The organism is uncultured Roseobacter sp. (assembly GCF_947496515.1).
Taxonomy (GTDB): Bacteria; Pseudomonadota; Alphaproteobacteria; order Rhodobacterales; family Rhodobacteraceae; genus Roseobacter.
Genome location: NZ_CANMDB010000004.1, coordinates 1 through 56,919, shown reverse-complemented (window position 1 = coordinate 56,919; position 56,919 = coordinate 1). Strand labels below are relative to the sequence as shown.

Below are 56,919 nucleotides of genomic sequence, written 5' to 3'. Positions count from 1 at the left end.
CGACCCGATGGCCGCGCCCCGACGGCTCGGCCCGTCGGATGTGGCGCTGCTGGCGGCCATGAATATCGCCGCGGTCCCTGTCTTCCGCCAACCTGTCGTCGCGATCCTGGCCACGGGCGACGAGTTGGTCATGCCCGGCGAGACCCCCGGCCCCGACCAGATCATCGCCTCCAACAGCTTTGGCCTTGCCGCCCAGCTGGAGGCTGCAGGTGCACGGACCCGGCTCTTGCCCATCGCCCGCGATACCTCCGCCTCGCTCACGACGGCCTTTGGCCTCGCGGCCAGCGCGGATCTGATCGTGACCATCGGCGGCGCCTCGGTTGGCGATCACGATCTGGTGGCCCCGGTGGCGGCGCAGCTGGGGATGGCGCAGTCCTTTTACAAGGTGGCGATGCGGCCCGGCAAACCGCTCATGGCCGGGCGGTTGGGCGATGTGCCGATGATCGGCCTGCCGGGCAATCCCGTCTCCGCCATGGTCTGCGGCACCATCTTTGTGCTGCCCATGATCCGCGCAATGCTGGGGCTGGACGCCGCACCCGCCCCGCGCCGGGAAGCACCGCTTGCCGCCGGTATCGCCGCCAACGGACCGCGCGAGCACTACATGCGCGCGCATCTGGGCGAGGCGGGGCTCACGGTCTTTGACCGGCAGGACAGCTCGCTCCTCAGCGTGTTGGCGCAGGCCAATGCGCTGGTGGTACGCCCGCCCCTCGACCCCGCGCGGGCGGCAGGCGCGCTGGTGTCCTACCTGCCGCTCTGAGTGTTATGAAACCGTTGACACAAAAGGGGAACATCCCTAGAACAAAGGGCAATCGAGCGCAAAACAATTCCCTCGGAGGACGAACATGCTCACTAAGAAGCAGTTGGATCTACTCGAATTCATTCACAAACGGTTACAGCGGGATGGGGTGCCCCCCAGTTTCGACGAGATGAAAGAGGCGCTCGACCTGCGGTCAAAATCTGGCATCCACCGGCTGATCACGGCGCTGGAGGAACGGGGGTTCATTCGCAGGCTGGCACACCGTGCCCGCGCGATCGAGATCGTGAAATTGCCCGAAAGCCTGGGCGGCCAGCCTGGCGGAGGCTTCTCGCCCACGGTGATCGACGGCGACAAACCCGATCAGCCGATGCCCGGTGGCGCGCAGTCGGTCAGCAGCGCCTTTGCAACGGAGGTCCCGCTGGTCGGGCGGATCGCCGCCGGTGTGCCCATCGAGGCGATTAACCATGCGGCCAACAGCGTCGCGGTACCGGGGCAGATGCTGTCCGGCTCCGGCGAGCACTATGCGCTGGAGGTCCGGGGCGATTCAATGATCGACGCAGGCATCAACGATGGTGATGTCGTGGTGATCCGCGAGACCAGTGCGGCGGACAATGGCGATATCGTAGTCGCTCTGGTCGAGGATCACGAAGCGACGCTGAAACGCTACATCCGCAAGGGCTCGGCCATCGCGCTGGAGGCAGCAAACCCCGCCTACGAGACCCGTATCTTCAACGAGGATCAGGTCAAGGTTCAGGGCAAGCTGGTCGGACTGATCCGCACCTACTGAACCCTCTGATCCCCGCGCCCGCGCGCTTTTCGAAAAGCGCGTGAACCTGTCGGCTATCGCTCGAATCCAGACATGAACTTCTGAAGCACCGCCCAGGTGCGGGGCGGAACGCTTTTCGAAAAGCGTTCCAGCGCCTAGCGGCTGCGCGAGAGCAAGACGTAGATCTTCGACACAAGCGGATCAGTCACGCCTTTTCGGGCGGTACCAGGGCGTCCACAGCCTGTCACCGGTAAGGTCCCTTGTGGAAATCAGCGCCACCTCTCCGCCTCGATCAACCAGCGATATCGCACCGGTATCGCGCAACCGGTTCGGGTCAAAGAGCAGACAGCCGGACGCGCCTTTTGGCAAAGGCTGGTTGGCCACCACGATCTGACCCGCGTCACATCCCTGAAACCCGGTCACAGCCTTTTTCCCCGCCAGATGGGTAAGTTCCACCCCACCGGGCAAGACCGCCTGACGGCTCTCTGGCCAGCGGTCGGCAGCGGTGGGCTGGTCGCTCGCATCGCCATCGTTCTCCAGCCAGTTGCGGGCAACGAAACCGGCGCCTTTCGGCTTGCTGAGCGCGCGGCCCTCGGGCGTCATGACACCCACCAGCGCACCATTCTCCGCGATCAGGCCAACGGGCCGGTCGCCCGTCGCCCAAAGCCAGAAGGCCACGATCACCGGCAGCACACCCAGACTGCGGCTGCGCCCTTGCCACAGGCACAGCCACAGAAACCCGAGTGCGATCAGCGGCAGCACCGCGACCCCTGGCCCCGGCACGAAGGACCGTGCGCCATCCAGCCCGGCCACAAAGCTGCCCACGGCGAGGATCCACTTCAGGCCCGCGCCCATGATCCACAGGCCCAGCCAGTCCAGCCCAAAGGGCGCCAGCACCAGCGCCAACACCGCCGCCGGGATCACCACCGTGCCCATCATCGGCACCGAGGTCAGGTTTGCGATCAGCCCATAATGCGAGATCGCGTTGAAATGCGCAGCCCCGATGGGCGCCGTTGCCAGCCCTGCCACGCCCGAAGAAATCAGGACGGCAACCACCGGCTTGGCCCATTTCGGTCCCATCGACAGGCGGCGGTCCCGCATGTAGCCGAAGACGGCAACCAGCGCAGTCGTGGCGGCAAAGGACATCTGAAACCCGGGGCCTAGCAGTGCCTCGGGCCGCAGCAGCAGCACGATGGTTGCCGCAATGGCCACCGCCCGCAGCGAGATCGCGCGGCGGTCGAGCATTACGGCGCCCAGGGCGACGGCGACCATGATGAACGCCCGCTCCGTCGCGACATTGCCACCCGAGAGCGCCAGATACCCCGCCGCCACGACCAGCGCGCCACCGGCGGCCAGCTTGCGCCCCGGCGCACGGAGCGCGAGAGGCGGAATGAGCGCGATCACGATCCGCAGGAGCGCAAAGACAAACCCCGTGAGCAGCCCCATGTGCAGCCCCGAAATCGCCAGTAAATGCGCAAGATTGCTGGCCCGCAGGTCCTCCAGCGCCTCCTGGCTGATCGAACTGCGCGCACCCGTGGTCACCGCCACCGCAAAGCCGCCTGTATCGCCCGGCAGCACCTCCATCATCCGCGCGGCCACCGCCATACGGACGCGAAAGACGGCCAGTTCGATCCGGTCGTCGGCGGGGCGCGCGATGGCCAGCAGCGGCACCCGGCTGTAGCCCACGCCGCCCAGCTGGCCGAACCAGGCGTGCCGCTGGAAATCAAAGCCACCGGGCTCCACCGGACCGCCCGGCGGCGACAGATGCGCCGTGGTCATGACCCGCAAGCCCGGCTCTGGGGCCACGCTGAGGCTCTGATCCCCGTGCATCGAGATCCGCACCCGTTCCGGCGTGCGCGCAGGAGACGTGCGCTCCAGCACCACCTGATCCAATGTCAGCCGCAGCGCGTCGGAACTGCTGCGATCCAGATGCACGATGCGCCCCTCGACGGGGCCGTAGTAGCGCCAGCTCATCACCGGGCTCGCCACATCATGAGCCCGATGCGCGGCCAGCAAAAACCCACAGGCCACCAGCACGAGACCCATCGCCAGCGGTGCTACGGCCTCTCCCAACCAGCGCGCGACGATCAGCAGCACCAAGGCCGCCGCGCCGACACTCAGCAGAAAAGGACCGGCAGGCTCGAACCGCAACAGGAAATAGCACCCGATGCCGATGGCCAGGCACACTGGCACCCATTCGAAAAACGCGCCGCGCTGGTGCAACAGAACGGCCCCGATCCGTGTCACGCGTCCCCTCCTTGCCCCTGCCCCCGGCACTGGGTAGACAGACAGCCTAGAGTTATGCCGCTCATGGTTACGGAAAGGTAAATTCCCTCAAATGTCCGCGCCCATTGTGACCCGTTTCGCCCCCTCGCCCACCGGATTTCTGCATATCGGCGGCGCGCGCACGGCGCTGTTCAATTGGCTCTACGCGCGCGGACGCGGCGGGAAGTTTCTCTTGCGCATCGAGGACACAGACCGCTCGCGTTCGACGCCGGAGGCAACGCAGGCGATCCTGCAAGGCATGGCGTGGCTGGGCCTCGACCACGATGGCGAGATCATCAGCCAGTTCGAAAACGCCGCCCGCCATGCCGAGGTGGCGCAGGATCTGCTGGCCCGGAAGAAGGCCTACAAATGTTTTGCCACACCCGAAGAGATCACCGAATTTCGTGAGGCGGCAGGGGCGGCAGGCACCAGTACACTTTACCGCTCCCCCTGGCGCGACGCGGATCCGGTAACCCACCCGAATGCGCCTTTCGTGATCCGGATCAAGGCGCCGCAATCGGGCGAGACGGTGATCCGAGACACGGTGCAGGGCGACGTCACGATCAACAATGCGCAGCTTGACGATATGGTGCTGCTGCGGTCGGACGGCACGCCCGTCTATATGCTCGCCGTGGTGGTGGACGATCACGACATGGGCGTGACCCATGTGATCCGCGGGGACGATCACCTCAACAATGCGGCACGGCAGATGATGATCTACGAGGCCATGGGCTGGGACGTGCCCGTCTGGGCGCATATTCCGCTCATTCACGGGCCCGATGGCAAGAAGCTCAGCAAGCGGCACGGGGCGCTCGGCGCACAGGAATACCAGGCGATGGGCTACCCGGCCGCGGGCATGCGGAATTATCTGGCCCGGCTGGGATGGAGCCACGGCGATAACGAATTCTTCACAGATGAGCAGGCACAAGAGTGGTTCGATCTGGGCGGCATCGGCAAGAGCCCCGCGCGCTTTGATCTCAAAAAGCTGGAAAACCTGTCAGGCCAGCATATCGCTATCATGAAGGATGCCGCATTGCAGAAAGAAATCGCGGAATACCGCGCAGCCGCGGGTCAGCCGCCCTTGACGCCAAAGCAGGAAGCTCGGCTGCTGCTGGCCATGTACAGCGTCAAGGAACGGGCGAAGACATTCCCGGAACTCCTTGAAAAAGCGCAGTTTGCGCTCGCGTCGCGCCCGGTGATTGCGGATGAGAAGGCCGCCAAGGCACTCGATACGGACGCCCGCGAGATGTTGAAGGAATTGACGCCGCAGCTGCAAACTGATAGCTGGACCAGAGAAAGTCTGGAGGCGATCCTGAACGCTTTTGCCGACAGCAAAGGGACGAAATTCGGGAAACTCGCCGGGCCTTTGCGTGCAGCGCTCGCAGGGCGGGCCGTCACGCCCTCGGTTTTCGACATGATGCTGGTTCTGGGGCGTGACGAGACGCAAGCCCGACTGACGGATGCAGCGCAACAAGCGGGGTAAACCTGCGATGAAATGGCCGGTCCGGGGGCATCAGACCTTCGTGCCGCGCGCCTATGGCGGGCCTGCCCGCGCGACAGACAGGAAGGACCTCCCATGACCGAAAGCACCAAATCAGCCACGCTGAGCATCGACGGCCAGAGCTATGATCTGCCGATCTTTTCGCCGACAGCCGGGCCCGATGTGGTCGATATCCGCAAGCTCTATGCGCAGGCGGGCGTCTTTACCTATGATCCGGGCTTTACCTCCACCGCCAGCTGCGACAGCACCATCACCTTTATCGATGGCGACAAGGGCGAGCTCTTGCACCGGGGCTATCCCATCGACCAGCTGGCGGGTAACTCGCATTATCTGGAAGTGTGCTATCTGCTGCTCTACGGGGAACTGCCGTCGGCAGCACAGCTGGAAGAGTTCGAGCTGAACATCACCCATCACACCATGCTGCATGAGCAGATGGTGAATTTCTTCCGCGGATTCCGGCGCGACGCGCACCCGATGGCGATCATGGTGGGCGTTGTGGGCGCGATGTCGGCCTTCTATCACGACAGCACCGACATCTCCGACGAGCGCCAGCGCGAGATCGCCAGCCACCGGCTGATCGCCAAGATGCCGACGATCGCCGCCTGGGCCTACAAGTATTCCATCGGTCAGCCCTTCGTCTATCCGCGCAACGATCTGGACTATGCGTCCAATTTCCTGCGCATGTGCTTTTCCGTCCCGGCGGAGGACTACGAGGTCAACCCGATCCTCAGCCGCGCCATGGACCGGATCTTTACCCTGCACGCGGATCACGAGCAGAACGCCTCCACCTCCACGGTACGGCTCGCGTCGTCGTCAGGGGCGAACCCCTTTGCCTGCATCGCGGCCGGTATCGCCTGCCTCTGGGGTCCGGCCCACGGTGGGGCAAACCAGGCCTGTCTGGAGATGCTCAACGAGATTGGCACGCCTGATCGCATCCCGGAGTTTATCGCGCGCGCCAAGGACAAAGAGGATCCGTTCCGCCTGATGGGCTTTGGCCACCGGGTCTACAAGAACTTCGATCCCCGCGCCAAGGTGATGAAGCAATCCGCCGATGAGGTGCTGGATCTGCTCGGGGTCGAGGATAAACCCATCCTGCAGGTTGCCAAGGAGCTTGAGGCAGCCGCACTTGCGGATCCCTATTTTGCGGACAAGAAGCTCTTCCCGAATGTGGATTTCTACTCCGGCATCATTCTGGAGGCGATGGGTTTCCCGACGTCGATGTTCACGCCGATCTTTGCGCTGAGCCGGACGGTGGGCTGGATCTCCCAGTGGAAAGAGATGATCGCAGATCCGCAGAACAAGATCGGCCGTCCGCGGCAGCTCTACCTCGGTGAGACAGAGCGGAACTACAGCGATATCGAAACACGCTGACCCGGATGCGTCCGCGCAATCAAGCCGCCCCGGCTGAGAAAGCGGGGCGGCTTTTTTCGTGCCGGATCGGTGTCTTGGCGATGCGCGCCGGATCTGCGCCACAGGGCGCCCGGCCCCGGCTTTGCGCCATCGGCGCGGCGCGCGTCCGCTGCCATAAGACGCTCAGGGCAAACGGGGGAAGCCCCCTCCCCTCCATCGAGGAGGGTCGGTGGCTGCCCGGCCTTGGGGCCGGGGGTGACCTCTCGAATGTTGGAACCTGACTGTACACCGGCATCGACAGGTCACAAAAAAGCCGCCCACGTCAGTGACGCGCGCGGCTCTTTTTTCGTTTGTACCGAGACTAGTCGATCATCGGCAGCAGCTTGTCCAGAGACGCTTTGGCGTCACCGTAGAACATCCGCGTATTCTCCTTGAAGAACAGCGGGTTCTCGATGCCCGAATAGCCGGTGCCCTGCCCGCGCTTGGAGACGAACACCTGCTTGGCCTTCCAGCATTCCAGCACCGGCATGCCCGCGATGGGGCTGTTGGGATCATCCTGTGCCGCGGGGTTCACGATATCATTGGAGCCGATCACGATGGCCACATCCGTGTCCGGGAAATCCTCGTTGATCTCGTCCATCTCCAGCACGATGTCATAGGGCACCTTGGCTTCCGCCAGCAGCACGTTCATGTGCCCCGGCAAGCGCCCGGCCACCGGGTGGATGGCAAAACGCACGGTCTTGCCCGCCGCCCGCAGCTTCTTTACAAGCTCGCTGACAGCCGTTTGCGCCTGCGCCACCGCCATGCCGTAGCCTGGAATGATGATCACGCTGTCAGCCTCGTTCAGCGCGCTGGCCACACCATCGGCCTCGATGGCGATCTGTTCGCCCTCGACCGCCTGCTGCTCGCCCGCCGGGCCGCCGAAGCCACCCAGGATCACCGACACGAACGACCGATTCATCGCCTTGCACATGATGTAGCTGAGGATCGCCCCCGAAGAGCCCACCAGCGCGCCAACCACGATCAGCAGATCGTTGCCAAGCGAGAAGCCGATGGCCGCCGCCGCCCAGCCGGAATAGCTGTTGAGCATGGAGACGACCACGGGCATATCGGCGCCGCCGATGCCCATGATCAGGTGATAGCCGATAAAGAGCGCCAGCAACGTCAGCAGCACCAACGTCCAGCTGCCTGATCCACCCAGATACATGATGGCAAAGATCAGCGACAGCGCCGCTGCGCCCGCGTTCAGCAGATGCCCACCCGGCAGCTTCTTGGCGGAGGTGTCCACCTTGCCCGCCAGCTTGCCGTAGGCGATGACCGACCCGGTAAAGGTCACGGCCCCGATCCAGATGCCCAGCACCAGTTCGACCCGCAGGATACCGATCTCGACGCCCGTTTTCTTGGCGATGAGCTGACCAAAGGAGGACAGCTCGTCGTAGACCGCTGCGGGCAGGCCGATGGCAGTGTAGCCGCCAGGGCCCACGGCCCCCAGCACGCCGCCGTTCTCGGCGTAAAGCGCACTGATGGCGTTGATCATAATGTCGGCATTGAAACCGACAAAGACCGCGGCCAAGCCCACCAGGCTGTGCATGATCGCCACCAACTCTGGCATCTGGGTCATCTGCACCTTGGTGGCCAGCTGGTAGCCTACCGCTGCACCCAGAGCGAGCAGGATGATCGAGACCACCCCCAGCCCTTGACCGGGGCCGATCAGCGTCGCCAGCACCGCAATCGCCATGCCGGCGATCCCGTACCATACCGCGCGTTTCGCGCTTTCCTGATTGGACAGCCCGCCAAGGCTCAGGATGAAGAGAACCGCCGCGACCGCATAGGCCGCAATCGTAAATCCGAATTCCATGATCCCCTACCCCTTACGATTTCTGGAACATGGCGAGCATGCGCCGGGTGACGAGGAAGCCACCGAAGATGTTGATGGCCGCCATGAAGACCGACAGCGCCGCCAGCGCCGTGATCAAGAGCGAGCTTGACCCGATCTGAATGAGCGCGCCCAGAATGATGATCGAGGAGATCGCATTCGTGACAGCCATGAGAGGTGTGTGCAGGCTGTGCGCCACGCCCCAGATCACCTGGAAGCCGATAAAGACCGACAGCACAAAGACGATGAAATGCTGCATGAAGCTCGCCGGGGCGATCAGGCCCACGGCCAGGACCAGCGCCCCGCCGACAGCCAGCAGACCCACTTGAGTCTGGGTCTGCTTCTTGAAGGCCGCGACCTCGTTGGCGCGCTTTTCCTCCGCCGTCAGCTCCTTGGCTTTTTCCTTCTTCGGGGCCGCCGCGATGGCCGCCACCTTGGGCGGGGGCGGCGGATAGGTGACCTCCTTGTCGTGGGCGATGGTCGCCCCGCGGATCACGTCATCCTCCATGTTGTGCACGATCTCACCATCCTTTTCGGGCGTCAGATCGGTCATCAGGTGCCGGATGTTGGTGGCATAAAGGCTGGAGGCCTGGGTGCCCATGCGGCTTGGGAAATCTGTGTAGCCGACAATCGTCACCCCGTTCTCCGTCACGATCTTCTCGTCCTTGACCGTCAGCTTGCAGTTACCGCCCTTTTCCGCGGCCAGATCGACGATCACCGATCCGGGCTTCATCGCCTTGACCATATCCTCGGTCCAAAGCTCCGGCGCCTCGCGGTTGGGGATCAGCGCGGTGGTGATCACGATGTCCACCTCCGGCGCCAGCTCGCGGAACTTGGCCAGCTGTGCTTCGCGGAATTCGGGTGAGGAAACAGAGGCATAGCCCCCCGAGCTTGAGCCGTCCTGCTGCTCTTCCTCGAAATCCAGATAGACGAATTCCGCCCCCATGCTCTCCACCTGCTCGGCCACCTCGGGCCGCACGTCAAAGGCGTAGGTGATCGCGCCCAGCGAGGTCGACGTCCCGATGGCGGCGAGCCCGGCCACACCGGCACCGACCACCAGGACCTTGGCGGGTGGCACCTTGCCTGCGGCGGTAATCTGTCCGGTAAAGAAGCGACCGAAATTATTGCCCGCCTCGATCACGGCCCGGTAGCCCGCAATATTGGCCATGGAGCTCAGCGCATCCATCTTCTGCGCGCGGCTGATCCGCGGGATCATCTCCATCGCGATGACGGTCGCGCCTTTTTTGGCCGCAGCCTGCATCTTGGCCTCGTCCGCGACAGGGCTGAAGAAGGAAATCAGCGTCTGACCCGCACGCAGGCGTTTCATCTCCGCCTCGTCGGGCACCCGCACCTTGGCTACCACATCCGCCGCTTTCCAGAGCGCAGCGGGGGTCTTGGCGATCTCGACGCCCGCGGCCTCATAGTCCGCGTCGGTAAAGCCCGCGCGCAAGCCCGCGCCCGCCTCGATCATGCAGCTGTGGCCCAGTTTCTGAAGCTGCCCTGCACTGTCGGGGGTCATCGCGACCCGCGCCTCACCCTCAAAACTCTCTTTTGGTGTTCCGATCTTCAATTGAAGCTCCCCCGTTCGATGCTTTTTTGCCCAAAATGGTGCTGAGACCCACGAAGTCCACTACCGTGCAGAATGCGCAGGCACAAGCACCGGGGTCGGGACACCGCGCAATAAATGAAAAGAAATCAAAGCCACCGGCGCACTTTTTGCTCATATCGCGCAAAATCTGCCCGGAAGGTGCGACGCATCCGTTTCTCTTCGGGCAGGATAAAGCGCCGCTCCAGCACCCAGACGAACACCGGCACCAAGGCCAGCGCCGGCACCGCATCCCACCACAGGCACAGCCCGGTCAGCAGCAAGACATCCGCCAGGTAGATCGGATTGCGCGAGCGTGCAAAGATGCCCGACTGGATCAGCACGGCCGGTGTCTCATGCGGGACGATCGTCGTCTTGTGCTTGCGAAACTCCAATGCGGCCAGAACCGTCAGCACCACACCGCCACCAACGAGCACCCCCGCCAGCAACAATGTCACCGGATGCCGGAGGCTCAGCCCAAGTGGCAGAAACTGCGCCTGCGCCCAGGCGAGTGCGGCAAAGACCACCAGCCACAGCGGCGGCATATCTAACCACTTCATTGCCCTGCCCTTTCCGATCGTCGCTTGCATGGTGCGCACCGCTGCGCCACCCTGCCGAAAACCAAGGGAGGACGCAATGTCACTCACAGGCAGACACGCGCTGGTTACCGGCGGCGGCAGCGGCATTGGCCTGGCCATTGCGCGCATGCTGGCGGAGGACGGCGCCCAGGTCACGATCACCGGGCGGCGCGGCGATGTTCTGGCCGAGGCGGCGACCGAAGGTCTGCACCCTCTGGTCATGGATGTGCGCAACGAGGCCGCCGTGGACGCGGGCGTGGCAGAAGCCACAGCCGCCCGCGGACCGATCACCATCTGCGTGCCCAATGCCGGGATCGCCGAGGGCCGCGCGCTCCACAAGACCGACATGGCGTTCTGGCGCAATATGATGGCCACGAACCTCGACGGTGCCTTTGCCACGATCCGCGCGTGCCTGCCGGGCATGCGGGACGCGGGCTGGGGCCGGGTGATCGCAGTGGCCTCCATCGCCGGTGTGCGCGGGCTGCAGGGGGCCGCCTGCTATACCGCCTCCAAACACGGGATGATCGGGCTCATCCGCGCGCTGTCGGAGGATTACGCAGGCCGCGACATCACCTTCAACGCACTCTGCCCCGCCTATGTGGACACGGACATCGTGACCCGGAACACCGTCTCGATCTCGGAACGCGCGGGCATCAGCGAGGACAAGGCGCGAGCGATGATGATCTCCGCCAACCGCCACAACCGGCTCATCGCGCCCGAGGAAGTCGCCGCTGCCGCCCGCTGGCTGGTGCAACCCGGTGCGGAAAGCGTCAACGGCCAGGCCATCGAAATCGCGGGCGGCCAGATCTGACCGCAGGCCGGGGTGACACCACCCGGTGACGCCTTGAGAGCGCCAGGACGCCCGAGATGATGCACACCAGACCCCAAAAGCGTCGCACCGATGATTGGCACCAGGTCGAGAGCAGGTTCACGACGCGCCTGGCACCAGACCTCCCCACCGCAGGGTCAGACGGCCCCCGCTTTGAAAACGGCGTCTCAACCCGTCCCTCTGCCCAGCGGAAAAGGCTCTCACGGGCCAGCCAACCAAGCGCGCCGCACCCTCGCGCTTGACGCGAGGGTCTCCGATCTCCCACACTCCTGACCCGCCCACCGCATCTGGCTGGCCCCGCGGGAAGCCGAAGCGTAACCCGAAATCGACACACCCAACGCGCCAACAGAAAACCAAGCCCTCCACAACACCGCGAGACAAATACGTCACTTCAAACGTCAATCCTCGGCGCAGTCCGGGCGACCAGCGCCGCGCCGTGCCGGACTGGTACAACCAGATCTGTCGAAAAACGCGCCCGAAGGCGCTGACCGCGCTAAGCGACCTCGGCCGGACGCGGGCGCTGACCCTCGGACCACGCGCGCGTCGCCTCACCGAAGGCGGCAAAAAGCGGCCGCGACACCGGATCCTCCGCGGCGCGGTACTCCGGGTGCCACTGCACCGACAGGCAAAACCCCGGCGCATCCCGTACAAAGATCGCCTCGGGCGTGCCGTCGGGCGCGGTGCCATCCACCACGATGCGCGCCCCGGGCTCCTTGATCCCCTGACCGTGCAGCGTGTTGGTCATCACCTCGCGCGCGCCCATCAACCGGTGGAAAATCCCGCCCTCCGTAAAGGTCACGGGATGACGCAGCTCAAACTTTTCCTCCAGCGTGCCGTCGGGCGGCATCCGGTGGTTCATACGGCCCGGCAGATCGCGGATTTCCGGATAGAGCGAGCCGCCCATCGCCACGTTCACCTCCTGAAAGCCCCGGCAGATCCCGAAAAACGGCTGGCCACGCTCCACACAGGCGCGGATCAGCGGCAGGGCCAGTGCATCGCGGTCCCGGTCAAAGGCACCATGCGCCTCCGTCTCCGCCTCGCCGTATTCCTCCGGGTGCACATTGGGCCGCCCGCCGGTAAAGAGAAACCCGTCGCAATGCGCCAGCAATTCAGGCACCGAGACAAACCGCGGATCGGTGGGGATCATGAAGGGCACGCAGCCTGACACCTCCGCAATCGCCTCGGAATTCATCGTCCCACCTGCGTGAACGGGATATTCATCGTTCAGCAGATAGTGATTGCAAAAAATCCCGACGACCGGCCGCGTCATGAAAAATCCCTCTGTCGCTGTTTGACCCTCTATACCCTTGCACAGAAGGGGTGAACAGTTCGTCACCGCGCAACGCCCTGTGCGCGCCTGCAGAAAAGGCGATTATGCCTCCGCAGTAAGCCCCGCTGCCTCAATCCCCGCCACCGCGGCAAGCACATCGTTGTCAGAGGTATCGCCCGTGACACCCACGGCGCCGATCACAGCCCCCTTGCGGTCGCGCAGCAACACACCGCCCGGCACCGGGATCACCTTGCCGTCGTAGGCTCCGTTGACCGCCGCCATGAAATAGGCCTGGCTTTCGGCACGCGCCATCTGGGCAGAGCCGGGTATCCCCAGCATCACCGACCCAAAGGCCTTGCCAAAGGCGATGTTGAACCGGCCCGGCGACGCACCATCCTCGCGCTCGAATGCCTGCACATGGCCGCCCGCGTCCAGCACCACGACCGACAGGGGTTTCAGGTCCAGCTCCCGCCCCTTTTCCTGGGCCTTGCGGATAATCGTGCGCGCTTTTCTCAATGAGATTGTCATGTCTGTTCCTTTTTTCCTTTTTCCAAAGACCCGGGCAAAGCCCTGTCAGCGCTCAGGCCTGTGCCTTCAACTCAAGACGCCGCGCGTGCAACACAGGTTCCGTGTAGCCAGACGGCTGTTCGCGCCCCTTGAACACCAGATCGCAGGCCGCCTGAAACGCGATCCCGTCAAATCCCGGCGCCATGGGCCGGTAGGACGGATCGTCCGCATTCTGCTCATCCACGACCGCCGCCATCTTGCGCAGCGCGGCCATCACCTGCTGGCCGTCGACCACCCCGTGATGCAGCCAGTTGGCGATGTGCTGGGCGGAAATCCGGCAGGTGGCACGGTCTTCCATCAACCCGACGCCTTTCATATCCGGCACTTTGGAGCAGCCAACCCCCTGATCGATCCAGCGCACCACGTAGCCCAGGATGCCCTGCGCGTTGTTCTCCACTTCGCGCAGCTTCTGATCCTCCGTCCATTTCTGGTAGGTGGCCAGCGGAATGCTCAGCACCGAATCCACATAGGCCCGGCGCCCGCCCGCGCGCAGCCGCTCCTGCACGGCAAAGACATCCACCTTGTGGTAATGCAGCGCGTGCAGCGTGGCCGCCGTGGGGCTGGGCACCCAAGCGCAGTTGGCACCCGCCTTCGGGTGCTCGATCTTCTGCTCGATCATCGCCGCCATCAGATCAGGCATCGCCCACATCCCCTTGCCGATCTGCGCGCGTCCGCTCAGCCCACATTCCAGGCCGATGTCCACGTTCTGATCCTCGTAAGCACCGATCCAGGCCTTGCGCTTGATGAAGTCCTTGCGGCTAAAGGGCCCGGCCTCCATCGAGGTATGGATCTCGTCACCCGTCCGGTCCAGAAATCCGGTATTGATAAAGGCGACCCGGGACTTCGCGGCCCGGATACACTCCTTGAGGTTGACGGAGGTGCGCCGCTCCTCGTCCATGATGCCCAGCTTGACAGTATTCTGCGGCAGCCCCAGCATCGCCTCGACCCGCGTAAACAGCCGGTCGGTAAAGGCCACCTCCTCGGGTCCGTGCATCTTGGGTTTGACCACATAGACGGAGCCGGTTAACGAATTGCCGCCCTCCCGCTGCAGATCATGCATGGCGATCAGCGTGGTCACCACCGCGTCCATCACACCCTCGAAGATCTCGTGGCCCTCGGCATCACGGATCGCCGGATTTGTCATCAGATGACCGACATTCCGCACCAGCATGAGCGCCCGGCCCTTCAGCGTCACCTCGCCTCCGTCCGGCGCGGTCAACATCCGGTCGGGGTTCAGCGCCCGCGTCACCGTCTTGCCACCCTTCTCAAAACTTTCGCGCAAGTCGCCCTTCATCAGCCCAAGCCAGTTGGCATAGGCCGTGACCTTGTCCTCGGCATCCACACAGGCAACGGAATCCTCGCAATCCATGATCGCCGAGACAGCGCTTTCCAGAATGACATCCGCCAGCCCCGCCTGATCGCGGCTGCCGATGGGATGCGCCCGGTCAAACCGCAGGATGACGTGCAACCCGTTGTTGCGCAGCACGATGCTCTCGGGTGCCTTGGGGTTGCCGGTGTAGCCCACGAATTGCTCGGGCCGCATCAGGAACTGATCATCCACCAGCAGCGCGCCCTTGTGCACGTAGTACCGTCTGGCGTCCGCATGGCTCGTGCGGGTGACCGGAAAGGCCTCATCGAGGAAAACGCGTGCGCGGGCCACGACCCGCGCACCTCGGCCCTGATCGTAGCCGCCCGGCGCCGGCGCGCTGCCCATGGCGTCGGTGCCGTAGAACCCATCGTACAAGCTGCCCCAGCGCGCGTTGGCCGCATTCAGCGCATAGCGGGCATTGGTGATCGGCACTACCAGCTGCGGCCCGGGTACGCGCGCGATCTCGTCATCCACATTCGCCGTGTCGATCTCGAAATCGTCGCCATCCTCGACCAGATACCCGATCTCACGCAGAAAATCGCAATAGGCCTCGTGATCGTGCGGTGTGTCACGCTGTTGCAGGTGCCAGATGTCGATCTGATCCTGCAACCGGGCGCGTGTGTCCAGCAAGGCCCTGTTCTCCACCGTCATGTCGCCGACCAGATCCGCAAAACCCTGCCAGAAGCCCGACACGTCAACACCCGTACCCGGCAGCGCCTGTTCCTCCAGAAAGGAGACGAGCGGTTCCGCAATCTGCAACCCGTTCTTGTCCTGATACCCCGTCATCCGCGCCATTCCTCACATCTTCCTTCGCATTTTTCGAAGATGTACGGGGAAACGAGGCCAGAGACAACAAAGGCCGCTGACCTCAGTCAGCGACCGTTTTTCGGGCCCTGCGACACCGCTCAGAACAATAGCGCACCTCGTCCCAGACCTTTTCCCACTTCTTGCGCCACGTGAAAGGCCGGCCGCAGACCGGACAGGTCTTTTCCGGCAAGTCTCCCTTGCGACGCATTGGGCAATCCCCGCCTTACTCGGTCGCCGCCGGGGTCGCGCCTGTCGATGCCTCCGTCATTTGCGGTCCGTTTAAATCAAGCACAGAAGCGACGCTCAGGCCCAATGCAACGCCGACGCAAAGTGCCACGCAGATGCCGATGATGGATGGCCAATGCCGCGTCGCTTGCCGTTCGATATTCGTGTCAGGGGCAGACATATTTTCTCCTCAAAGCCATACGCGGTCATCGCTTGCCGCGCTTCATTCATGAGACTAACGTCGGGCCTGCTCGGTTCGTTCCCTTTTCTCTCAGCAACAGGTGCCCCATGCGCGATGCCGCCCCCCAGACGATCTACCTCAAAGACTACACGCCCTTCGGGTTTGAGGTCACCTCCGTCGCGCTGGAATTTGATCTGAACCCCACGGCGACCCGCGTCAAAAGCCGCATCGCCTTTGTGCCCAAACCGGGAGCACCGGAGCAGATGTTCCTGCACGGCGAGAACCTGACCCTGAAGGCCGCCCGCATCGATGGCACCGCGGTTCACCCTGACATCACGCCCGAGGGGCTGACCTGCCCGGTGCCCGCCGCGCCCTTTGTCTGGGAGGCCGAGGTGGAAATCGACCCCCAGGGCAACACCGCCCTCGAAGGGCTCTACATGTCCAACGGCATGTATTGCACCCAATGCGAGGCCGAAGGGTTCCGCAAGATCACCTACTACCCTGACCGCCCCGATGTGATGAGCGTCTTTACCGTCACCATCAACGGTCCGCACCCGGTGCTTTTGTCCAATGGCAACCCGCGGGCGCAGTCCGAGGGCCGGGCGGAGTGGCAGGACCCCTGGCCCAAACCCGCCTATCTCTTCGCACTGGTGGCGGGCGATCTGGTGGCCCACTTGGACAGCTTTACCACCCGGTCCGGCGCGGATGTCGAGCTCAACCTGTACGTGCGGCCCGGTGACGAAGGCAAATGCGCCTTTGGCATGCAGGCGCTCAAGGACAGCATGAAATGGGACGAAGACGTCTACGGCCGGGAATACGACTTGGAGATTTTCAACATCGTGGCCGTCGATGACTTCAACATGGGCGCGATGGAGAACAAGGGCTTGAACATTTTCAACTCCGCCGCCGTGTTGTCCTCGCCGGAGACCTCGACAGACACCAATTTCGAGCGGATCGAGGCAATCATCGCTCATGAGTATTTCCACAACTGGACCGGGAATCGCATCACCTGTCGCGACTGGTTCCAGCTCTGTCTCAAGGAGGGGCTGACCGTCTTTCGCGACAGCCAGTTCACCTGTGACATGCGCTCTGCGCCGGTCAAGCGGATCTCGGATGTGATCGACCTCCGCGCGCGTCAGTTCGCCGAGGATCAGGGCCCGCTGGCGCATCCCGTCCGGCCAGAGAGCTTTCAGGAGATCAACAATTTCTACACCGCCACCGTCTACGAAAAAGGCGCCGAGGTCATCGGCATGCTGCGCCGCCTCGTGGGCGCCGAGGCCTATGCGCAGGCGCTCACCCTCTATTTTGACCGGCACGACGGGCAGGCCTGCACCATCGAGGATTGGCTGACGGTCTTCGAGGATGTGACGGGCCGCGATCTCAGCCAGTTCAAGCGCTGGTACAGTCAGGCCGGCACACCCAACGTCAAGATGGAAGAGGGTTGGGCATCAGGGGTTTACACCCTGACGTTCACGCAAAATCTGAAACCCACGACCGCAACGCCCGCCCCGAAACCGCAGGTCATCCCCATCGTCACGGGCCTGCTGTCACCCCAGGGCGCCGAGGTCGTGCCCAGCCAGGTGCTCGAACTCACGGAGGCGACACAGTCCTTCACCTTTGAGGGGCTGGCCGAGCGCCCGATCCCGTCGGTCCTGCGCGGCTTTTCCGCGCCTGTGGTTCTGGAGGGTACGCAGCACCACGCGCCCTTCCTGCTGGCCCATGACACCGACCCCTTCAACCGCTGGGAAGCGGCCCGCGCCCTGGCCAAGGACAGCCTCCTTGCCATGATCCGGGGCAGCGCGGCACCGGACGCCGCCTATCTCGACGGGCTCCACGCGGTGATGGGCGACGCGCAGCTTGACCCTGCGTACCGCGCACTGATGCTGGGTCTGCCCAGCCAGTCCGATCTCGCCCGCGCGCTGCATGACGCAGGCGAGGTGCCCGACCCCGATGCGATCTGGTCCGCGAGCGAGAGCATACGCGCCGCTCAGGCGCAGCGTCTCGCCGATCTGTTGCCGGGGCTTTTTGACAGCCATCAGGTGACCGAAAGCTACCGCCCCGACGCCGAGCAGACCGGGCAGCGGGCGCTGGCTAATGCGGCCCTGTCGCTGCTCAGCCGGATCGACGGGCCCGACCGTGCGCAGGCGCAGTATGATGCCGCAGACAACATGACACAGCAGCTCGCCGCCCTCGCCATCCTGCTACGCGAGAACGCTGGCAAGAACGCGCTGGAAGCCTTTGAGGTGCAATGGAAATCCGACCGTCTGGTGATGGACAAGTGGTTTGGCCTGCAGGTGATGCAAGCCGCCCCCGACGCCGTCATTGCCACGGCCGAAGCGCTCACCAAACACCCGGATTTCAACTGGAAGAACCCCAACCGCTTCCGCGCTGTTTTGGGCGCTGCCGCGACGCATCACGCAGGCTTTCACCGGGCCGACGGCTCGGGCTACCGCTTTGTGGCCGACTGGCTGATCCGGCTCGATCCGGTGAACCCGCAGACCACAGCGCGCATGTGCGCCGTCTTCCAGACCTGGAAACGGTATGACGCGGACCGCCAGGCCCTGATCGCCGCGGAGCTCGACCGCATCCTTGTGCTGCCGGATCTGTCCCGCGACACCACCGAAATGCTGACCCGTATCAGAGGGAGCTGACCTATGCGACCCGTTCTGCTCATCACCGGCGGCTCCACCGGCATCGGCGCCGCCTGCGCCCGGGGTGCGGCCCGGCAAGGCTATGATATCGCTCTGAATTATCGCAACAGTGAGGCTGAGGCCAACGCCGTTGCCGACGCCTGTCGCGCCGATGGTGCCCGCGTCCTGCTCTGCCGCGGCGATGTGGCTGACCCGGCAGAGATCAACGGCGTTTTTGCCGCGATCGACGCGGAATTCAGGCGGCTCGACGCGCTCATCAACAACGCGGGCATCGTCGATCAGACCGCCACCCTGACGCAGATGGATCACGCCCGCCTGCGGCGCATGTTCGACATCAACGTCATCGGCGCGATGCTGGTCGCGAAAGAGGCCGTTCTGCGGATGCAGGCCCAGGGCGAGGGCGGCGTGATCGTCAACATCTCTTCTGCAGCAGCGCGTCTCGGCTCGGGCAAGCAATATCTGGACTATGCCGCCTCCAAGGCTGCAATTGACTGCTTTACCAAAGGGTTGTCAGACGAAGTTGCTGCAGACAACATCCGCGTCATGGCCGTCCGCCCCGGCCTGATCGAAACCCCGATCCACGCCAAGGGCGGCGAGCCGGGGCGCGCCGACAAGCTGGCGCATATGGTACCGATGCAGCGCAAGGGCACGGCCGAGGAAATCGCCCGCCCCGTGCTCTGGCTGCTGTCGGAGGAGGCGAGCTACATCACCGGCTCGACGCTTGACGTCACCGGAGGGCGTTAATCCAATCGTCACGCGGACCATCGCCGCTTGACTGCCGGTACAGTGCCTGATCGCCCCCCTTACTGGCCTTGAACGCAGCCCTGTAGCGCGCTGCCATCATCGGCCCCGGCCTTCGCAACCCGAGCCAGACACGGCATCCCTCCGCACAGCGGCGCTCACCGGATCACCCCTGCCTACCGCTCCTCACGCTGCGACTTGCGCAGCTTCGGTCGTTTCACCGGCGCCGCACAATAGGGCTGAGCCCGCAGCCACCCGGCAATGTCGCGCCGTTTCGACGCAACCCGCAAGGGCCCCCAGTCCGCCGCCACCCCGCGCCAGCGACCATCGTTACCGACGATGACCCCATCACGCGGCACGGTCACCGCCATGATACGGATCGCACAGCTCAGGTTCTCGCCGCCCACCCGCAGATCGGCACCGCTGCGCGCGCGGCACCCGTAACCGCGCGCCGTCGCAGGCGAGATCTGCAGCAGCCCGTGCCACCGCCCGCCTCCGCCGACGGCAGCCGGTCGATAGGTGCTCTCGTGTTTGGCCAACGCCGACATGAACCCCACCCAGAACGCCTCGCGCCCGGGCCGGTCTGCCGCAGCATACCCCGGGCACCAGCTGTCCATATCCCCAGGCACCATCGCTGTCAGTGGCTGACCGTGGGCCCGCAAGGCCGCCAGCGCCGCCGCATTCCACAGCTCGCGGCGTTGTTTGTGCCGCCAACGCATCGGAGGCAGGGCCTGCGGCTCCGCCTGCACCCCCGATGGCGCCATCACCACCGGAACAGGCACCCAGATCAACATGGCAAGGAGGCTCAGGACAAATCGCATACCGTTCTATGCGATACGGAACAGGCAATGCGCAAGCGCCGGACTTCGCGCCATCATAGAAGCACGCAAAGCCACTCTCGTCACAGGCGAAAACCCTGAAACATCCGAAACAACTCGTGAACAAACACCGCCTATTCACTCTGCCAGAGCCCTCCCGAAAGCGGTAAGACTACGACGCTGCCATGTTTTAGCCACAATGTATCGGTATCGGAACGGCGAGGGCATGAGCGGGTCGGTGAAAGGGGGGTCTTTCACGCCAGCCGCAGTAACGCATGTGTCCTCTGGGACGCCTGCAGGAATGTCGGCACCCCCAATCATCGAGACCTGAGACCAACGCGTGAGGCAAGAACACGGGAAAGGACGCACCATGAGCAACATCCCCGCAGACGCCGCCCATTGGGACAGCGGCGATTGGATCGACTGGCACCGCCAGGCAACCACGACCGGCAACTGGACGACCGAGGATCCATCCGATGATCCTCTGGCCCGGATGCACGCGCTCAAGGCGCGGATGTTGCAGTGCGCCCAAAGCTATTTTGACCTGACAGGCCAGCATCTGCCAATCTACGACGCCATCGGCCGGATCCACGGTGCCATCGTCCTGGAAACCCCCGGGCTCGTGCAACCCTCACCCGAGGCAGGCGCGCAGATCGTGACCATCGCCCCCAATGCCGGTCACGACACGGTCACGGCGGATATGTCAAAGCCGTTCAGCTGCCTGATCGTGGTGCGGATCGCACCGAACTTCACCAGCGATGCGCGGCTCCTGCCCCGGGTTGCCCTGCCCGATATCGGGCGGACGGAACTGCGCTGGCGCGATCTGCCCAACGGGCGCTGATCCACGCGTCAGCGCCACTCTGACAGAAGGCTTGCAGCACCTGCGTTGCTGGCCTAAACCGAGCCCCGACCCCGTGATAGCTGACAAGGGACCGCGATGCTCGATCTCACCTACGAGACCCCCACCCCGAAAACCATTGCCGGTGCCAAGCACGATTGGGAACTGGTCATCGGGATGGAAGTGCACGCCCAGGTCACAAGTGCGGCCAAGCTCTTCTCCGCTGCCTCCACCAAATTCGGTGCAGAGCCCAACAGCAACGTGTCTTTCGTGGACGCGGCGATGCCCGGCATGTTGCCCACGATCAATGAATACTGCGTCGAACAGGCGGTGCGCACCGGGCTGGGCCTCAAGGCCGAGATCCACCTGACCTCTGCCTTTGACCGGAAAAACTACTTTTACCCGGACCTGCCGCAGGGCTACCAGATCAGCCAGCTCTACCACCCCATCGTCGGCGAAGGCGAAGTGCTGGTGGAAATGGGCGACGGCAAGGCCCGCCTCGTGCGGGTCGAACGCATCCATCTGGAACAGGATGCGGGCAAGAGCATCCACGACATGGACCCCAATATGTCCTTTGTGGATCTCAACCGCACCGGCGTCGCCCTGATGGAGATCGTCTCGCGCCCCGACATCCGCGGCCCGGAAGAGGCCGCCGCCTATCTGGCCAAGCTGCGCCAGATCCTGCGATACTTAGGCACCTGCAACGGCGACATGCAGTCGGGTGCCATGCGCGCGGACGTCAACGTCTCCATCTGCCGCCCCGGTCAATATGAGAAATATCAGGCCACGCAGGATTTCAGCCATCTCGGCACCCGCTGCGAGATCAAGAACATGAACTCCATGCGGTTTATCCAGCAAGCGATCGACGTGGAGGCCCGGCGCCAGATCGCCATCGTCGAAGCGGGCGGCACCGTCGATCAGGAAACCCGGCTCTACGATCCCGACCGGAACGAGACGCGCTCCATGCGCTCCAAGGAAGAGGCGCATGATTACCGCTACTTCCCCGATCCCGATCTTTTGCCGCTGGAGCTGGAGCAGGCCTGGGTCGATGACATCCGGGACAGCCTGCCGGAACTGCCCGACGCCAAGAAGGCGCGCTTTATCGCCGATTTCGGTCTGAGCGACTACGACGCCTCCGTGCTGACGGCCGATCTGGCCTCGGCGGGGTATTTCGAGGCAGTGGCTGCCGGTCGCGATGGCAAGATGGCCGCGAACTGGGTCATCAACGAGCTTTTCGGCCGTCTCAAGAAAGACGAGCGCGAGATGACCGACAGCCCGGTCTCGCCCGCGCAACTGGGGGGGGTGATCGACCTCATCGCCTCGGACGCCATCTCCGGCAAGATCGCCAAGGAGCTGTTCGAGATCGTCTACACCGAAGGCGGGGATCCGGCGCAGATCGTCGAGGCGCGCGGCATGAAGCAAGTCACCGACACCGGCGCGATCGAGGCAGCCGTGGACGAGATCATCGCCGCCAACCCCGATCAGGTGGCCAAGGCCCAAGAGAACCCCAAGCTTGCGGGCTGGTTCGTCGGTCAGGTGATGAAAGCCACCGGCGGCAAGGCAAATCCCAAGGCGGTCAACCAACTGGTCGCGCAAAAGCTCAAAGGTTAACGACGGCTGAGACCGGCGTGCGCTACGCACCGACGTGATACCGACGTTTTACCGACGTGATACCGACACTGCACCGACGCCGCAAAACCGGCCCTCGGCGCCCCTCAAACCGGACCGGAGACGGCCATGACAGACTATCAATACAAGGTGATCGCCGCCCCCGCCAAAGGTCTCAAGGCCCGCGGGATCAAGACACCCGAGGCGCGCTTTGCCCACGCTGTCGAAGAGGTGCTGAACGAGATGGCGCGCGACGGGTGGGAGTATCAGCGGGCCGAGGCGCTCCCCTCGCAGGAGCGTGCAGGGTTTGCCTCCACCACGACCAACTGGCGCAATCTTCTGGTCTTTCGCAAACCGGTCGATCAGGCAGACCGGCCCGCCCTCCGGTTACCGGCTGAACCCGCAGCACCACGCGCTGAACGCGCCGCTGATCCCGGCCCGGAACTGCGCGTCCCGGACGGATCCCTGATCCCGGTAAAAGGCGAAAAATCAGCGGATTAACGGGCGCTCCTAAGCGCTTACATCAATTGCCAGCGCGTGGATCTCCGCCATCAGTTGAGGACCCAATGCTGCGTGGATCGCCCGATGCCGCGCAAGCCGGTTCATCTCCTTGAACTGCGGCGCCCGGATCGCCACGTTAAAGTGGCTTTCACCCCCCTCGGGATACCCTGAATGACCGCGGTGACTTTCGCTGTCGTCCACCACCTCCAGCCGCTCCGGTGCAAACGCATCCCGCAACCGATCTTCAATCTGCTGACGTCTGGACATTTTTTCGCGCTGCCCCCTTCCCTCTATCTGGTGGCAGTCTAAACTAAGCGGCCTCGACTCGTATAGGTGCCAATATGCCCAAACCTGATCCTTTCGGTTTCGACATGTCCGTGTCGTCCTCCAAAAAGAAAAATCCCCGTGGCAGGCGGGGCATGTCGGGGGCGTCCGAGACCTCGACCCGGATCTGCGACAAGGAAGGCTGTAACGAGCCGGGCAAGTACCGCGCGCCCAAGGCGCCCGACGTGCTGGATGACTATTATTGGTTCTGTCAGGCTCACGTGCGGGAGTATAATCTGAAATGGAACTTCTTTGACGGCACCACGGAGGCGGAGCTCAACGCCCAGATGTCAAAGGATAAAGTCTGGGAGCGGAACACCAAACCGCTGGGCGATCCGGAAGCGCGCGCCTGGGCGCGGCTGGGCATCGAGGATCCGCATCAGGTGCTGGGTGCGAATGCCACGCAGAACCCCGGCCGCGGTGCACAGGCGGGCCGCCGCCTGCCGCCCACCGAACGCCGCGCACTGGAAATCCTGGAGGCCAAGGACACCTGGACCAAGCCCGAGGTGCGCAAGGCCTACAAGGCGCTGATCAAGGTGTTGCACCCCGATATGAACGGCGGCGACCGCAGCCAGGAAGAGCAGTTGCAAGAGGTCGTCTGGGCCTGGGATCAGATCAAGGGCAGCCGTAATTTCAAGGACTGATGGCGCTACCATTTCCCCAAACTGGACGGCCCCTTTCCCTTGCACCTCGCTGCTTTATGTTGCACGGATGACCGCGGGCCACATCGGTCCGGTTTCCACATTTCGACAAGGGTGAGACCTCATGGCCGACGGCGCACTGGACATCAACACAAAGCCCACCGAAGAGGTTCACGTCCGCGACGTCTTTGGCATCGACACAGATATGGTGGTCAAGGGTTTCGCGGATCGCAGCGACCGTGTGCCCGACGTTGACAGCACCTACAAGTTCGACCCGGACACGACACTGGCCATCCTCGCAGGCTTCGCCCACAACCGCCGCGTGATGGTGCAGGGCTATCACGGGACGGGCAAATCGACCCACATCGAACAGGTGGCCGCGCGTCTCAACTGGCCCGCCGTCCGCGTCAACCTCGACAGTCACATCAGCCGGATCGACCTGATCGGCAAGGATGCGATCAAGTTGAAGGACGGAAAGCAAGTTACTGATTTTCAAGAGGGAATTCTCCCTTGGGCCTTGCGAAATCCCACCGCGATCGTCTTTGATGAATATGACGCGGGCCGGGCGGATGTGATGTTCGTGATCCAGCGCGTGCTGGAGGTGGACGGCAAGCTGACCCTGCTCGACCAGAACCAGGTGATCACGCCCCACCCCTATTTCCGCATCTTCGCCACGGCAAACACTGTGGGCCTGGGCGATACGACAGGGCTCTATCACGGGACGCAGCAGATCAACCAGGGCCAGATGGACCGCTGGAGCCTCGTTGCCACGCTCAACTACCTCAGCATCGACGCGGAAACGGCCATCGTGCTGAGCAAGAACCCGCACTACAACACCGAAAAGGGCCGCAAGATCGTCAAGCAGATGGTCACTGTGGCGGACCTGACCCGCACGGCCTTTATGAACGGCGATCTGAGCACCGTCATGAGCCCCCGCACGGTGATCGCCTGGGCCCAGAACGCTGAGATCTTCCGCAACATCGGCTACGCTTTCCGGCTCTCATTCCTCAACAAATGTGATGAACTGGAACGTCAGACCGTCGCGGAATTCTACCAGCGTCTGTTTGACGAGGAACTGCCCGAGAGTGCAGCAAGTGTGAGCCTTGGCTAGGCCGATGCGGTCATAATGCGCAGTTTCTTTCCTTCCGCAGCATGCGCTGTTTGCTTATCCGTTGGGCCTGTGGCTGCTTCGGATGAGCCCCTCTACCCCGCGGCACAATGTGCGGCCTTTTGGTTCGGCTATGCGGACTACGCGCAGTGGTCCAAGTTTCTTGATGGTCAACCCGACGATGTAGAGCTTGCGCAGGCTTTTCGCGCAGTGGCTCTGCGTCTGGGCGACCAGACCGAGGTGGACAGGTTCATCGCCCAGCAGCGGCCGTTGATGGCACTGCTGATGGAAGCTACCATCTACGCACAGGACCGCCAGAGCCGCGAAGTCTTTGAAACCCTCAGTGAAACCTGCGAAGACTATGGGGCGGCGCAACCGGAACTCCAGGAGTTGAGATGACCAAACCCTCCGACAACCCGGCCGATGCCTTCAAGAAGGCGCTTGGCGAAGCGACCAAGGTCATGGCGAATGACCCGGAGTTGACGGTTTCCTATTCCGTCGATCCTGCGGGGCTGTCGGGGGATGCGATGCGGCTGCCGCAGGTCTCGCGCCGGATGACGCGGGACGAGGTGCTGCTCGCGCGGGGCACGGCGGATGCGCTGGCGCTGAACCGGCGCTATCACAACGGGCAGACCCATGCGAAATATGCACCGCAGGGCGACATGGCCCGCGATCTCTACGAGGCGATGGAGACGGCGCGCTGCGAGGCAATGGGCGCGCGGGACATGCCCGGGACGGCTGGCAACATCGACGCCAAGATCGGCCATGAGGCAATGCGCAAGGGTTACGATCAGGTGAGCCAGGCCGCGGACGCGCCGCTGGCCACGGCGGCGGGCTACCTCATCCGGCATCTGGCCACGGGGCGCGATCTGCCCTCCGGTGCTCAGAACGTCATGGAGCTGTGGCGCGGCTTTATCGAGGATCAGTGCGGCGGGACGCTCGACAATCTGGACGAGACACTGAGCGATCAGTCCGCCTTTGCCCGCTTTGCCCGTCAGATGATCAGCGATCTCGGCTACGGCGATCAGCTGGGCGATGACCCGGATCAGATCGACGAGGATACAGAGGAAGAGGCCGAAGAGGGCTCGGAGGACGACAGCGAGCCCGACAGCACCGGTCAGGACGATCAGGACGAGGAAGAAGCCGAGGGCAGCCCGGAGCAGTCCCAGGAAGAGCAGCAGGACGCGAGCCAGGCCCAGGTCTCCATGGATGACATGGCCGACCAGGAGATGGGCGAAGAGGCAGAGATGCCCGAGGGCGAGGCCCCGATGGAGCCGCCTGCCCCACCGCCTGCGTCCGACGCCGACCCGAACTATCTCGTGTACCTATCTGATTTTGATGAGGAAATCGGCGCGGAAGAGCTGGCTGAGCCTGCGGAACTGGAGCGGCTGCGCGCCTATCTAGATCAGCAGTTGGAGCCGTTGAAAGGCGCGGTGAGCCGGCTGGCGAATAAGCTGCAGCGGCGGTTGCAGGCGCAGCAGAACAGGTCTTGGGAGTTCGATCTCGAAGAAGGCATGCTCGATGCCGGGCGGCTGGCGCGGGTGGTGGCCAATCCGACGACACCGCTGAGCTTCAAGGTGGAGAAGGATACCGAGTTCCGCGACACGGTGGTGACGCTGCTGCTGGACAACTCCGGCTCCATGCGCGGTCGGCCTATTTCGATCGCGGCGATCTGTGCGGATGTGCTGGCGCGCACGCTGGAGCGCTGCAACGTCAAGGTGGAGATCCTGGGCTTTACCACACGGGCGTGGAAAGGTGGGCAGGCGCGCGAGGCGTGGCTGGCCGCGGGGCGACCGCAGGGTCCGGGGCGGCTGAACGATTTGCGCCATATCGTCTATAAATCAGCGGATGCGCCCTGGCGTCGGACCCGGCCCAATCTGGGGCTGATGATGAAGGAAGGCCTGCTGAAGGAGAACATCGACGGGGAGGCGCTGGAATGGGCGCACCGGCGGATGATGGCGCGGCACGAGGCGCGCAAGATCCTCATGGTGATCTCCGACGGGGCGCCGGTGGATGACAGCACGCTGTCGGTCAACCCCGCGAATTACCTGGAGAAACACCTGCGTGATGTGATCGCCATGGTCGAGAAACGGCGCGCGGTGGAATTGCTCGCCATCGGGATCGGCCATGATGTGACGCGCTATTATGATCGCGCCGTGACGATCACCGATGTGGATCAGTTGGCGGGGGCGATGACCGAGCAGCTGGCGGCGCTCTTTGACAGTGACCCGCGGGCGCGCGCGCGCGTGATGGGCATGCGGCGCGCGGGTTGAGGCTGCGGGACGCTCCGCGGGGAGTTTATTTGGCAAGATGAGGAGAGCGGTATGTTCCAGTCTTTCGAGGTCACCGCGAGACCGGAACAGGGGCCGCCGCGGCTCGCCGCTCTGCGCGAGGTCATGGCGGCGGAGGGGCTGGACGGGTTTCTGGTACCGCGGGCGGATGCGCATCAGGGGGAGTACGTGGCGCCGCGGGACGAGCGGCTGGGGTGGTTGACGGGATTTACCGGGTCGGCAGGGTTTTGCGCGGTACTGCGGGACGTGGCCGGGGTGTTCATCGACGGTCGCTACCGGACGCAGGTCAAACGCCAGGTGGCGGCAGTGTTTTCGCCGGTCCCCTGGCCCGAGGTAGGGCTTGCTGCCTGGTTGACGGATCACCTGGCAGAGGGTGGCGTCGTGGGTTTTGATCCCTGGTTGCACAGTGCAGGGCAGATTGAGGCGCTGCGCAAGGCGCTGGAGGGCAGTGCTGTCACCTTGCGGCAGAGCGCCAATCTGGTGGACCGGATCTGGGAGGATCAGCCCGGACCGCCGCTCGGCGCGGTGTCTGTGCATCCCCTTGAATTTGCCGGGGAAAGCCATGACGCGAAACGCACGCGGCTGGCGGAGGAGCTGCGCGCAGCGGAACATCGATCGGCGCTGATCACCTTGCCGGATTCGATCTGCTGGCTGTTGAACATTCGCGGCTCGGACGTACCGCGCAACCCGGTGGCCCATGGGTTTGCGGTGCTGCATGATGATAGCTCGGTCGATCTTTTCATGGCGGCGGAGAAGCTGTCGGAGGTTCGGGCGCATCTGGGCGAGGCGGTACGCTGTCATCCGCCAGAGGCCCTGACTGCGGCGGTTGCGGCGCTGGAGGGATCCGTGCGCGTCGACCGGGCTACGGTGCCCTTTGCCCTGGCCGAGCTGTTGGGGGATCGTGCGGTCTTTGAGGGCGATCCCTGTGCGCTGCCCAAGGCGCGCAAGAACGCGGCCGAGATCGAGGGCGCGGCGCGTGCGCATCTGAGGGATGGGGCAGCGGTGGTGGAGCTGCTGGCATGGCTTGATGCGCAGCCAGTGGGCAGTGTGACCGAGACGCAGGTGGTGACCGAGTTGGAGGCACTCCGGCGGCGGGACAATGCCCTGCAGGAGATCAGCTTCGAGACCATCGCGGGGACGGGTCCGCATGGGGCGATCATGCATTACCGCGTCACCGAGGAGACGGACCGGACCCTGGAGACAGGGCATCTGCTGGTGCTCGACAGCGGGGGGCAATATCTCGACGGGACCACCGACATCACCCGGACCATTCCCATCGGCACGCCGCCGCCAGAGGCCTGTGCGGCCTTTACCCGAGTGCTGCAGGGGATGATCGCTATGAGCCGGTTGCGCTGGCCCGTGGGTCTGGCCGGGCGCGATATCGAGGCTATCGGGCGTCTCCCATTGTGGATGGCAGGCCAGGATTTCGACCACGGGCTGGGGCATGGGGTCGGCGCGTATCTGAGTGTGCATGAGGGGCCGCAGCGGCTTGCACGCACCAGCCACGTGCCACTGGAACCCGGCATGATCCTGTCCAACGAGCCCGGCTACTACCGCGAAGGAGCGTTTGGTATTCGCATCGAGAACCTGATCGTTGTACGGGAAGCGCCGGATCTGCCCGGTGGCGATGATCACCGCCGGATGCTCGACTGGCGCACGCTGACCTTTGCGCCCATTGACCGGCGGCTGATCGTCATCGCGATGCTGAGCGGTGCAGAGCGTGACTGGCTGAACCGCTATCATGCCGAAGTTGCGGAAAAAATCGGGCCGCGCCTATCACCACAGGCGAAAACATGGTTGGATGAGGCAACTGCGCCTTTGTGAGACCGTCACGTTTTTGTCATGGCGCCGATAGATAACGCGTCAGGGGGAGAGACGTCATGGCCGATCACATCACGATCCGCAAAGCGGAAGGGACCTGGAGCGTGCGCGCGGGCGGGGCTGTGCTGGGCGAGAGCAGTGCGGCGCTTGAACTAACCGAAGGCAGCTATCCGCCCGTCATCTACTTCCCGCGCGATGACATCGCGATGGCGTTTCTGGACAGGACGGATAAATCGACCCGTTGCCCGCACAAGGGCGACGCCAGCTATTTCTCCGTGGTGACGAAGAGCACGACCCTGTCCAATGTGGCGTGGTCGTATGAGGATCCCAAGGCCGCCGTGGCGGAGATCAAGGACCATTTGGCTTTTTCCGGCGCGGATGGGATCACCGTCGAAGAGATCTGAGCAGCGCCTGCAGGATCGGATCCCGCGGCATGCCATCCACAGACACATCGGCGATACGCTGCGACGGCGTCAGGAATGCTCCTCGGCTGCCGTGGCGGCCAAGGCCCGGTTGTAGACCTTCAGCGCGTCCACATGGAAGAGCGCGCCCTGTAGCTCCGGTGGGGCCGCGTCGGCGCTGAGACTGACGACGGGGATGAACCGCACACCGCTTTCGAACATGGGCATGGCTGATTCCAGCGTTGCATTGGTGTCGATGTAGACACCGTCGCCGATCATCTCCCAGCAGGCATCTTCCTGGGCGGCGCGCGGATGGTCTGGCGGGCGCATGACGGTCCCCACCCGGAACATCGCCAGCAGATAGGCTTGCGGCCCGGCGGCAAGATGAATGCCGCGCCGTTCCAGTTGGGTCAAGAAGAAGCTGCGGTGCACCAGTTTCGAGGCGACAGCCGTGGACATGGAGACCGCGACCATCACGGCAAGACCCGTCTGCCAGTCACCGGTCAGCTCAAAAACAATCAACGTCGTGGAGATCGGCGCGCCCAGCACGGCAGCGGCAACCGCCCCCATGCCCGCCAGCGCATAGAGCGTCAGCGAGCTGGAAACATCGGGAAAGACGCTGGTGGCGATCAGCCCAAAGCTCAACCCCGACAGCGCCCCCAGCATCAGGGAGGGGGAAAAGACGCCGCCGCCCATCCGGCCTGCCATGGTGATGGCCACCGCAATGGTCTTGAGCACCGCAAAGACGATGGCATTCCAGAGGGCCAGCTGGCCTGTCAGGGCCAGCGACGTGGTCTCGTAGCCAACGCCGATGATATGCGGGTAGTAGATCGCTATGCCCCCCAGCATGGCACCCGCAAAGGCGGGCCGCAGCCAGCGCGGAATGCCGGTGCGGGTCTGCACACGGGTGCCGAAATCATCCGCCCAGAAGATCGCCTTCATCAGCGCCACGGCAATGAGCCCGCAGACCAGACCCAGCAGCAGGTAGGCGGGCATCTCCTGATAGAATTGCACCTGATTTGTCGTCGCCAGCGTGAATTCGGTCACGCCGCCGAATTCCAGCCGGTTGATCACCGTGCCCGCGGCGCTCGCGATGACAATCGGGGCAAAGGCGTGGACGGCAAAGTGGCGCAGCACCACCTCCAACGCAAAGAGCGCCCCCGCGATGGGCGCGTTGAAGCTGGCGGAGACTGCCGCGGCCACCGCGCAGCCCAGGAGGTCGCGCCCGGTGATGCCGTCGGCGTGGATGCGCCGGTTGACCCAGGTGGAGATGACGGCAGCGAGGTGCACGACCGGTCCTTCGCGACCCGTTGAGCCTCCCGTGCCCAGCGTGATCATCGAGGCCAGCGCGGAGGCGAGCCCGGCCCGTGCTTCCACCCGACCGTCATGCATGGCGGCACCGTGGATCACATCGGCCACGGACCGCGCGCGCGCGTCGTTGGTAAAGTGATGCAGGATCAGCCCCACGACCAACCCGCCGCAAATCGGGATGATCAGCACCAGATACCACGGCAGCGATTGCGCGAAACTATGCAGCAGCCGTACGTCCTCGGTGCCATAGAGGTAGGTCTGCAAGCTGTTGACGCCCTTACGGAAAAACAGCGCCGCAAAACCCGCAGCAACACCCACAACCAGAGCGATGAACCAGAACTGGATCTGGTTGGGTCCGCGGTGGCGCAGCAGCCGCAGCCCGTCCCGGCACGTGGTCAGCGCGATCTCTAGCTGTTGGGAAAGGCGGGATCGATCGGGGCTGGACATGACTTTTCTCTGGCTGGCCTCTGTCTAGAGCGCAGGGTGCGGGGTCCGCAACAAAGAACATCCACCAAGGGCATCACAATGCGGGGTACGATCGATTTCTGATCGCAGGAGGTCGCAGGTACGCAGGACCTCGCGCCAGCGGGTATCGCACATAATCCTTGAGACTTCGCCAATCGCGCATGCATGGCAACGGGCGGCAAATCTGAGACATCCAACAGCGCCGCAGAAGCGCCGACCCAAAGGCAAACCTCCGGTTTGACGGGGGCGGGAGGGTGCTGTGCAACAGTGTCTGGTGCGCGGGTGCTTTGAGCGAAATGGGGCGTGTCTCAGTCTTGAGACCGCATGCTAAAAGGCTCGATGCTTCAGGAACAGCATGGCTCGGCGTCGGTCGGCCAGGATGTGTGACTCAAACTCCGGTATCACCCGGCGAGGAGCGCGCGCGCCGCGCCGCGGGCCTCTTCGGTGATTGTATCGCCCGATAGCATCCGCGCGATTTCATCGACGCGCTGATCCTGAGGCAGGGCCGTCACCGTCGAGGTGGTAACCCCGCCGTTCACGCTTTTCGACACGCGCCAGTGATGTGCACCAAGTGCCGCGACCTGCGGACTGTGGGTGACCACCAGAACCTGGCCCCCATCGGCCAGCGACGCAAGCCTCCGCCCCACGGCATTGGCCGTCGCACCGCCTACCCCGCGGTCGATCTCGTCAAAGATCATGGTCAGCTCGCGCTGATCCTTGGTCAGGCACACCTTGAGGGCCAGCAGAAAGCGGCTGAGTTCCCCGCCCGAGGCGATCTTGCCCAAAGGTCCCGCTGGTGCGCCGGGGTTGGTTGCAACGGTAAAGGCCACCTCGTCAGCACCATCCGGTCCCGGCTGGTCAGGTGCGATGCGTGTCTCAAAGACCGCGCGTTCCATTTTCAGCGGCGCGAGTTCGGTTTCCACGGCACGGTCCAGCCTTTGGGCGGCAGCCTGCCGGGCGGCGGTCAGCGTTGCTGCGGCGTCGGCATAGCGGGCTTCTGCCTCGGTCAGCGTTGTCCTCAACCGGGCGAGATCGGCATCCCCCGCCTCCAGTGCCGCCAGTTTGGCGCGCAGTGTCCCGGCGAACTCCGCCAGATCATCGGGCAGCACCTCATGTTTACGTGCCAGCGCCCGGATGGCGAAAAGCCGCTCCTCGGTCATCTCCAGATCCGTGGCGTCAAAGGTCAGCCCCTCGATCACCGCGGCGATACCGCCCGTCGCCTCATCCAGTTCCACGAGCGCGCGCGACAGCGCCTGCATCGGCGCCTCCAGCGTACCATCCGCTTGCTCTGCTGCCCCTTCCAACCAACGCAGCGCATCGTTGAGGGCCGTCTCGGCCCCCTGCCCGGTCAGCATATCTTGGGCGCGGCGCACGTCCGATACTGTCTTTTCCGCGTTCTGCATGGTGCGGCGGCGGTGGTCGAGGGTCGCTTCCTCGCCCGGCTCTGGCGCCAGGCCGTCCAGCTCCGCCACCGCGTGACGCAGATAGTCTTCCTCCTCGCGGATGGCTGCGACCGCAGCCTCGGCCTCGGCAAGGGCGCGCGCCGCCGTCAGCTTGGCACCCCAGGTGCGCCGGCAGACGGCCCGCACCTCAGCCGTGCCACCGAAACTGTCGAGGATCGCCCGGTGACCGCGCGGGTTCAGCAGGCCCCGGTCATCGTGCTGGCCGTGCAGTTCCACCAGCGTGTCGGAGAGTTGACGCAAGAGCTCGCCCGAACAGCGCCGGTCATTGACCCAGGCCGTCTTGCGCCCGTCCGCGGTATTGACCCGCCGCAGCAGCAGTTCGTCCCCCGCGGGCAGACCTGCCGCCTCGAGGACCCCGCGGGCGGGATGATCGGGGGACACATCAAACCAGGCGGTAACCTCCCCTTGGGCCGCACCCTGACGCACCAGATCGGCGCGACCGCGCCAGCCCAGCACAAACCCGAGCGAATCCAGCAGGATGGATTTGCCTGCACCCGTCTCTCCGGTCAGCACGTTCAACCCCGGCTCGAAGCGCAATTCGAGCCGGTCGATGATCAACATATCCGTGATATCAAGTCCAAGCAGCATCGGCCTCACCCGCTACCGCTGACGGGTCAAAGCCAATCGCCCCGCACCGTCTGACGGTAGATCTGTCGCAGCCAGCTGTCGCCCGCCGCCTCCAGTGTGAGCCCCTGACCTGTGAGCAGCGCGAAGCTGTCCTCATACCAGTCTGTCGAGCGATAGTTGAAGCCCAGGATCGCCCCCGCCGTCCGTGCCTCATCGGTCAGCCCGAGCGACAGATACGCCTCGACCAACCGGTGCAGCGCCTCGGGTGTGTGGGTCGTGGTCTGGAAATCCTCGACCACCACGCGGAAGCGGTTGATGGCCGCAGTGTAGTGTGAGCGTCGCAGGTAATAGCGCCCGATCTCCATTTCCTTGCCTGCCAGGTGATCAAAGGCGAGGTCGAACTTGAGGATCGCCGCGCGGGCGTATTCACTGTCGGGATAGCGTTCGATCACCTCGCGCAGGGATTGCAGCGCCTGAAAGGTGAGCCCCTGATCGCGCCCCACTTCGTCAATCTGGTCGTAATAGCTGAGCGCCAGCAGGTACTGAGCATAGGCGGCATCATCATCCTCGGGGTAGAAGTCGATAAAGCGCTGCGCGGCGGAGCGGCTGTTGGGGTAATCCTGATCGCGGTGGTAGGAAAACGCCTGCATGATCAGCGCACGCCGCGCCCAGTCCGAGTAGGGATATAGCCGCTCGATCTCGGCAAAGAAGAACGCCGCATCATCGGGCTGGTTACGGGTCAGCTCGAACTCGCCCCGTTCAAAGATCTGCTCGGGCGAATAGGTCTCCAACGGGATTTCTTCGGGGTTGAAGAAAGATCCTCCGGAACGGCCCGCATCGCGACCGCCACTGCACGCGGCCAATGATGCAATGATCGCCACAACCGCGATCAACCGCTTTCGCGACCCAAGCCTAACCATGCCCCGCCACCCTTCTCACGTCCTCGCGCCACTCATCCGCGCGTCTTCCGGCTGGTGGTAGCATAGAAGTTCGGGATGCAAAACGTTCTTTGCGGGGTTTGTGATGGGTTGTGGGGCGGCGCAACGCGCATGGTCGCTGGGCGGCAGTCTGTGCGTCACGACACGCTCTCAGGCGACGGCGGGGATTTCATCCCAAACGAGGCCGAAACCGGGCAACCGCCGCGCCTGCAGAGGGTCACAAACCACCATCCGCACCGCATCCGGCGTGGCAAAAAGCTGACGCAGCAAGGTGTTGGTCAGCGAGTGCCCCGCACGCACACCCCGGTAGTGGCCCAGCAAAGGCACACCGGCCAGTGCAAGATCACCCAGAGCGTCGAGCATCTTGTGCCGTACGGGCTCATCGCGATGGCGCAGGCCACCCGGGCTCAGCACCTTGTCGCCGTCAAAGACCACCGCGTTCTCACCGGATGCCCCACCCAACGCGAGCCCGTTCGCCTGCATTGCCAGCACGTCGGACTGTCGGCAGAAGGTCCGGCTGTCGCAGAGCTCACGGGCGAAGGCCCCGTTGTTCATCACAAGCGTCTTTTCCTGACGGCCAATCGCGGTGTCAGCAAAGTCGATCTCGAAGTCGATGCGCAGGGTCTCGGACGGGCAGAGTGTTGCGGAGGCGTCACCATCCTCGACACGCACCTCTTTCAGAACCTCAAAGGCCCGTACCGGCGCGCGCAGGATCCGCAAGCCACGCTGCATGATGCCACGTACGAAGGGCGCAGCGGAGCCGTCCAGGATCGGCACCTCGGGTCCGTCGATTTCAATCAGTGCGTTGTGCACGCCGCACCCTGCCAGCGCTGCCATCAGATGTTCCACGGTCGAGACCTGCAGTCCTGCGCGGTTCTCGAGTTTGGTGCACAAAGGCGAGCGCAGCACCGCGTCCCAGCGAGCGGCGATCAGCCGGTCGCCGACGGCAACGTCGGTGCGCGCGAACCAGATACCATGCTCGGCTGTCGCCGGGCGGATCGTAACGGTGGCGGTGCGGCCTGTATGCAGGCCACGTCCAGAAAAGCTGATCGGTGATTTAAGCGTCGTTTGCACGGTGGCCCCACAATGTAAGATGGACTCTTCGGTCCGGTTGCTATCGTACCTATGGAGAGGGCACCCCCGCCTCAATTAAATCTTTGCAACCGACTGAAACACTTCTGTTACATTTAGGCGCAAACACGCTGGTGACCCCCTACAACACTGATAATTATATTAAAAAGGGCCGCAGTAATGCGGCCCTGGAACGGTTTTCGTGATGGGTCCGAGTGGCATCTTTGGTTAACGGGCCGGGAATTGGGTGGCCCACCGTTAGGATGACCAACGTGTTCTCCGGCAACCGATGCCCGCTGTCGGCCCGGATGTCCTAGTTTGCCTGACGCCGCAGAAAGGCCGGGATCTCGATCCGGTCCTGGTCGGCGTCGGTTGCATCCTGAACACGCGGCGCGGCAGCCGATGGCCGCTGTTGTACGGGCGGTTGCTGACGTGGCGCGGGTGCCGCTCCCCCCTCACCCTGACCTGTCATGCGGTTGATCAGGGAGTTGATGCCAAAGCGCGGCCGTTCCTCTTGACCCGAGTGAGGATCTGTCGGGCGTTGCACCGATTGAGGCGCTGCCTTTTGCGCGGCGGCCCGCAGGCGCGCCATGGCTTCGGGCGACGGTGTGCCCGCAGCACGGGGTGCGACAAAGGCGTCCGGCGCCACCGGGTCATCAATGCGGTTGGGTTCAAAGGCTGCGACCTGCGGCTGATAAGCGGGAGCAGGCAGATCATCCTCGGCCTCTGCCACGGCAGGCATCGCCGGCTCCGCTGGCATGTCGTCCAATGTCTCGAAAAGCGAGGGCTCTTCGGTCCGCTCCGCGGCGACATCATCAAATGGCACCTCTACCGTCTCGGCGGCGATCTCCGGCGTGGGCTCTTCGGCCACCTCGGTCATCGCGGGCTGCAGGGGCTGGGACAGCGGGCGACGCGGCACCGGCATATCGGTGTTCACATCCGCTGCATCAATACCGGTGGCGACAACGCTGACGCGCATGGTGCCACCCATATCGGTGTCGAGGGTCGAGCCGACGATGATGTTGGCCTCCGGGTCCACCTCCTCGCGGATGCGGTTGGCGGCCTCGTCCAGCTCAAACAACGTCAGGTCGTGTCCGCCGGTGATGTTGATCAGAACACCCTTGGCGCCCCGCAGGCTGATCTCATCCAGCAGCGGGTTGGCGATGGCTTTCTCGGCGGCCTGCACGGCGCGATCTTCACCGTCGGATTCGCCCGTGCCCATCATGGCCTTGCCCATCTCGTCCATCACGGCGCGCACATCGGCAAAGTCGAGGTTGATCAGGCCCGGCCGCACCATCAGGTCGGTGACGCCCTTGACGCCTTGATAGAGCACATCGTCCGCCATGGAGAACGCCTCCGTGAAGGTCGTTTTCTCGTTGGCCAGCCGAAAGAGGTTCTGGTTGGGAATGATGATTAGCGTATCGACGACCTTTTGCAGCGCCTCGACGCCGTCTTCGGCCTGGCGCATCCGTTTGGCGCCCTCGAACTGGAACGGTTTGGTCACAACGCCCACGGTCAGAACCCCAAGCTCCCGCGCGGCCTGCGCGATAATGGGCGCTGCGCCGGTGCCGGTGCCACCGCCCATCCCGGCGGTGATAAAACACATATGCGCGCCGGCCAGGTGATCGACGATCTGCTCAATGCTTTCCTCGGCGGCGGCAGCGCCCACCGCGGCGCGCGCGCCTGCGCCCAGCCCTTCGGTAACCTTGATGCCCAGTTGTACGCGGTTGTCCGATTTCGCCTGCTGCAGCGCCTGAGCGTCCGTGTTGGCGACGACAAACTCGACCCCGTCGAGCGCTTTCTCGATCATGTTGTTGACCGCGTTGCCACCGGCCCCGCCCACACCGAAAACGGTGATACGGGGTCTGAGGTCTGCCTGTCCGGGCATCGTGAGGGTGAGGGTCATGTGATATCCGCCTGTGCTGCTGCCCCGCATTCGCGGGTGTTTTGGGTGCCTACTCCGCCGTGATCCTACGCTCTGAGCGCGAAAGCGTCACGCGAAAAACGCATTTTTACCACAAAATATGGGGAATCTGGCTGTCAAGACCGCTCTGGGCTGTCTGGGTCGGCAAGATGTTGCGTATTCCGCCCAACGACACACCAAAAACCGCGCATGACAGTGGGTCCGGCCAAAGACCGGATCTTCATGTGTTCGTACTTGGGGCACCTGCTCGGTCGCCTGTCGGCCTCTGGGGACCGTTAACATCAATAATAACACACCCCTGCCCCTGCGTCACGGCGATTCCCTGCGATCACCAATTTTCGCGGAACCAACGCACGGCCCGGCGCAGCGAGCGGTTAGGGTAGCTGTCGGCGGGAATGTCGAAATCCCACCATTCGTCCTGCGGGTGTGCTGCAAAGAGCGTCAGCCCGACAACGGAGGCAAAGCTGGGACCCGTCGCCACCTGCGGCAGACCATGAACTCGCAGAGGGCGACCCAGCCGGACCTGCTGGCCCAGGATCTTGCTCGCCAACCCGTCGAGCCCGGGGATCTGGCTGCCGCCCCCGGTGAGCACGATCTGCTGGCTGGGCAGGTGGTCAAACCCGGCGGCATCGAGCCGCGCGCGCACCTCTTCGAGGATCTCCTCGACCCGGGGGCGCATAATGCCGATCACCTCCGCCCGGCTGGCAGTGCGGCGGTCATGCTCGAAATCACCGGTATCGCCACCGATCTCGATCATCTCGCGGTCGTCCATGCCGGTGGCATGCACGCCGCCATGCATCGTCTTGATCCGTTCGGCCATGCCCATGGGCACCTGCAATCCCATTGAGATATCACCCGTCACGTGATCGCCGCCCATGCGCACGGAATCCGCATAGATCATGTGTTTCTTGATGAAAATCGACACGCCCGTGGCGCCACCGCCCAGATCGATGCAGGCAGCGCCCAGCTCCTGTTCATCCTCCACCAGCGCCGAAATCCCGCTGGCATAGGCCGAGGATGCGATGCCCGCGAGCTCCAGATCACAACGCTTGATACAATGGGCCAGATGCTGGATCGCCGCACCATCGACGGTGAGCATATGCATGTCCACCGCCAGCGTATTGCCCACCTGACCGCGCGGGTCCCGCAGGCCAGAGCGGTGATCAAGCGCAAAGTTCACGGGCTGCGCGTGCAGCACCTCGCGCCCCGCGCCATAGTCGGGCACATCGCAAGCAGCCAGCGCGCGGGCGACATCGCGTTCCTCCACCGAGGTGCTTTCCAGCGGGATCTGGGCGTCAAGCCCGTAGGAGCGCGGATCCGCCCCGGAAAAACAGGCGATGACGTGATCGACGCGGATGCCAGCCATCTTCTGCGCCCCTTGAAGAGCGGTGCGGATCGCGCGTTCGGTCTCGGGCATGGCACAGATCTCGCCGAAGCGCACGCCGCGCGAGCGGGTGGTGGCCGCGCCGATCACCCGAAAGCGCGACTGCCCGGCGAGAGAGCCGATCTCGCCCTCGCTCGACGGATCCGCCTGACCATCGAACCGCAGGACGAGGCAGGAAATCTTGGAACTGCCCACGTCCAGGATCGCGACCACCCCGCGCTGCATGGCGGCCTTGCGCATGTTGCGCATCTGGCGCTGGCTTTCGTATAAATCCATCATTCTATCTGTCTGACGCCTTCTTGATTTCCCACCACAGGGTGGCCGCCTGTGCGCTCATCTGCAGGGTTGGACGCGCGCCAAGACGCATGTCCACCCGAGTGACATCGCGGTTCAGCATGTCCTGCGCCGCATCGAGTGCGATGACCCGCTCAAGCGCTTCAATCGGCGCTTCTTCGGGCAGCAGGATCCGCTGATCACGGTCAAGCACCACGTCCCACCGCCGCTCGCCCATGCGCACAAGACCGCGCAACCGCTCTCCCAGCGGGGCAGCGGCGCGTATCAGGCTGAGCGCTTCTGGCACGGCACTGTCGGCGCCCTTGCCAGCGAGCACCGGCAAATCCGCGCGTGCGCGACGTTTGGGCAGCAGCCCCACATGCGTCCCCGTCACGTCCACCAGCACCAGACCATCGCGGCCGCGCCAGATCGCCACCGGCTGGCGCGGCGTCACCTCGATCTGCAGCACGCCGCCGGGACGGATCCGTACGCCCGCGCTCTTGACCGGGGCGAGCTCTGCAACCCGTTCCCGGATCTCGCCGAGGTTGAGATCGAAAGAGCTGACGGGGAAATCGAGCGGCACAATTTCGCGGATGTCGGCGGCCAACGCGTCGTCCCCGCCGTCGATGGCCATCAGATGCACCATGAACTCTGGCCGCGTCTCGAAACTGGCGCGGGCCTCCGCAACCGTATCGCGCAGCCCTTGCAGGTTGCGTGGATCCGACAGCCACCAGCCTGCCCCGCCTGCAATCAGCGCCAGCGGCAGGCCCACGCGCAGTGCCAGCAGAAAGGCTGGCGTGAGCATCAGCCGCTGCATTCGCCAGGCCCAGCGGGAGGGAGCGGGGTCCATGCGGGTGGTCGGGCGGTGCCTCAGCGATCGCATGAGGCATCCTCCACCATCCAGGCGCAAAGCTCAGGAAAGCTCATCCCGCACGCCGCGGCCTGCTCGGGCGTCAGGGAGGTCGACGTCATGCCCGGCTGGGTATTGGTCTCCAGCAGGATCAGCCCCGCCGCCCCGCGCGCCTCGTCCCAGCGAAAATCAGTGCGGCTGACGCCCCGGCATCCGAGAACCGCATGGGCCCGCAGCGCGTAGTCGAGACACAGATCAAAGATGTCCTGCGGCACCTCGGCGGGCACCACATGGCGGGAGCCACCGGGCTTGTATTTGGCATCGTAGTCGTACCAGCCATCGGTCAGGATGTCCGTCACGGTCAGCGCCCGGTTTCCAAGCACGGTGGTGGTCAACTCGCGCCCCGGGGCGAAGGCCTCGACCATCACCTGATCCGGCATATCCGGGGAGAGTTGCGGCGGGCCGTTGCTGTCCTCATGCACCAGATAGATGCCGACGGAGGAGCCTTCGTTATTGGGTTTGACCACATAAGGGGGATCCATCACGTGGCCCGCGCGCACGTCGTCTGCGGCGGCGATGACGCTTTGCATCACCGGCAGGCCCGCGGCGGCGAAAGCAGCCTTGCTGCGCTCCTTGTCCATGGCCAGCGCCGAGGAGAGCACCCCGGAGTGAGAATAGGGGATGGAGAGCCATTCCAGCAGGCCCTGCACGCAGCCATCCTCGCCCCAGCGGCCATGAAGGCAGTTGAGCACGGCGTCGGGCGCTGACTGCTCCAGCACAGCCGCCAGATCGCGGCCTGCATCGACCTCGATCACGTCATACCCTTGCGTGCGCAGCGCCTCGGCACAGGCCGACCCGCTTGACAGGGACACTTCGCGCTCCGCCGAAGGGCCGCCCATCAGAACCGCTACACGCTGGGGTGTCCTGCTCGACTGACCCACTTGGTGCCTCATTATGCGCGCCGGTTTCGGGCGCTTTTTTGCCAGCCCGGTTGAGGGCTCTTTTTGATATATGTCCGGCTTTTGCGCCGGTTCACCGTCTTGTTTCTTATCCGCAGTCTGACAGCAGCTTGGTTAATCGCCGGTTAATTCTCAGGCGCGTCCAAGGCCCGCTCGCCAATCCGCATGATTTCCCATTCTAGCGTGATACCGCTTTGGCCGTAAACCTTTTTTCGCACCTGCTCACCCAGGGCTTCCAGGTCGGCGGCGGTCGCTTGCCCGGTGTTGATCAGGAAGTTGGGGTGTTTCTCGCTCATCTGCGCACCGCCAAGCCGCGCGCCCCGCAGCCCCGCATCCTCGATCACTTTCCACGCTTTGAGATCATGCACATCATCGGCGCGACCGGTTGAGGAAAACCCCGCCGGATTGCGAAAGGTGGAGCCTGCGCTGCGGTCCTTGGTAGGCTGGCTGGCGTCACGGGCGGCGAGTTGATCAGCCATCCGTTGCTCAAGTGCCGCGGGATCCGCCTGTGCGGCCTCAAGGGTTGCCCCGGTCAGGACCCACCCCTCGGGCAGATGGCTTTGCCGATAGGAAAACGCCAGATCCGCTGCCGTGAGCGTCACCACCTCCCCCGCCCGGCTGACGGCCTGTGCAGAGACCAGATGATCGGCCATGTAACTGCCGTAGCAGCCCGCATTCATCCGCACGGCACCGCCGATACTGCCCGGGATGGTCCTCAGAAAAGTCAGATCCAGCCCCGCCTCTGCCGCTCGTCGGGCCACATGGGCATCGAGCGCAGCAGCACCGGCGGTCACCCGCGTGCCGTTGATCTCGATCTCGTTGAAGCCACGACCGAGCCGGATCACTACGGCGCGCAGACCGCCATCGCGCACGATGAGGTTGGAGCCGACGCCCATGGGAAAGACAGGGACATCGTCTGGCAAGGCGCGCAGAAAATCGCTCAGATCCTTCAGGTCAGCCGGTTGGAACAGCCAATCTGCCGGGCCGCCAACCCGCAGCCATGTCAGATCGCTGAGACTGCGGTTCGCGTTCAGCCGCCCCCGCACCGGCGGCATCTGCGCCATCACCGCCCCCGGCCACGCAGCAACGGCCAACGCAGGGTCGATACACCGCCCGCAAAGACCAAAAGCCCCACCCAGGGACCGTGCAGCCACGTGACATAGCCCAGAATGGGGATGCCCACGACCACCAGCACCAGTGTCGCATGCCATCGCTGGTCCACGATGGGCCGGGCGCCCCGCAGGTTGGCCAGCACCACCCAAAGCACGGCGAGGACAAGCGGCGGGCTTACCATCCGGCCCTGCTCCCGCAGGCGCGCATCAGGCGGCTCCTTTCTGCAGGCGCGCGGGCAATCCGTTGGCCCAAGCGCTGATCGTCCCCGCACCAAGGCAGACCACCATATCGCCCGGGCGGGACTGTTCGCGGACCAGCCGTTCCAGATCATCCTCGCCCACAACGGCGCGCGCGTGCCGGTGGCCGTGGCGGATGAGCCCGGCCACCAGATCATCGCGGCTGGCGCCCTCGATGGGGTCTTCTCCGGCGGCGTAGACCTCGGCGATGCCCACCACATCGGCATCGTTGAAACATGCGCAAAAATCATCAAAAAGGCTGGACAGGCGCGAATAGCGATGCGGCTGATGCACGGCGATCACCCGGCCTTCGGTCGCCTGTCGCGCGGCCTTGAGGACCGCGGCGATCTCTACCGGGTGGTGGCCGTAGTCGTCGATGATGGTCACGCCCTCCACCTCGCCCACGCGGGTAAAGCGCCGGTTGACCCCTCCGAAACCCGCGAGAGCACTGCGGATCTGTTCGCCCTTCATGCCCAGATGGCGCGCCACAGCCACCGCCGACAGCGCGTTGGAGACGTTGTGATCCCCCGGCATCGGCAGGCTGCAACCCTCGATCACGATGTCCTCGGCCTGCAGAGCGATGTCGAAATGCGCCACACCGGCCTTGTAGGTCAGGTTCACGGCCCGCACGTCGGCCTGCGCATTGAACCCGTAGGTGACCACGCGGCGGTCGGTGATCTTGCCCACCAGCGCCTGCACTTCCGGATGATCGGTGCAGCAGACGGCGAGCCCGTAGAAGGGAATGTTGGAGACGAAATCCAGAAACCCCTGCCGCAGCGTGTCGAAATCGCCCCAATGCTCCATGTGCTCGGGGTCGATGTTGGTCACAATCGCGATGGTCGCGGGCAGCCGGTTAAAGGTGCCGTCGCTCTCGTCGGCCTCGACCACCATCCACTCGCCCTCGCCCGCCCGCGCGTTGGAGCCGTAGGCGTGGATGATGCCACCGTTGACCACCGTGGGGTCGAACTGACCGGCATCAAGCAGCGTGGCCACCATCGTCGTCGTCGTCGTCTTGCCGTGGGTGCCCGCGACGGCGATGTTGGATTTGAGCCGCATGAGCTCTGCCAGCATCTCGGCCCGTCGCACCACCGGCAGGCCACGCGCGCGCGCTGTATCAAGCTCGGCGTTGCCCGGTTTGATGGCGGAGGAGATCACGACGACCTCGGCATTCGCCACGTTCTCGGCGCTCTGCCCCTCGAAGATATGCGCGCCCAGTTCCGCCAGCCGTTCGGTGATGGGGGTCGCCCTCAGATCCGAGCCCTGAACGGTATAGCCGTGGTTAAGCAGCACCTCCGCGATCCCCGACATGCCGATCCCGCCGATCCCGACGAAATGGATAGGGCCCACGTCTCCGGGCAGTTTGGTTGCCGCACTCATGTGATCTGCCTTTCCTCGGCCAGTTCCGTGACCATCTGCGCCAGCGCCTCCGTGGCATCGGGCTTGCCAAAGCCCGCGGCGGAGCGCGCCATCTGCATCGCTGCATCGGGATTGTCCAGCACCATTGCGATCTGCTCCGCGACGGCCTGCACTTCGAGCCGGCTTTCCGGGATCAGGATGGCGCCTCCCGCCTCCACCAGCCCCCGTGCGTTGGCCGTCTGGTGATCGCCCGTGGCGGCGGCAAAGGGGACCAGGATGGAGGGCCGCCCGATCACCGACAGATCCGCGACCGAGGACGCGCCCGCCCGACTGATCACCAGCTGTGCCTCGGTCATCCGGCGCGGGATGTCGTGAAAGAAAGGGGCGACCTCGGCTGAAATGCCGTTCTGGGCGTAGAACGCCTCCACGCGCTCCAGATCCTCGTCACGCGCCTGGTGACTGACGCGGATGTTGCCCAGCATCTCCATCGGCAGGGCGGCGATGGCAGGCGGGATCACATCGCTGAGCACCCGCGCGCCCTGGCTGCCGCCGATCACCAGAAGAGACATGGGGTAGTCGCCCGGCGAGATATAGCCCGCCTCGGACCGTTCCAGCACCGCGCGGCGCACCGGGTTGCCGGTATGGACAGCGGCGACGCCCTCGGGCAGATCCGTGGGCCAGGTGCCGCAGGCGATGGCATCCACGCAGGTCGCGAAGCCGCGGTTCACCCGACCCAGGATGCCGTTTTGTTCATGGATCATGCGGGGCAGTTTCATCACCGTTGCCGCGGCCAGTGCCGGGATCGTCGGATAGCCGCCAAAGCCCACCACCACCGTCGGGCGGTCGCGAAAAAAGGACCACAGCGCACCTAGCGTCCCAAGCGCGATCCGCGGGGCGACCAGCAGACGCGCCAGCGGCCCGCCGCGTGCGGGTGTGGCGCTGCTGATCTGCTCGATCTCTGTGGAGTGGGGAAAGCCTTTGGTATAGCGCGCGCCGCGCGCGTCGGTCGACAGCTTCACCCGCCAGCCGCGCGCCAGCATCGTCTCCGCCAGTGCCTGTGCAGGGAACATATGCCCACCGGTGCCGCCGGCCGCGATCAGCAGAAAGGGCCTGCTCACGACAGACGCCCGCGGAGAATATCGCTGATCTCGCCCTGCGGCCGCGTCCGGGTGAAGGCCAGCAGCATGCCCACGGCAATGCCGCTCGCGATGATCGAGGAGCCACCGTAGCTGACAAAGGGCAAGGTCATCCCCTTTGCAGGCAGCAGCCGCACCGCCACGCCGATGTTGATCATCGCCTGAACCCCCAGCGTGCAGGCTAGCCCCGTACCGGCCAGCCGGATGAAGGGGTCGCGTTCGCGCATCAGCCGCAGGAGCGAGCGCAGCACGACCGTGGCATAAAGCGCGATCACCGCCAGCACGAGCACCAGCCCGTATTCCTCTGCCGCCACGGCGATGATGAAATCAGTATGAGCATCGGGCAGCGACCATTTCACCTGCCCTTCGCCAACGCCGACACCGAAAAACCCGCCCTCCTGTATGGCATTGGTGGCGTAGCCAAGCTGTGTGCGCGGGTCCACGTCCGGTGTCAGGAACCCGTCGATGCGGCGGGCGAAATGTTCCGAATTGGCGTAGGCCAGCGTGCCGGCAAAGAGCGCGAGCCCCGCCATCCCGACCAGCAGGATCATCGGCGCCCCCGCCACGAAATACATCACGCCCCAGGCAAACAGAACCAGACAGGCCTGCCCGAAATCCGGTTGCAGGATCAGCATCGCCACGATCACCAGACAGAGCAACAAAGACCACAGCCGCCCCGGCGGGCCGTTGGGATCAAAAGACGCCGCCATCATCCAGGCGCCGACCACCGCAAAACCCGGCTTGAGGAATTCGGACGGCTGCACCGCGGCAAACCCCAACCCGTACCAGCGTACCGCTCCCTTGCCGAAATCCGTTCCGAAAAAGGGCAGCAGCGCGAGGGCCACGAAGGCCACCAGGAACCCTACAACCGCCAGCCTGCGCACCAGCACCGGCGACATCATGGAGGTGATGATCATGGCCAGCAGGGCGATCCCGCCAAAGGCCGCCTGCCGCTGGACATAGTGAAACGGGTCAAACCCATTCTTGGCCGCGAGCGGCGGTGAGGCCGCAAGCCCCAGCAGCAACCCGACCGCAAACAGCATGAGAATGCACGACATGCTCCATGTGTCGATGGTCCGCCACCATTTGGGAAGGATCGGCTCGCCGTCACGCGGCGGCACGGCGCCATAGACCATTTCCGTCATGGGATCTGCCTTGAACTGCTACTCTGCCTCGATGCGTCCCTTTTCGGGATCTACGCGATCAGCATAGCGCGATTTCGGCTCCGACGCCAGCCTGAACACTTGCACCCGGTGCGATTTCACGCCAGTTGGCGCGCCATGCAGGTTGATACCGCAATAATTGGCGCAGGTGCCGCGGGCATGATGTGTGCAGCACATGCCGGAGGGCGCGTTCTGCTGATCGATCACGCCCGCGCACCGGGCGAAAAAATTCGCATCTCCGGTGGTGGCCGATGCAATTTCACAAACCTGCATACGGACCCGCAGGCCTTTATCTGTGGCAACCCGCATTTCGCCAAATCGGCGCTGGCGAGCTACACGCAATGGGACTTCATCGACCTGGTGGATCGCCGCGGCATCGCCTGGCACGAAAAGACCCTGGGTCAGCTGTTTTGCGATCACTCCGCCAAAGACATCATCGCCATGCTGCGCGGGATGCTGCAGCAGAACGGGGTGGAGTTGTGTTTGCAAACTTCCGCCAGTGACTTTGCAAAGACGTCGGATGGCTTTGAGTTCAACATGATAGCGGATGGCAGGACCCGGCGAGTGCGCGCAGACCGGCTGGTGATCGCCACTGGTGGCAAATCCATCCCCAAGATGGGTGCCACCGGCTTTGCCTATGATCTGGCAGCGCAGTTCGGACTGCCCGTCACGCCGACCCGCGCGGGTCTGGTCCCCTTTACTTTTCCCGAAGGCCGATTTGCCGACCTCGCGGGATTGGCCACGAATGTCAGGATCACCGCTGGCGAACAAAGCTTTGACGAAGCCTTGCTCTTTACCCACCGGGGACTGTCGGGGCCAGCGGTCCTGCAGGCGTCTTCCTACTGGCAGGAGAGCACGCCCGTCTCCATCAATCTTACGCCCGGTACGGACCTCTACACGCTACTGCGGGAGCAGCGGGGGCAGTCGGGCCGCCGCAAGCTGACCACGGAGCTGGGTATGCATCTGCCCGCGCGGCTGGTGGCCTATCTGACGGAGGATCTGGGGCTGAGCGGCAATATCGCGGATCAGTCTGACAAGCGGCTGCGCGCGCTCTGCGACGGGCTGTCGGGTTGGTCGCTGATCCCCGGCGGGACCGAAGGCTACCGCACGGCCGAGGTGACGCTCGGCGGAGTGGACACGGATGCGCTTCAGGCCAAGACATTGGAAACAAAGACGGTTCCAGGCCTGTTCTTTATCGGCGAGGCCGTGGATGTCACGGGCTGGCTGGGTGGTTACAACTTTCAATGGGCCTGGTCCTCGGCGATGGCCGCGGCGCGGGCGCTTGCCATCTGAACACGCGCGGTTCGGGTCTCACAGATACTTCTGCACCTGGGCCACGAAGTCGTCTCCGCGCCGCTCAAAGTTATCGTATTGATCAAAGCTCGCCGCCGCCGGTGCCAGCAGGATAACATCGCCCGGTTCGGCCTCGGCCACCGCGCGGGCGACGGCTGTCTCCATGGTCCCGCAGACTTCGGACGGCGCGGTCAGTTGCAGCGCAAAGCCCGCCGCCTCGCGCCCAATCACGTAGGCCTTGACCACGGAGGCGACATGGGCGAGCGCAGCCACCCCCCCTTCCTTTTCCAACCCGCCGCAGATCCAGCGGACGCGCGGGAAGGCCGCCAACGCCTTGGCCGCGGCATCGACATTTGTGGCCTTGCTGTCATTGACGAACCGCACCCCGTCACGCTCCCCGACCAACTGGCTGCGATGGGCGAGCCCGTCGAAACTATGCAGCCCCGCCTCGATCAGTTTGGGCGCGATCCCTAAGGATCGGCAGGCGGCATAGGCGGCGCAGGCGTTCTGGTGATTATGCACGCCCGGCAATCCCGCGATCCCGCGCAGGTCGATGGAGGCGATCTGACGGCTCTTGCGGTATTCGGATAAAAACCCTTTACGGGCAGAGACTTGCCAGCCGGGTCCGGTGAGCTTGTGGGTCACGGACAGGCGGATGACACGCGCGTCCCCCGGGCCTTCGGCCAGTTGCCCTGCGAGGAACTGGCCCTCCGGCTCGTCGACACCGATGATGGCGCGGTCGGGGCCGCCTTCGGCAAAAAGCCGGCGCTTGGCGGCGAAATAGCCGCCCATACCGCCGTGCCGGTCGAGATGATCGGGCGAGAGATTGGTGAAGACAGCCACATCCGGCGTCAGGCTGCGGGCAAGCTCGGTCTGGTAGCTGGAGAGCTCCAGCACGACCACCGCGCCCTCCCCCGGCGGGTCGAGATCCAGCACGCCGCGCCCGATGTTGCCCGCCAGCTGACAGGGGCGGTCCGCCTGACTGAGGATGTGGTGGATGAGGGCCGAGGTGGTGGACTTGCCATTGGAGCCGGTCACTGCGACGACCCGGGGGGTAACGTCGAGCCTGTTCCAGGCCCCGGTCGCAAGGGATTGAAAGAAAAGGCCAATATCGTTGTCGATCGGCACGCCGGCAGCCAGCGCTTTTGCCACAACCGGGTTGGGCGCGGGGTAGAGATGCGGGATGCCGGGGCTGACGATCAACCGCGTCACGCCCTCGAAATCGGCAGGGGTTTTGAGGGGCCTGAAGGTGAAGCCGTCGGTCTCGGCACGGGTCCGCGCGTCCGGATTGTCATCCCAGCACAGCGGCGTCGCGCCACCTGCCGCGAGCGCGCGCGCGGCGCTCAGCCCCGAACGCCCGAGACCCAGAACGGCAACCTGCTGCCCTTGCATACCTCTGACCGGAATCACGGACGCTCTCCTTGCTGCGTGCCGCGACACTGCCGCCCCCGCGCGCCGGGGGCAAGGCGGTTAACGTGCCGCGCGCAGACTGCGGGCACCGGTCTTGGCGACTCAGCTGCCCGCGCCGTGGTTAACAGGGTTTTTGCGCCGAAAAGCCACGTCGGTATGACGTCGGTATTTTGTCGGTATCGCGACGGTGCGCAGGTCGGTACGGGGCGGGGTTAAGAGGTCGCGCGGTGGAGGGCATTAACGTTTGCAGACGCGGAGCATGGGAAGGCATGGGTGGTGGCACCGCGCGAAAAGTTGACCTTGGGCATCTGCTGGAATGAGCTTCAAGGGCATTGAGATGGGCGATTGTCGTATCTCGGACATCGCGAGCTGAAGGAGAGAGCCAACAGGCGTTACGGTGGGCCGGATGTCTGGTAGACCAATTGCGCGGTTTGTGTTCTGCAAGGAGATGGCACGAGCCTGCGTGAGTGTGATTGTGTGACGGATCCGGATGAGATCGTCGCCACGATCTCACTTCACGCATCAGGCTGGGCCACTGTCGATATGGCTCTCGCGCGAACTTTGCGGTCGTAACGACCGGCTGCGCCTTCTCGTGTCGGCTGGCGAGCGTCTCGGTCGCATCGCTATGGACAGGAAAGGTCAGGCGCGCGGCATCGTGGAGAAATTTGGTGGCTTGCGTAAGGGGCGGTGCCGCGGCGACTTCCGGGATGTGTGCAGCTTCCACCTCTGCGCGTCCACCACCGTTGATAAGACGCAGACCGGTGATCGCGCAGCGTTCGCCGTAAGCGCGGAGGACAGTCTTGCGGAAATTGCGGTCGCGGACAGCCCTGCTGGTGAGTTGATTGATGCCTTCTCTGGCGGCTGGCAACTGAAAAGGGGTTTGGTCTTCTTTGAACCCGCCAGTGTCGCTGGCCTGACCGACCCGAGGAAGGATGTCATGATCTGTCCCAAGACCTAGCTCGACGATCCTGGCGAAGTCAGTTGGTGCTAGCGGCCGTACAGCAGCCTGAGCCCTTCCGGAAATCTCACCGAAATCATTGAGCAGACCATACTCGACAACCTCGTGCTCATAGCGAAACGGCACTGGATCGCCAAATCCAGATATGTGCCCGGTTCAATGACCGCCAAGTGCATGTCTGCATCCCGGGGATCAGGAATGATATCCTGCACTTTGGCGACAGCGAAATAGCCCTTGGTGTGCCTGACCTTGCTAGGCTCGAGATAGACGATCCAGTCACCCTCACATTGCTGAACGCGCGTCAGATACTGCTTTGGAAACTGATATCGCTCCGACGGCACGTCGTCATAAATAGAGGCAGTTCGGTGGATGAAAACGCCAAATGCCATGACTCGGAGGATGGCGGCAAAGGATCAAGCTGCCAACCCGCCAAACCACCCAATGAACGAATTGGACAGGACCCAACCTAGATGCGCCGATTGGACTCTTGTTTGATGCCAAGAAAGGCCACGGGGTAGGCTCTTCCGGTCTGCGTCGCAGAACGAAAGCAACAATAAAGGAAACCGATCAATGAATCTAAAGACTCTAGCAACATTTATGGGCGCCATAGTTCTTTTGGGCCTTTCTGTATTTCCAGGGCATCCTGCCGTTCCATGGTTCACAATATTTGCCTACGCACTTTGCGCATACATACTGATGCCTGACCTCGCGACAGCGTCTTCACGCGAGATCATCGAATGGCATTTCGTCTACCCCCTCGTTTCTTCGGTGCTGGTGACCGCAGGACTACTTCAGCTAAATCCAGCTGCCGGCCCTGCACTCATCTCGTTGGGCGCCGCACTGTTCGGAGCCTTTCTAATGGGCACTCTTGCGGCATTTACAGCCCATGCTATCCTGGCAGTCGTGTGTAACAAAAAAGCGCAGGACACCTTCAGAGCTCAGCCGTTCGCTTCTCTGGTTTTGCTTTTTGCAGTCACCACGATTGCTTCGCAGTTCGTGAATTTGGCAATGGCAAATAGCTACTGATGACCCGATGACCGAAGCATCACACACGGCTCAAATGAACTGAGCAAACACTTGAATGCTTCAAACGCATGGCATGGGCACAACTGACAACGTGGATCGAGGGATCAGGAACTGTCACTTGATCCATTCATACGATCAAACAACTCAAACTGTGAATTCGCTAGCTTGCCGGTTTTCCAATCGCAACGAACGGTCGGAATGCGGGCTGCTGCTGCTGCACTCCGACGGTACGCTTGAGGGTCGCAAGGAACCGCTCTAAGCATATCCAACTCTCGCACGTACCCAAATGGCATCCTTACAGCAATTCGGCGACCCCAATCTAAGAGAACTGGCAAAATATCCGAACTATGATGCAATGAATGGCAATTCATTGTGCAAGAAAGGAAAAACTGTGGGCTAATCTACACCTGCTTAGATTGGCCCATAGTATTGCCATTTCACTTTTGTAAGCCTTTGAATTCATTCAACCCGGATTTTGAAATTGTATGTGGTTTTGCCATTCATGACCCCATAAAACTGCCATTCAAGGGCAAAATCCGAAATTTTAGTCAATTCCCCGTTCTGAGTGGGTATCCCTGCTCTTGAAGCGCACCAATTACTTTCAGCATGGTTTCAAGTTCCGCTCTGACCACATCCAGGCTGGCAAACACATGCGCCTCGCCGCGTCCCGCCAGAGAGAGCACCGCTAAAAATACGGCGTCAGAGTTTCTCATCAGCTCGACCAGATGCTCTCCTGCCGGCGCATGCGTGCCCGAAATCCGGTTTCTTGCTGTCCGCTCGCTTACGCCTGTCCACCGCATCGCTGTCTTGGTCGCCTGGTGAGTGCCGCCCAACTCACTCGTTAATGCCCTCAAAACTGCGTCACGGTATTCTATCTGCACGTTCTCTTTTGTGCTTCCATTTCGAAAAGTGTTGCCTGTCTTCGGAAACATCTTGCTGCCCTTCCCATGCTAAAAATGTGGAACAAGGAGTCGCAAACGAACCGCGCAGGTTTAAGAATTTGGATGATGGAGGACAACAACATTGAGCTGGCTAGATGCTGATCAATAAGAAGAAAATCGCCGCAAAGCAGCGCAATATGTGCGCATGTCGACCGAGCATCAGCGCTACTCGACAGAAAACCAGGCGGATGCGATCCAACGATATGCCGATGAGCGCGGGTATCAGATCATCAAGACATACTCTGATGCTGGGAAAAGCGGTTTGCGCATTCAAGGCCGCGCTGGCCTTACGCAGTTGATCGACGATATCGAGAGCGGTCACGCCGATTTCAAGACAGTTTTGGTCTAATACGTCAGCCGCTGGGGTCGTTTCCAGGACGCCGACGAAAGCGCCTACTACGAGTATGCCTGCAAGCGCGCAGGCATTTCAGTCGAATACTGCGCCGAGCAATTCGAAAACGATGGCAGTACGATGTTAACTGTCGTCAAAGGCCTGAAGCGCGCGATGGCTGGTGAATACAGCAGAGAGCTGTCGCAAAAGGTTTTCGCAGGTCAGTCCCGCCTGATTGAACTGGTTTACCGTCAAGGTGGTGCGCCGGGATTTGGTCTAAGGCGCATGCTGATTGATGATGCGAGCAACACGAAAGGCATTCTATCCCGAGGTGAGCATAATAGCATTCAAACTGATCGCGTGACGCTCGTACCATGACCTGACGAAGAGATCACCGTTGTGAACCAGATTTTCCAGAGTTTTGTCCACGATGGTCAAGCCGAGGCTGAAATCGTCGCGGACCTCAATGCGCGCGAGATCAAAACCGGTCTGGACAGAAGTTGGACACCAACCGTCGTGCGCCTGTCGGAGAACAATGGCCTGTCACTTGACGCATGTCTGACGTCAGACACATCGATACACATTTCAACACTGCAAAAGCACTCTTTTCCCTACCCCGCAAAGCCAGTCAGGGCTGCGATATCTGAGGTCTCCGCCCTGGCTGGCTTTGCTACCGTCTCATCACCGGCTTGCAACTGGCAAACGATCGTGGCTGCGTGCGGGATGCACTCAGCAATGGCGTCCTTGTCCGTTTCGGTTTCAATGACGCGGGCCAGGACAAGGTTTTTCGATCCAGTAGCCGCACAGTTGCGCCATACCGACCGCAAATTGGCCAGCATAAGTCTCGACGCAAATCTATCGTTGGTTTATCGACCCGGGCAAGCTGGTCCAGAACGCCTTCGTCGAAAGCTTCAACGGTAAATTCCGCGACGAATGCCTCAACCTGCACTGGTTCCGCTCCTTGCGCCATGCCCGCGAGGAGATCCGTCGCTGGCGCCACCACTACAACACCGTGCGCCCGCACTGGGCGCTCGGATATCTATCCCCAACGGAGTTCTTGACGAAAACCACCTCGCCAGCGCTTGAGACTGTTGCGGTCTCCACGCTGCCGCTCAACATTCAAAACCAACCGGAAGATTCCAGATCAAACCGGCCTAATGCTGGGGGAAGGTCAAAGGTCAAGTCGTCCATTCAAAGGTGGAAAATTCCAGTTTGCAATGGCCTGGATCATTGGGCGAAGGTCAACGGCTATCACCACAGAAGCCGTGTCGAAACCAAGATGAACTGCATCAAGCTGCTTGGTCAGTCCTTGATGGCTAGAGACTTTGATCGCCAAGTCGCGGAACTACAGGTCCGCATCGCAGTGTTGAACGGCTACACCGCGCTTGGCATACCCAACACGCTGGCCGAAGAATAAATCCGTCTGGGGAAAGGGGAAGTCCGGCCCTCAGCCAATTTGTGCAACAAGGCCCGTTTTTTGGCACCAAAAGCAAGAAATTGGATCAGCCTGACGTGATCCAAGAAACACCCTCCACGATGGTCCCGCCGTGCGCGCAGCTATCCCCTATCCGGGCGACTGGCTTCCCATCAATGGTGACGAGTGAGGAGCCGCTCGTGACACTGTCCGTGGTTGGTGGTCCCGTGCAGATCAGCTTGTCTGAAACCGTCGCGATAGGAACACCATCGACAGTCACGTAACTTTGGCCGGTCGATACGATCGGACCACCACGGTGGCCGCGCCTGGGACATGTGTGGTCGTGACCGAGAAGTGCGAGGGGCTTGCTCATCAATGTTCTCCTTATTGGACTGAAACCGAGTTGCTTTTGGTGCCCCGTCCAAACGTGGGAAGCGTGGCATCCGGCTGATCGCTGCTTACGAATGTCGGGTACAGAACGTCAGCGAGCGCTTTATCGTTCGACCGAAATGTTTTGAACATCAAGTGGTGGCAGCATTGCGGAATATCGACAGGATGCGCGTCGAGTAGGGTTGCCGCTTGAAGTGGCTCCATCAACCGCGCCGCCCAAAGTATCTTGTCATCCATCGCATCCTCATCCGGGGTGAAAATCTGAGAACGACCTTCTTCATTGTAAACCGAAACCCCGACAACGAAGCACGCATCGCCTACCAAGTGTGTTCTCTCCAGCGAACCGTAGGATCGTTGAGTGGGTTTGGCTCCGCCCCGATCCAGATGCTGCAGGGACTCTGATCTTGGGTAAGTTTAGCACCTGGCGTGATTGGATCGTTGGGTCCTTCGCCCGCTTCAGAAAAACCAAAGAGTTCAAGAGCAAGCCCGTCGAAACGCGCCGATTGGCCAACATAGTAGCCGGGCCTCCCGTTCAGGCGTTCGAGGAATTCTAGGGCTCGGCCTTGCTCCATCGTGAAGATATTCTGACCGTCCAGAGAAACCTGCGAGTGATCTTGGTAAATGGTGATGCCGCACACCGTATCGTCAAAAAGATCGACTTGCAGAGAGTGATTAGAAAGCGTGAGAAGCGTGCGGGGATCGGTTGCGATCTGGGGAATATGATTCTGTTCAATATTGCTTCTGACATCATCCGAGAAGAAGTGCCCAAATTTTGCTAGCGTGTCGTTAGCGATTGCTACGCGATCGACGGTCCCGGAGTCGTACGTAATCGAACCGTAAACGGAACTTAGAGCCTCAATATTGGCTCGGTTCATACCAAATCGCAGATGCCCAAGACCCTGAAGCGGGTAAATGATCCAATCCTCGTCTTTCATATTCAAGCCTCACTGCTTTAGTATCTATCGAATTATTCCATGTGCGTGGAGACACTCGGCATAGCCTAGCATCTGTGATATCGCGGCATCGTATCGAGTTGGATCGCCTGCCTCGCGAGCAACATTGCGAATATCTGCGACATCATAAAAAATAGCCTCCATAGTCCTCCCAGATGCTAGAGCCTGACGTTGAGGCGCGTAACGTGGCCCATGCACCCGCCTTCCGTATGACGATGTATTTCGGTGATCGCTTGCAGCCAACTGGACAGATGGACCGACGGGTGTGGGCAGATGCGAATAATGATCAGCGGGTGTGTGGTGGCTATGTATCGCCCCATCAGGAAGGGCCTTCATGGCTGGGCGTCCGACGCACCCGTGCGCGCCGCCACGATATGTCGAGCCTGGTGCACCGCAAGCAAGATGCGCGCAGGGGCTCTGCGCGCATGTCGCACATGTCACCGCGACCGGCGTATCTTCGTCGAGGTCCTGGGCGGCGCCATCGTCTGCCGAGATCGCCTCAACGGCTTGGTTGACACCCCAGGCCGCCGCTGCGGCAGAACCGATGTAAGCGGCTCCTTTGACGATGGCCCCCCAAGCGATTGGAGCAGCAGGCGCGAGAACCAATGGCATCAGATCGTTCCCGCCGTTGATGTGGCGCTCATGCGCAGGAGGAGCTTGACGCGCTCGTCGGGCGTCATCGACGGATCCTGCGCGGACATCACGGACCGAACCGATGGATCCGTGAGCATGCCGTCACGCGTCGTGATCTGCATGTAAGACCAACGGCCCATACCTGCCTCGGTCTGCACGCCGTAGTCCCGTGCTTCGTCGATGTAGCCACGCGCGCGCTTCACGAGCGCTTGATCATCAATTCCTTTGGTCGGAGTTGCCGCATGCTTGCGAAGATAGCGCGCAATACGCCGTGCGGATCGATCCAGACGCACTTCTGCCATCCGCTCCAGCGTTTCTCGTTCCAGGCGCAACCAACCGCGCTGTGTTTCGGGCAGGCCGCCCGGACGGGGTGCAACATGCGTTCCTGCTTCATCCGACCAATCGTCCGCGGGTGTATATGCCAAGCCATTCGTCCGACCCAAAAATCTCGCCCACCCGGGCAGGTCGAGCGCAGGCAATATCTGCGCGATCACATTCGGATCTGCATGCCGGAACAGGATCAACTCATACTCGCCACGACCGTCAACCTTGGCACCGCTGGCTTGGGCAGTGGGCTTGCTGGGATCGAGCATAGCATAATCGGGCCCAACGGGTGTGTCAGTACCCCTCGGCACCTCGACCATATTCAGTCCACGCAGGTGCTGGAAAAGCGTTGCATGTGCGCATCCCTGCCACACGACCATGGCCGGTGTATCGCCGAGTGCATCGCGAAGCACATTGATTACATCTGCACTAGGCAACGCGTCGACCGAAAGATCCTCTTCTCCAGCGAAGCGACTGAGGCCAATCATGTGCGGGGCAGCAGCGCGTTCTTGAGGATCATCATTGCGGTAGAGAGGCCACGCCTCGAGCCGAGCCGATGCAATCAGCGCGGGCAGGTCCGGAAACTGCGCACCATCTACGACAGCAAAACTCGGTTCCTTCGACGTCATCAGAACGTCCCAGATAACTGGCGGCATCTTCAGCCCTCTCACATTCGCACAAACGGCGCTGCAGATTGAGCCGCTTTCCGCAGGCATGACGCGCCCTCGCCGGGCCCACCCTTCGCGAAGTTGATGGCATTGCCCTCGATGTCGATGCGCTTGGCATGCAAACGAATGCCCGATTTGTTCAACTCGATGTAGCCGCCGGGGGTTGAGAGCAGGATCTTGTCATCGGAGAAGATTTCCCAGGTTTTCGCTCCGCCGTGGAACGTGTCGTGGGTAATGAGCCGGTAGAGCTCGCCAACCTCCACATCTATCTTTCGACCAACAGTGGTTTTCTGCTCCTTGCCGACATTGGTAACCTGCGTCTGCCCGACATTCGTGACCTTGCTGGTGCCGATCTGTTCGGCGCGAGCCACGCCGATGGTGTCCGACCGAAACGCGCCGACGATGGTGTTCTTGATCCCGCCCATGGGAAACAGGCTCGCCGCAGCCTCACCCACGCCGGTGCCCGCATCGCCGAGCCCGCGGCCTGCGTCGGGGCGGTTCGACGCGCCGCCGACCACATCGCCGCGGCTGCCGAGGCCGAGCGCGTCATGGAAGCCGAGCGCAGACGATGCCACGGTACTGGCAAACGTCCCGAGGCCTGGACCGCCACCGCCCGCGAGGCTACCCGCCTGTTTCAAAAGGCCGGCGGTATGGCCAGCGAGCCCCTGAACGCTGGCCATGAGCGCCAGTGCCGAGACAC

General features: G+C 63.1%; 53 protein-coding genes and 3 pseudogenes (1 of these 56 only partly in view). 24 read left to right on the top strand and 32 right to left on the bottom strand.

Annotated elements, in window-relative coordinates; all coding sequences use genetic code 11:
- Together glp and lexA are read left to right on the top strand one after the other, a co-directional pair.
- A protein-coding gene (glp, locus tag Q1A53_RS09120) for a gephyrin-like molybdotransferase Glp (protein WP_299965408.1) crosses the window boundary here: on the top strand, positions 1-757 show its 3' portion. The gene continues 416 nt to the left of window position 1, outside the view; only the last 757 of its 1,173 coding nucleotides appear in the window; its start codon lies off the left edge, out of view; it ends in the stop codon at positions 755-757.
- Positions 758-842: 85 nt separating this feature from the next.
- Complete coding sequence (gene lexA / locus Q1A53_RS09115; protein WP_299965406.1) at positions 843-1,544, top strand: transcriptional repressor LexA; 702 nt, start codon at positions 843-845, stop codon at positions 1,542-1,544.
- Positions 1,545-1,724: 180 nt separating this feature from the next.
- Here the strand turns inward: lexA and Q1A53_RS09110 are convergent, their stop codons facing one another.
- The gene (locus Q1A53_RS09110) at positions 1,725-3,770 is read right to left on the bottom strand and encodes a ComEC/Rec2 family competence protein (RefSeq protein WP_299965403.1); all 2,046 of its coding nucleotides are present in this window, start codon (positions 3,768-3,770) and stop codon (positions 1,725-1,727) included.
- Positions 3,771-3,861: 91 nt separating this feature from the next.
- On the opposite strand from Q1A53_RS09110, the gene gltX reads away from it, so the two are divergent.
- Both gltX and gltA read left to right on the top strand, forming a co-directional pair.
- Positions 3,862-5,271 carry a glutamate--tRNA ligase gene (gltX, locus tag Q1A53_RS09105; RefSeq protein ID WP_299965400.1) on the top strand — a complete coding sequence of 470 codons (1,410 nt, stop codon included), beginning with the start codon at positions 3,862-3,864 and terminating at the stop codon, positions 5,269-5,271.
- Positions 5,272-5,364: 93 nt separating this feature from the next.
- Entirely contained in the window at positions 5,365-6,660 is a 1,296-nt protein-coding gene (gene gltA / locus Q1A53_RS09100; RefSeq protein ID WP_299965397.1) for a citrate synthase, read from the top strand.
- 340 nt (positions 6,661-7,000) lie between these two features.
- Here gltA and Q1A53_RS09095 read toward each other — a convergent pair whose 3' ends face one another.
- From Q1A53_RS09095 to Q1A53_RS09085, 3 genes are all read right to left on the bottom strand, one after another.
- The gene (locus Q1A53_RS09095) at positions 7,001-8,497 is read right to left on the bottom strand and encodes an NAD(P)(+) transhydrogenase (Re/Si-specific) subunit beta (RefSeq protein WP_299965394.1); all 1,497 of its coding nucleotides are present in this window, start codon (positions 8,495-8,497) and stop codon (positions 7,001-7,003) included.
- Positions 8,498-8,510: 13 nt separating this feature from the next.
- Positions 8,511-10,085: a Re/Si-specific NAD(P)(+) transhydrogenase subunit alpha gene (locus Q1A53_RS09090; protein ID WP_299965391.1), complete on the bottom strand. Its 1,575-nt coding sequence runs from the start codon at positions 10,083-10,085 to the stop codon at positions 8,511-8,513.
- Between the two features lie 125 nt (positions 10,086-10,210).
- Positions 10,211-10,660 (bottom strand): isoprenylcysteine carboxylmethyltransferase family protein, encoded by a 450-nt coding sequence (locus tag Q1A53_RS09085; RefSeq protein ID WP_299965388.1) that lies wholly within the window; start codon positions 10,658-10,660, stop codon positions 10,211-10,213.
- Between the two features lie 76 nt (positions 10,661-10,736).
- Between Q1A53_RS09085 and Q1A53_RS09080 the strand changes: the two genes are divergently transcribed.
- Entirely contained in the window at positions 10,737-11,489 is a 753-nt protein-coding gene (locus Q1A53_RS09080) for an SDR family oxidoreductase (protein ID WP_299965385.1), read from the top strand.
- A 511-nt stretch (positions 11,490-12,000) separates the two neighbouring features.
- Here the strand turns inward: Q1A53_RS09080 and Q1A53_RS09075 are convergent.
- From Q1A53_RS09075 to Q1A53_RS09055, 5 genes are all read right to left on the bottom strand, one after another.
- Positions 12,001-12,777: a gamma-glutamyl-gamma-aminobutyrate hydrolase family protein gene (locus tag Q1A53_RS09075; RefSeq protein WP_299965382.1), complete on the bottom strand. Its 777-nt coding sequence runs from the start codon at positions 12,775-12,777 to the stop codon at positions 12,001-12,003.
- Positions 12,778-12,879: 102 nt separating this feature from the next.
- Positions 12,880-13,305, bottom strand: coding sequence for a heme-binding protein (locus Q1A53_RS09070; RefSeq protein ID WP_299965379.1), 426 nt, complete (start codon positions 13,303-13,305; stop codon positions 12,880-12,882).
- Positions 13,306-13,357: 52 nt separating this feature from the next.
- Positions 13,358-15,499, bottom strand: a complete 2,142-nt coding sequence (locus tag Q1A53_RS09065) for a malate synthase G (RefSeq protein ID WP_299966064.1) — start codon at positions 15,497-15,499, stop codon at positions 13,358-13,360.
- An 82-nt stretch (positions 15,500-15,581) separates the two neighbouring features.
- Complete coding sequence (locus tag Q1A53_RS09060) at positions 15,582-15,728, bottom strand: DUF2256 domain-containing protein (protein ID WP_299965377.1); 147 nt, start codon at positions 15,726-15,728, stop codon at positions 15,582-15,584.
- Positions 15,729-15,743: 15 nt separating this feature from the next.
- On the bottom strand, positions 15,744-15,926 hold the full coding sequence (locus Q1A53_RS09055; RefSeq protein ID WP_299965374.1) for a hypothetical protein: 183 nt from the start codon (positions 15,924-15,926) through the stop codon (positions 15,744-15,746).
- A gap of 107 nt (positions 15,927-16,033) precedes the next feature.
- Here Q1A53_RS09055 and pepN point away from each other — a divergent pair, with 107 nt between their 5' ends.
- On the top strand, positions 16,034-18,577 hold the full coding sequence (pepN, locus tag Q1A53_RS09050) for an aminopeptidase N (protein WP_299965371.1): 2,544 nt from the start codon (positions 16,034-16,036) through the stop codon (positions 18,575-18,577).
- A gap of 3 nt (positions 18,578-18,580) precedes the next feature.
- Positions 18,581-19,321: an SDR family oxidoreductase gene (locus tag Q1A53_RS09045; RefSeq protein ID WP_299965368.1), complete on the top strand. Its 741-nt coding sequence runs from the start codon at positions 18,581-18,583 to the stop codon at positions 19,319-19,321.
- Positions 19,322-19,494: 173 nt separating this feature from the next.
- Here the strand turns inward: Q1A53_RS09045 and Q1A53_RS09040 are convergent, their stop codons facing one another.
- Positions 19,495-20,139, bottom strand: a complete 645-nt coding sequence (locus Q1A53_RS09040) for a lytic transglycosylase (protein WP_299965366.1) — start codon at positions 20,137-20,139, stop codon at positions 19,495-19,497.
- A gap of 367 nt (positions 20,140-20,506) precedes the next feature.
- On the opposite strand from Q1A53_RS09040, the gene Q1A53_RS09035 reads away from it, so the two are divergent.
- From Q1A53_RS09035 to Q1A53_RS09025, 3 genes are all read left to right on the top strand, one after another.
- Entirely contained in the window at positions 20,507-20,977 is a 471-nt protein-coding gene (locus Q1A53_RS09035) for a hypothetical protein (RefSeq protein WP_299965364.1), read from the top strand.
- Positions 20,978-21,073: 96 nt separating this feature from the next.
- The gene (gene gatB / locus Q1A53_RS09030; RefSeq protein ID WP_299965362.1) at positions 21,074-22,585 is read left to right on the top strand and encodes an Asp-tRNA(Asn)/Glu-tRNA(Gln) amidotransferase subunit GatB; all 1,512 of its coding nucleotides are present in this window, start codon (positions 21,074-21,076) and stop codon (positions 22,583-22,585) included.
- A gap of 126 nt (positions 22,586-22,711) precedes the next feature.
- A complete protein-coding gene (locus Q1A53_RS09025; RefSeq protein WP_299965359.1) occupies positions 22,712-23,083 on the top strand; it encodes a DUF4177 domain-containing protein in 372 nt (123 codons plus the stop codon).
- Positions 23,084-23,092: 9 nt separating this feature from the next.
- On the opposite strand, the gene Q1A53_RS09020 is transcribed toward Q1A53_RS09025, so the two are convergent.
- Complete coding sequence (locus Q1A53_RS09020) at positions 23,093-23,350, bottom strand: BolA family protein (protein WP_299965355.1); 258 nt, start codon at positions 23,348-23,350, stop codon at positions 23,093-23,095.
- A 74-nt stretch (positions 23,351-23,424) separates the two neighbouring features.
- On the opposite strand from Q1A53_RS09020, the gene Q1A53_RS09015 reads away from it, so the two are divergent.
- The 6 genes from Q1A53_RS09015 (at position 23,425) to Q1A53_RS08990 (ending at position 29,672) form a co-directional block, all read left to right on the top strand.
- On the top strand, positions 23,425-24,051 hold the full coding sequence (locus tag Q1A53_RS09015; RefSeq protein WP_299965352.1) for a J domain-containing protein: 627 nt from the start codon (positions 23,425-23,427) through the stop codon (positions 24,049-24,051).
- A gap of 121 nt (positions 24,052-24,172) precedes the next feature.
- The gene (gene cobS / locus Q1A53_RS09010; RefSeq protein WP_299965350.1) at positions 24,173-25,159 is read left to right on the top strand and encodes a cobaltochelatase subunit CobS; all 987 of its coding nucleotides are present in this window, start codon (positions 24,173-24,175) and stop codon (positions 25,157-25,159) included.
- Between the two features lie 69 nt (positions 25,160-25,228).
- Positions 25,229-25,555 carry a hypothetical protein gene (locus Q1A53_RS09005; protein WP_299965348.1) on the top strand — a complete coding sequence of 109 codons (327 nt, stop codon included), beginning with the start codon at positions 25,229-25,231 and terminating at the stop codon, positions 25,553-25,555.
- Positions 25,552-27,429 (top strand): cobaltochelatase subunit CobT, encoded by a 1,878-nt coding sequence (gene cobT / locus Q1A53_RS09000; RefSeq protein WP_299965346.1) that lies wholly within the window; start codon positions 25,552-25,554, stop codon positions 27,427-27,429. The genes Q1A53_RS09005 and cobT overlap by 4 nt, the downstream gene beginning before the upstream one ends.
- Before the next feature lie 51 nt (positions 27,430-27,480).
- On the top strand, positions 27,481-29,271 hold the full coding sequence (locus Q1A53_RS08995; protein WP_299965343.1) for an aminopeptidase P family protein: 1,791 nt from the start codon (positions 27,481-27,483) through the stop codon (positions 29,269-29,271).
- 56 nt (positions 29,272-29,327) lie between these two features.
- Entirely contained in the window at positions 29,328-29,672 is a 345-nt protein-coding gene (locus tag Q1A53_RS08990) for a DUF427 domain-containing protein (protein WP_299965341.1), read from the top strand.
- A gap of 69 nt (positions 29,673-29,741) precedes the next feature.
- Here the strand turns inward: Q1A53_RS08990 and Q1A53_RS08985 are convergent, their stop codons facing one another.
- From Q1A53_RS08985 to ftsW, 13 genes are all read right to left on the bottom strand, one after another.
- A complete protein-coding gene (locus Q1A53_RS08985) occupies positions 29,742-31,427 on the bottom strand; it encodes a chloride channel protein (RefSeq protein ID WP_299965338.1) in 1,686 nt (561 codons plus the stop codon).
- A 419-nt stretch (positions 31,428-31,846) separates the two neighbouring features.
- Complete coding sequence (gene recN, locus Q1A53_RS08980) at positions 31,847-33,496, bottom strand: DNA repair protein RecN (RefSeq protein WP_299965336.1); 1,650 nt, start codon at positions 33,494-33,496, stop codon at positions 31,847-31,849.
- Between the two features lie 26 nt (positions 33,497-33,522).
- Entirely contained in the window at positions 33,523-34,395 is an 873-nt protein-coding gene (locus tag Q1A53_RS08975; RefSeq protein ID WP_299965334.1) for an outer membrane protein assembly factor BamD, read from the bottom strand.
- Positions 34,396-34,563: 168 nt separating this feature from the next.
- Positions 34,564-35,487 (bottom strand): UDP-3-O-acyl-N-acetylglucosamine deacetylase, encoded by a 924-nt coding sequence (lpxC, locus tag Q1A53_RS08970; RefSeq protein WP_299965331.1) that lies wholly within the window; start codon positions 35,485-35,487, stop codon positions 34,564-34,566.
- A 310-nt stretch (positions 35,488-35,797) separates the two neighbouring features.
- Positions 35,798-37,390, bottom strand: a complete 1,593-nt coding sequence (gene ftsZ / locus Q1A53_RS08965; protein ID WP_299965329.1) for a cell division protein FtsZ — start codon at positions 37,388-37,390, stop codon at positions 35,798-35,800.
- 346 nt (positions 37,391-37,736) lie between these two features.
- A complete protein-coding gene (ftsA, locus tag Q1A53_RS08960) occupies positions 37,737-39,071 on the bottom strand; it encodes a cell division protein FtsA (protein WP_299965327.1) in 1,335 nt (444 codons plus the stop codon).
- A 1-nt stretch (position 39,072) separates the two neighbouring features.
- Positions 39,073-39,948 carry a cell division protein FtsQ/DivIB gene (locus Q1A53_RS08955; protein ID WP_299965325.1) on the bottom strand — a complete coding sequence of 292 codons (876 nt, stop codon included), beginning with the start codon at positions 39,946-39,948 and terminating at the stop codon, positions 39,073-39,075.
- The gene (locus tag Q1A53_RS08950) at positions 39,936-40,868 is read right to left on the bottom strand and encodes a D-alanine--D-alanine ligase (protein WP_299965323.1); all 933 of its coding nucleotides are present in this window, start codon (positions 40,866-40,868) and stop codon (positions 39,936-39,938) included. The genes Q1A53_RS08955 and Q1A53_RS08950 overlap by 13 nt, the downstream gene beginning before the upstream one ends.
- A 131-nt stretch (positions 40,869-40,999) precedes the next feature.
- Complete coding sequence (gene murB, locus Q1A53_RS08945; RefSeq protein ID WP_299965321.1) at positions 41,000-41,938, bottom strand: UDP-N-acetylmuramate dehydrogenase; 939 nt, start codon at positions 41,936-41,938, stop codon at positions 41,000-41,002.
- Positions 41,938-42,168 (bottom strand): DUF2484 family protein, encoded by a 231-nt coding sequence (locus Q1A53_RS08940; protein ID WP_299965319.1) that lies wholly within the window; start codon positions 42,166-42,168, stop codon positions 41,938-41,940. Before Q1A53_RS08940 ends, murB begins: the two co-directional genes overlap by 1 nt.
- Before the next feature lie 25 nt (positions 42,169-42,193).
- Positions 42,194-43,600, bottom strand: a complete 1,407-nt coding sequence (gene murC / locus Q1A53_RS08935) for a UDP-N-acetylmuramate--L-alanine ligase (protein ID WP_299965316.1) — start codon at positions 43,598-43,600, stop codon at positions 42,194-42,196.
- A complete protein-coding gene (locus Q1A53_RS08930; RefSeq protein ID WP_299965313.1) occupies positions 43,597-44,697 on the bottom strand; it encodes a UDP-N-acetylglucosamine--N-acetylmuramyl-(pentapeptide) pyrophosphoryl-undecaprenol N-acetylglucosamine transferase in 1,101 nt (366 codons plus the stop codon). Before Q1A53_RS08930 ends, murC begins: the two co-directional genes overlap by 4 nt.
- Positions 44,694-45,860 (bottom strand): putative lipid II flippase FtsW, encoded by a 1,167-nt coding sequence (gene ftsW / locus Q1A53_RS08925; RefSeq protein ID WP_299965311.1) that lies wholly within the window; start codon positions 45,858-45,860, stop codon positions 44,694-44,696. The genes Q1A53_RS08930 and ftsW overlap by 4 nt, the downstream gene beginning before the upstream one ends.
- Before the next feature lie 135 nt (positions 45,861-45,995).
- On the opposite strand from ftsW, the gene Q1A53_RS08920 reads away from it, so the two are divergent.
- Positions 45,996-47,171, top strand: coding sequence for an aminoacetone oxidase family FAD-binding enzyme (locus tag Q1A53_RS08920; RefSeq protein ID WP_299965308.1), 1,176 nt, complete (start codon positions 45,996-45,998; stop codon positions 47,169-47,171).
- An 18-nt stretch (positions 47,172-47,189) separates the two neighbouring features.
- Here the strand turns inward: Q1A53_RS08920 and murD are convergent, their stop codons facing one another.
- Positions 47,190-48,581: a UDP-N-acetylmuramoyl-L-alanine--D-glutamate ligase gene (murD, locus tag Q1A53_RS08915; RefSeq protein ID WP_299965306.1), complete on the bottom strand. Its 1,392-nt coding sequence runs from the start codon at positions 48,579-48,581 to the stop codon at positions 47,190-47,192.
- Between the two features lie 490 nt (positions 48,582-49,071).
- Between murD and Q1A53_RS08910 the strand changes: the two genes are divergently transcribed.
- Positions 49,072-49,539, top strand: a complete 468-nt coding sequence (locus tag Q1A53_RS08910) for a hypothetical protein (RefSeq protein ID WP_299965304.1) — start codon at positions 49,072-49,074, stop codon at positions 49,537-49,539.
- Between the two features lie 29 nt (positions 49,540-49,568).
- On the opposite strand, the gene Q1A53_RS08905 is transcribed toward Q1A53_RS08910, so the two are convergent.
- Positions 49,569-49,928 (bottom strand): hypothetical protein, encoded by a 360-nt coding sequence (locus Q1A53_RS08905; RefSeq protein ID WP_299965302.1) that lies wholly within the window; start codon positions 49,926-49,928, stop codon positions 49,569-49,571.
- A gap of 181 nt (positions 49,929-50,109) precedes the next feature.
- Here Q1A53_RS08905 and Q1A53_RS08900 point away from each other — a divergent pair, with 181 nt between their 5' ends.
- Positions 50,110-50,565 carry a hypothetical protein gene (locus Q1A53_RS08900; protein WP_299965299.1) on the top strand — a complete coding sequence of 152 codons (456 nt, stop codon included), beginning with the start codon at positions 50,110-50,112 and terminating at the stop codon, positions 50,563-50,565.
- 548 nt (positions 50,566-51,113) lie between these two features.
- Here Q1A53_RS08900 and Q1A53_RS08895 read toward each other — a convergent pair.
- Positions 51,114-51,497, bottom strand: a complete 384-nt coding sequence (locus tag Q1A53_RS08895) for a hypothetical protein (protein ID WP_299965297.1) — start codon at positions 51,495-51,497, stop codon at positions 51,114-51,116.
- A gap of 148 nt (positions 51,498-51,645) precedes the next feature.
- Here Q1A53_RS08895 and Q1A53_RS08890 point away from each other — a divergent pair, with 148 nt between their 5' ends.
- The 5 genes and pseudogenes from Q1A53_RS08890 to Q1A53_RS08870 form a co-directional block, all read left to right on the top strand.
- Positions 51,646-51,855: a recombinase family protein gene (locus Q1A53_RS08890; protein ID WP_299965295.1), complete on the top strand. Its 210-nt coding sequence runs from the start codon at positions 51,646-51,648 to the stop codon at positions 51,853-51,855.
- A gap of 123 nt (positions 51,856-51,978) precedes the next feature.
- Positions 51,979-52,215 carry a hypothetical protein gene (locus tag Q1A53_RS08885; protein WP_299965293.1) on the top strand — a complete coding sequence of 79 codons (237 nt, stop codon included), beginning with the start codon at positions 51,979-51,981 and terminating at the stop codon, positions 52,213-52,215.
- 12 nt (positions 52,216-52,227) lie between these two features.
- Positions 52,228-52,758: a hypothetical protein gene (locus Q1A53_RS08880; RefSeq protein WP_299966062.1), complete on the top strand. Its 531-nt coding sequence runs from the start codon at positions 52,228-52,230 to the stop codon at positions 52,756-52,758.
- Positions 52,706-52,894: pseudogene (locus Q1A53_RS08875) on the top strand (transposase); the annotation flags it as partial. The gene Q1A53_RS08880 and the pseudogene Q1A53_RS08875, both read left to right, overlap by 53 nt.
- Positions 52,895-53,080: 186 nt before the next feature.
- Positions 53,081-53,254, top strand: a pseudogene (locus Q1A53_RS08870) (IS5/IS1182 family transposase); the annotation flags it as partial.
- Between the two features lie 85 nt (positions 53,255-53,339).
- Here the strand turns inward: Q1A53_RS08870 and Q1A53_RS23405 are convergent.
- From Q1A53_RS23405 to Q1A53_RS08850, 5 genes and pseudogenes are all read right to left on the bottom strand, one after another.
- Positions 53,340-53,624, bottom strand: coding sequence for a PAAR domain-containing protein (locus Q1A53_RS23405; RefSeq protein WP_366872529.1), 285 nt, complete (start codon positions 53,622-53,624; stop codon positions 53,340-53,342).
- 11 nt (positions 53,625-53,635) lie between these two features.
- Positions 53,636-53,878, bottom strand: a complete 243-nt coding sequence (locus tag Q1A53_RS08865) for a hypothetical protein (RefSeq protein WP_299965292.1) — start codon at positions 53,876-53,878, stop codon at positions 53,636-53,638.
- Between the two features lie 80 nt (positions 53,879-53,958).
- A complete protein-coding gene (locus Q1A53_RS08860) occupies positions 53,959-54,576 on the bottom strand; it encodes a hypothetical protein (RefSeq protein ID WP_299965290.1) in 618 nt (205 codons plus the stop codon).
- 629 nt (positions 54,577-55,205) lie between these two features.
- Positions 55,206-56,180, bottom strand: coding sequence for a hypothetical protein (locus tag Q1A53_RS08855; RefSeq protein WP_299965288.1), 975 nt, complete (start codon positions 56,178-56,180; stop codon positions 55,206-55,208).
- 38 nt (positions 56,181-56,218) lie between these two features.
- A pseudogene (locus tag Q1A53_RS08850) lies at positions 56,219-56,919 on the bottom strand (hypothetical protein); the annotation flags it as partial.

Bases quoted from the DNA above. Each gene is read 5' to 3' on its own strand.
- lexA (WP_299965406.1), top strand. From the start codon at position 843: ATGCTCACTAAGAAGCAGTTGGATCTACTCGAATTCATTCACAAACGG.
- gltX (WP_299965400.1), top strand. From the start codon at position 3,862: ATGTCCGCGCCCATTGTGACCCGTTTCGCCCCCTCGCCCACCGGATTT.
- gltA (WP_299965397.1), top strand. From the start codon at position 5,365: ATGACCGAAAGCACCAAATCAGCCACGCTGAGCATCGACGGCCAGAGC.
- Q1A53_RS09095 (WP_299965394.1), bottom strand. From the start codon at position 8,497: ATGGAATTCGGATTTACGATTGCGGCCTATGCGGTCGCGGCGGTTCTC.
- Q1A53_RS09085 (WP_299965388.1), bottom strand. From the start codon at position 10,660: ATGAAGTGGTTAGATATGCCGCCGCTGTGGCTGGTGGTCTTTGCCGCA.
- Q1A53_RS09080 (WP_299965385.1), top strand. From the start codon at position 10,737: ATGTCACTCACAGGCAGACACGCGCTGGTTACCGGCGGCGGCAGCGGC.
- Q1A53_RS09075 (WP_299965382.1), bottom strand. From the start codon at position 12,777: ATGACGCGGCCGGTCGTCGGGATTTTTTGCAATCACTATCTGCTGAAC.
- Q1A53_RS09070 (WP_299965379.1), bottom strand. From the start codon at position 13,305: ATGACAATCTCATTGAGAAAAGCGCGCACGATTATCCGCAAGGCCCAG.
- Q1A53_RS09065 (WP_299966064.1), bottom strand. From the start codon at position 15,499: ATGACGGGGTATCAGGACAAGAACGGGTTGCAGATTGCGGAACCGCTC.
- Q1A53_RS09060 (WP_299965377.1), bottom strand. From the start codon at position 15,728: ATGCGTCGCAAGGGAGACTTGCCGGAAAAGACCTGTCCGGTCTGCGGC.
- Q1A53_RS09055 (WP_299965374.1), bottom strand. From the start codon at position 15,926: ATGTCTGCCCCTGACACGAATATCGAACGGCAAGCGACGCGGCATTGG.
- pepN (WP_299965371.1), top strand. From the start codon at position 16,034: ATGCGCGATGCCGCCCCCCAGACGATCTACCTCAAAGACTACACGCCC.
- Q1A53_RS09045 (WP_299965368.1), top strand. From the start codon at position 18,581: ATGCGACCCGTTCTGCTCATCACCGGCGGCTCCACCGGCATCGGCGCC.
- Q1A53_RS09040 (WP_299965366.1), bottom strand. From the start codon at position 20,139: ATGCGATTTGTCCTGAGCCTCCTTGCCATGTTGATCTGGGTGCCTGTT.
- Q1A53_RS09035 (WP_299965364.1), top strand. From the start codon at position 20,507: ATGAGCAACATCCCCGCAGACGCCGCCCATTGGGACAGCGGCGATTGG.
- gatB (WP_299965362.1), top strand. From the start codon at position 21,074: ATGCTCGATCTCACCTACGAGACCCCCACCCCGAAAACCATTGCCGGT.
- Q1A53_RS09025 (WP_299965359.1), top strand. From the start codon at position 22,712: ATGACAGACTATCAATACAAGGTGATCGCCGCCCCCGCCAAAGGTCTC.
- Q1A53_RS09020 (WP_299965355.1), bottom strand. From the start codon at position 23,350: ATGTCCAGACGTCAGCAGATTGAAGATCGGTTGCGGGATGCGTTTGCA.
- Q1A53_RS09015 (WP_299965352.1), top strand. From the start codon at position 23,425: ATGCCCAAACCTGATCCTTTCGGTTTCGACATGTCCGTGTCGTCCTCC.
- cobS (WP_299965350.1), top strand. From the start codon at position 24,173: ATGGCCGACGGCGCACTGGACATCAACACAAAGCCCACCGAAGAGGTT.
- cobT (WP_299965346.1), top strand. From the start codon at position 25,552: ATGACCAAACCCTCCGACAACCCGGCCGATGCCTTCAAGAAGGCGCTT.
- Q1A53_RS08995 (WP_299965343.1), top strand. From the start codon at position 27,481: ATGTTCCAGTCTTTCGAGGTCACCGCGAGACCGGAACAGGGGCCGCCG.
- Q1A53_RS08990 (WP_299965341.1), top strand. From the start codon at position 29,328: ATGGCCGATCACATCACGATCCGCAAAGCGGAAGGGACCTGGAGCGTG.
- Q1A53_RS08985 (WP_299965338.1), bottom strand. From the start codon at position 31,427: ATGTCCAGCCCCGATCGATCCCGCCTTTCCCAACAGCTAGAGATCGCG.
- recN (WP_299965336.1), bottom strand. From the start codon at position 33,496: ATGCTGCTTGGACTTGATATCACGGATATGTTGATCATCGACCGGCTC.
- Q1A53_RS08975 (WP_299965334.1), bottom strand. From the start codon at position 34,395: ATGGTTAGGCTTGGGTCGCGAAAGCGGTTGATCGCGGTTGTGGCGATC.
- ftsZ (WP_299965329.1), bottom strand. From the start codon at position 37,390: ATGACCCTCACCCTCACGATGCCCGGACAGGCAGACCTCAGACCCCGT.
- ftsA (WP_299965327.1), bottom strand. From the start codon at position 39,071: ATGATGGATTTATACGAAAGCCAGCGCCAGATGCGCAACATGCGCAAG.
- Q1A53_RS08955 (WP_299965325.1), bottom strand. From the start codon at position 39,948: ATGCGATCGCTGAGGCACCGCCCGACCACCCGCATGGACCCCGCTCCC.
- Q1A53_RS08950 (WP_299965323.1), bottom strand. From the start codon at position 40,868: ATGAGGCACCAAGTGGGTCAGTCGAGCAGGACACCCCAGCGTGTAGCG.
- murB (WP_299965321.1), bottom strand. From the start codon at position 41,938: ATGGCGCAGATGCCGCCGGTGCGGGGGCGGCTGAACGCGAACCGCAGT.
- Q1A53_RS08940 (WP_299965319.1), bottom strand. From the start codon at position 42,168: ATGGTAAGCCCGCCGCTTGTCCTCGCCGTGCTTTGGGTGGTGCTGGCC.
- murC (WP_299965316.1), bottom strand. From the start codon at position 43,600: ATGAGTGCGGCAACCAAACTGCCCGGAGACGTGGGCCCTATCCATTTC.
- ftsW (WP_299965311.1), bottom strand. From the start codon at position 45,860: ATGACGGAAATGGTCTATGGCGCCGTGCCGCCGCGTGACGGCGAGCCG.
- Q1A53_RS08920 (WP_299965308.1), top strand. From the start codon at position 45,996: ATGCAGGTTGATACCGCAATAATTGGCGCAGGTGCCGCGGGCATGATG.
- Q1A53_RS08910 (WP_299965304.1), top strand. From the start codon at position 49,072: ATGAGATCGTCGCCACGATCTCACTTCACGCATCAGGCTGGGCCACTG.
- Q1A53_RS08905 (WP_299965302.1), bottom strand. From the start codon at position 49,928: ATGGCATTTGGCGTTTTCATCCACCGAACTGCCTCTATTTATGACGAC.
- Q1A53_RS08900 (WP_299965299.1), top strand. From the start codon at position 50,110: ATGAATCTAAAGACTCTAGCAACATTTATGGGCGCCATAGTTCTTTTG.
- Q1A53_RS08895 (WP_299965297.1), bottom strand. From the start codon at position 51,497: ATGTTTCCGAAGACAGGCAACACTTTTCGAAATGGAAGCACAAAAGAG.
- Q1A53_RS08885 (WP_299965293.1), top strand. From the start codon at position 51,979: ATGTTAACTGTCGTCAAAGGCCTGAAGCGCGCGATGGCTGGTGAATAC.
- Q1A53_RS23405 (WP_366872529.1), bottom strand. From the start codon at position 53,624: ATGAGCAAGCCCCTCGCACTTCTCGGTCACGACCACACATGTCCCAGG.
- Q1A53_RS08865 (WP_299965292.1), bottom strand. From the start codon at position 53,878: ATGGATGACAAGATACTTTGGGCGGCGCGGTTGATGGAGCCACTTCAA.
- Q1A53_RS08860 (WP_299965290.1), bottom strand. From the start codon at position 54,576: ATGAAAGACGAGGATTGGATCATTTACCCGCTTCAGGGTCTTGGGCAT.
- Q1A53_RS08855 (WP_299965288.1), bottom strand. From the start codon at position 56,180: ATGACGTCGAAGGAACCGAGTTTTGCTGTCGTAGATGGTGCGCAGTTT.